Consider the following 56225-nt stretch of genomic DNA (forward strand, 5'->3'; position numbering starts at 1 on the left):
TCGGCGGCCAGCGCGTTCAGCGCGCTGATCAGGCCCAGATCCTCCAGCACGCCCGGCCGCAGCCGCCGGGCGACCTGCCGGACCTCGTCCAGGCTGGAGCGGACCGTCTCCTGGATGGCGCGCAGCTCCTCGCACAGCTCGCCCGGCGCCCGGTCGGCGGCCCGCTTCAGCCCGAGCAGCACCACCGTGAGGCTCTGGCCGATCTCGTCGTGCAGCTCGCGGGCGATGCGCTGCCGCTCACCCTCCTGCGCGGCCAGGGCGTGCGCGCTGGCCGTGGTCCGCTCGGCCTCCAGGCGGTCGAGCATCGCGTTGAACGCGCCGATCACGTCGGTGAGGTCGCCGTTGCCCTTGTCGGTCAGCCGGTCGCTGGGCCGCAGCACGTCCACCCGCCGCATGAGCGCGGTGAGCGCCTCCAGCGGGGCCAGGCTCCTGCGCAGCAGCAGCGTGTTGGCGCCCAGCATCAGCGCCAGCCCGATCGACAGCACCGGGACCTCGGTGAGCAGCACCGGCGAGGACACCGTCGCGGGTGAGAGCGCCAGCACGAGCGTCCCGATGGTGAACACCAGGCCGTTGATCACGATGACGCGCCTGAACAGGGCCTGCACCGGTGTTCGCTGCCGCTCGTCGGTCATGCCTCCACCCTGCCCCCGTACAGGGGCCGGCGTCCATCCGGGCCGGCCACCATCCGCGCGGCGTCCGTGCGCGCTCATCGGGCGCGACCTACATGGTGCGCGCGGGGAGAGATGGGTGTCAGACCCGATGGTGGTCAAGTGTCCTGATTGTCGAGGATTGAGGGGCCTGACGTTTCACAAATAAAGGACTTTGACATGAGCACACTCTTGATACCACCGCGGCATGTCACATGCGCCACTCGTGCCCAGATCCGGACGGGGCCACCAGGGCGCGACCGATGAGCGGTGTCCTCGCCCTGACCGTCTTCGTGGTGGCTTTCTTCTTCATCGCCACCGAGAAGATGAACAAGGTCAAGGTGGTGCTCGTCGCCGCCGGAGTGATGGCGGTGTTCGGGCTGATCCCCGGCGCGGAGGTGTTCTTCTCCGAGCACGAGGGGATCGACTGGAACGTCATCTTCCTGCTGTTCGGCATGATGGTCATCGTCGGGATCATCAAACAGACGGGTGTCTTCGACTATCTGGCCATCTGGGCCGCCAAGAAATCGCAGGGCCGGCCGTACCGGCTGATGGTGATGCTGATGGCCATCACCGGCGTCGCCTCGCCCTTCCTGGACAACGTCACCACCATCATGCTGGTCGCGCCCGTCACCATCATGGTCTGCGCCAGGCTGGCGATCCCCGCCGCGCCGTATCTTATCGCCGAGGTCCTCGCCTCCAACATCGGCGGCGCGGCCACCCTCATCGGCGACCCGCCCAACATCATCATCGGCAGCCGCGCGGGGCTGACGTTCAACGACTTCCTGGTGCACATGGCGCCGATCGTCGTGGTGGTGTTCGTGGTCTTCGTGCTGATGACGCGGGTGATGTTCCGCCGCTCGTTCCACTACAACCCGGACCGGGTGGCCGAGGTGATGGCCCTGCAGGAGCGGCGCGCCATCACCGACCCGAAGCTGCTGATCCGCTGCCTGGTCGTGCTCGCCCTGGTCGTCGTCGGGTTCGGGCTGCACGCCGTCGTGCACGTGGAGCCGTCGATCGTGGCGCTGCTCGGTGCGGGCGTGATGCTGCTGGTGGCCCGCGCGGACGTCAGCGAGACGCTGCGCGAGGTCGAGTGGCCGACGCTGGTGTTCTTCATGGGCCTGTTCGTGATGGTGGCGGGGCTGGTGCACACCGGCGTCATCGCCACCATCGGCACCTGGGCGGTCGGCGCCGTGGGCGACAACTTCTTCGGCGCGGCCACCGCACTGCTGTTCGGCTCCGCCGTGCTCGGTGCCTTCTTCGACAACATCCCGTACGTCGCCACCATGGCCCCCATCGTCGAAGGGCTGGTCGCGCAGGCGCCGGACGCCGGCACCGGGCAGGCGCTGTGGTGGGCCTTCGCCCTCGGCGCGGACTTCGGCGGCAACGGCACCGCCGTCGCGGCCAGCGCCAACGTGGTGGCCATCGGGATCGCCGCCAGGTCGGGACACCCCATCTCGTTCTGGCAGTTCACCAAGTACGGGATCCTCGTCACGGTCGTCAGCTCCGTCATGGCCTGGGTCTACGTATGGCTGCGCTACTTTGCGTGAGCACGGGGAGGGGTGGTGACGGTGACGTTGCCGCAGCTGTACGTGATCCTGCTCGCGGGAGGGCTGGTGCTGCTGGCCAGCATCGCCGCCGCACGTACCGCCAGCAGGCTGGGTCTGCCCAGCCTGCTGCTGTTCCTCGCCGTCGGCATGCTGGTCGGCGAGGACGTGCTGGGCCTCGACTTCGACGACGCCCAGCTCGCCCAGACGCTCGGCACCTGCGCGCTGGCCCTCATCCTGATCGAGGGCGGGCTCAGCACCCGCTGGAGTGACCTGCGCAGACTGCTGGCCCCCTCGGCGCTGCTGGCCACCGCCGGGGTGGCGGTCAGCGTCCTGGTCACCGCCGCCGGCGCGCACCTGCTGCTCGGCATGGACTGGCAGCTCGCCCTGCTCCTCGGGGCGATCGTGTCCTCCACCGACGCGGCCGCGGTCTTCGCGGTCCTGCGATCGTTGCCGCTGCCCCGGAAACTGGCCGGGATGGTGGAGGCCGAGTCCGGGTTCAACGACGCGCCCACCGTCATCCTGGTGCTGGTCTTCAGCAGTGTCGGCGGCGTGCCCGACCTGCCCACGATCGGTGGGCAGGTGATCTACCAGGTCGTCGTCGGCGCGGCCGTCGGACTGCTGGTGGGATGGGCGGGGGTGGCCGCGCTGCGCTACGTCGCGCTGCCCGCCAGCGGCCTGTATCCGCTGGCCACGCTCGGCCTGGGCGTCATCGCGTTCGCCGCGGCCGGGGCGGCGAACGCCTCCGGATTCATGGCCGCCTACCTGTCCGGGATCATCCTCGGCAACGCGGTGCTGCCGCACCGCGCGGCCACCAGGTCCTTCGCCGAGGGCGCCGGCTGGCTGGCGCAGATCGGCCTGTTCGTCATGCTCGGCCTGCTCGTCGACCCCAGCGAGCTGCCCGGCGCGCTGCTGCCCGCGCTGCTCATCGGCGCGGTCCTGCTGCTCCTGGCCCGGCCCGCCTCGGTGCTCGCCTGCCTGGTCCCGTTCCGCGTCCCCTGGCGGCACCAGGCGTTCATCTCCTGGGCCGGGCTGCGCGGCGCGGTGCCGATCGTATTGGCGACCTTCCCGATCGTGGCGGGCGTGCCGGGCAGCGACCACCTGCTGAACATCGTGTTCGTCCTGGTCGTCGTCTTCACCCTGATCCAGGGACCGCTCCTGCCGCCGATCTCCCGCGCGCTCGGCGTCATCCAGCCCGACCAGGCCCGGGAGGTGGACATCGAGTCCGCGCCGCTGGACGTGCTGGACGCCGAGCTGCTCACCCTGACCATCCCGGCCGGCTCCCGCCTGCACGGGGTGGAGGTGGCCGAGCTGCGGCTGCCCACGCCCGCCGTGATCAGCCTGGTCATCCGCGACCGGGCCACGTTCGTGCCCACCCTGGAGACCGGGCTGCGGGAGGGGGACACCCTGCTGATCGTGGCCACCGGCGCCACCCGCGAGGCGGCCGAGCGCCGCCTGCGGGCGGTGGGCCGCCGGGGCCGCCTGGCCCGCTGGTACGGCGAGCAGGGCGGCCCCGACCCCGCCCCCGGACGCCTATCCGGCCGTGCCGAGCTCGCCGACCTGCCGGCCACGGCCCAGCAGCAGGGTGCCCAGCCAGAGCAGCGCCATCCCGAGGGCCACCAGCACCGAGCTCCGCCCGTCGGTGAGCGTCGCCCCCGCCAGCAGCACTACGCCGGACACCGCGACGGCGGCGCTCACTGGGGTGACCCGGCGCAGCACGGCTAGGGTGACGGCCAGCACCGGCAGCGCGAGGAAGAACAACTGCGCGCCGGCCCCATAGACCAGCGGGTCCACCCCCGGGTAGGCCCGCACCTGGTCGAACAGCGCCCGCATGGCCGCGGCGTCGGCCGAGGTGAACCCGGCGACCAGGTCGATCACCAGCTGGGCGACGTTGGCCGCCACGCTGACCAGCGCCACCCCGGACGCGATCTCCACCAGCGTCCGCCGCCCGCCGGTCACCGGGGCGGCCATCCGCCGCAGCGCCAGCGTCATGACCGCGAAGAACAGGAAGCCGGTCAGCCAGACCGCGTGCGCGGCCGTCCACCACGGGCCGGGCACCGCGGCACCGCCGAGGGGAAGCATGAGGAGCCACCCGCCCAGGAACGCGGCCGGCCCAGCAGTGAAAGAGACGCGCGCCAGGCGGCTTTCAGGATTCATACCGCCACCCTGCCCGTCCGCCCGGCCAGGTCGTATCGGTGATCGCCCTGAGCTTTCCCCGATCCACCCGCAGGAGACGTCAGAGCTCGGCGCCGGTGGGCCTGGGCAACCGCCCCAGGCCGGCGGAGAGCTCGCGCGCCGTCTCGGCGATCACCCGGCCCATCGCGTGCGCGTGGGTCACGTCCGCCAGGCGGGTGATCGAGACACTGATCGCCCCCGTGATCAGCCCCCGGTGGTCCCAGACCGGCGCCGACACCGCCGCCGGGCTGTCGTCCAGCTCGACGTCGCTGACCACGTACCCGAAGGAGCGCGCGTGGCCGAGATCGGTCATCCACCGCTCCTCGTCGCTGACGGCGGAGTCCAGCCCGGCGGGCAGGGGCGCCCGCAGGAGTTCGCGCACCTGCGCCGGCGCCCAGTCCGCGAGCAGCGACCGGCCCGCCGCCGCCATGGTCACCGGCACCGAGACGCCCTCCCAGATGCGGTGGTACGCGCGCGAGGAGGGGATCGACACCAGGGTGAGCACCTGGTCGCCGCGGAGCACGCACAGGTGGGCGTCCTCGTTGAAGGTGGCCGCCAGCCGGCGCAGGAACGGCGCGGACACCTGGACGAGCCTGGCCTGCTGGGTCCGGGATGCCAGCGCGAACAGCCGCCAGCCCAGGTGGTAGCGCCGGGTCAGCGGATCGCGCTCCACCATGCCCTCGGCCTCCAGCGCGCGCAGCGCCCTGGACACCTGGCTCTTCTCCCTGCCCAGTCGCTGGGCGATCCAGCTCACGCCGAACCCGTCGGTGTCGAGACCATCGCCGTGACCTGCGAGGACTTCAAGGATCTCCAGATCCCGGCGGAGGCCGGCGGAGGACACCGCAAGCTTCTCGTCCATTCACATCCGTTCATAACAAGTGCGTTGCGCTAGTTGCAACAGATTTTGCGATGACCGCAACAAGTCATACGTTTACAAGCCCAAGCAAGCGTAAGCGAAGGCGGTAACTTTATGACTTTCAGCGAGTACGTGGTCTCCCGCTGGGACACCCTCTCGCTGGCCGCCGTCGAACACGCCCTCGTGGTCGCCCTCGCGATCGCCATCGCCACGGCCGTCGGCGTGGGGGTCGGACTCCTCACCTATGAGCGGCCCAAGGCGCGGGGCGCCTCCCTGACAGTGTCCGCCGGAATCCTCACCATCCCCTCCCTGGCCCTGCTCACCCTGCTCATCCCGATCACCGGGCTCGGCTGGGGATCCACCCTGATAGCGCTCACCGCGTACGCGTTCCTGCCGATCATCAGGAACACCGTCACCGGGCTGAGCGGCGTGGACGCCGCCACCGTGGAGGCGGGGCGCGGGATGGGCATGGGCGCCGTCCGCCTGCTGCTGCGGCTGAGACTGCCGCTGGCCTGGCCGCTGATCCTGACAGGCGTGCGCATCTCCGCGCAGATGCTGATCGGCATCGCGGCCATCGCCGCCTACGTCGACGGGCCTGGCCTCGGCAGCCAGATCTTCGAGGGGCTCTCCCGGCTCGGCTCCGTCAACTCGCTCAACGCCACGCTCGCGGGCACGCTCGGCATCGTGATCATCGCGGTGCTGTTCGACGCGTTCTTCTCCGCCGTCCGCCATCTGACCACGCCCAGGGGGCTTCGTGTTCGACCGTGATCCCGAAGGCGTCCGCATCGAGTTGCGGGCGCTGACCAAGCACTACCCGGGTCAGCCCGCCCCAGCGGTCGACAACGTCAACCTCGTCATCCCCGCCGGCGAGCTCGTCGTCTTCGTCGGCCCGTCGGGCTGCGGCAAGACCACCACGATGAAGATGATCAACCGCCTCGTGGAGCCCACGTCGGGCGAGATCCGCATCGGCGGCCAGGACGTCCTCAGCCTGCACCCCGACGAGCTGCGCAGGCACATCGGCTACGCCATCCAGCAGGTCGGCCTGTTCCCGCACCAGACCGTGGGGCAGAACATCGCGCTCGTCCCCAAGCTGCTCGGCTGGCCGGCCGACCGGATCGCCGCGCGGGTGGAAGAGCTGCTCGCGCTGGTGCACCTGGACCCGGCGATGTTCCGGGACCGCTACCCCCGCCAGCTCTCCGGCGGCCAGCAGCAGCGGGTGGGCGTCGCCAGAGCGCTCGCCGCCGACCCGCCGGTGATGCTGATGGACGAGCCGTTCGGCGCCACCGACCCCATCACCCGCGAGCACCTGCAGAACGAGTTCGTCAAACTGCAGAAACAGCTGCGCAAGACGATCATCTTCGTCACGCACGACTTCGAGGAGGCCATCAAGCTCGGCGACCGCATCGCCGTGCTGAAGGACCGCTCGCACATCGCGCAGTACGACACGCCCGCCAACATCCTGGCCAACCCGGCCGACGACTACGTGGCCGGCTTCATCGGCCAGGACGCCACCCTCAAGCGGCTCGCGCTGCTCCGGGTGGCGGACGTACCCCAGGAGGAGGCGCGGCCCGGCCGCGAGCTGCCGCGGATCGCGGCGGACGCCACCCTGCGTGAGGCGCTGGACCTGATGGTCGCGCACGGCACCGACCGGTGCGGCACGCCGTCCGGCGTGCTCACCTACGCCACGCTCTGTGCCGCCGTGGGATCCTCAGCCGTCGCACGGGAGGAAGTGGTCGCCGGTGACCGCTGAAACCCTCACTGTCGGCAAGCCGCGCAACCCCGTCCGTGCCTCGGGCCTGCGTCACCTGATCACCCCGGCCGCCATCCTGATCGCGCTGACCGCCCTGTACGCCTGGGTCGGCACACTGGAGCTCGACTCCATCGAACAGCGCAGCCTCAACGCGGCGGTGATCCTCGCCAAGACCGTCGAGCACCTCCGGATGACGGTCATCGCGACCGCCCTCGTGGTGATCATCGCGATCCCGCTCGGCATCGTCGCCTCGCGCGCCAAGAACCGGCTCGTCACCCCGCTCATCCTCACCGCGGGCAACCTGGGCCAGGCCGTGCCCTGCATCGGGCTGCTCGTGCTGGCCACCTTCGTGCTGGGCGTGGGATTCCAGACCGCCCTGGTGGGGCTGGTCGCCTACGCGGTGCTGCCGGTGCTGCGCAACACCATGGTCGGGCTGCAGCAGATCGACCCCGCGCTCATCGAGGCCGCCCGCGGCATGGGCATGACCAAGGGACAGATCCTGCGCCGGGTCGAGCTCAAGCTCGCCGTGCCCACCATCCTCGCCGGGCTGCGCACCGCCCTGGTGCTGACCGTCGGCGTCGCCACGCTCGGCGCCTTCGTGGCCGCCGGCGGACTGGGCGAGCTGATCATCAATGGGCTCAAGCTGAACCGCCTGCCCGTGACCATCGTCGGCGGCGTGCTGACCGCGTGCATCGCCTTCTTCATCGACTGGCTGGGCGGGCTCGCCGAGAACCTGCTCAAGCCCCGCGGCATGTGACCTGTCCTTCCCGCAATCCCGAACCAAGAGGTGTTTTCGCATGCAAGCCCGCCCCCTTCGCCGTACGCTCGCGCTGCTCGCCGCGGCCGCGTTGACCATGTCCGTGAGCGCCTGCGGCGGTGGTGACACCACCGCCACCGCCAGCGCCGGCGGCGAGCTCGAAGGCGCGTCGTTCGTCGTCGGCTCCAAGGACTTCACCGAGAACATCATGCTCGGCCAGATCGCGGTGCACCTGCTGAAGGCGCACGGCGCCGAGGTGGAGGACAAGACCAACCTGGGCGGCACGGTGACCAACCGCAAGGCGCTGCTCAGCGGCGAGATCGACCTCTACTGGGAGTACTCCGGCACCGGGTGGATCGAGCACCTGAAGAACACCGAGCCGATCGCCGACTCGGCCGAGCAGTTCAAGGCCACCTCGGAGGCCGACAAGAAGCAGAACAAGATCCACTGGATCGGCCCGACCCCGCTGAACAACACCTACGCCCTGGCGATCCGCGCGGAGAAGGCCACGGAGCTCGGCGTCAAGACGGTCTCGGACGTGGCGAAGCTCGCCGAGACCAAGCCGGAGGAGGTCTCCATCTGCATCGAGACCGAGTTCTCCACCCGCGACGACGGGCTGCCCGGCCTCACCAAGGCGTACGACTTCAAGATCCCCAAGGACCGGATCGCGCTGCTCGACACCGGCGTCGTCTACACCGAGACGGACAAGGGCGAGACCTGCAACTTCGGCGAGGTGTTCACCACCGACGGGCGCATCGCCGCGCTCGGGCTGACGGTGCTGGAGGACGACAAGAAGTTCTTCCCCGTCTACAACGCCGCCGTGACCGTACGGGACGAGGTCTTCCAGCAGCACCCCGAGCTGGCGGACGTCTTCAACCCGGTGATCGCCAAGCTCGATGACGCCACCATGCAGACGCTCAACGCCAAGGTCGACGTCGAGGGGATGGAGCCGGCCAAGGTCTCGGCCGACTGGCTGCGGGAGTCCGGCTTCCTGGGCGCCTGACCCAGGCAGCGGCCGCTCGCCGGCCGCTCGCCTGGCGCTCGCCTGGCGCTTGCCTGGCGCTTGCCTGGCACTCGCCTGGCACTCGCCTGGGGCCGAAACTTTCGGCGTCTCGAACAGGGCTACTATGCGGTACGCCCCGACGACGTCGTGGAGAGGACCCTGGATGCCCCGTGCGGCGAGACGGACGGTCACGCTGCACGACGTGGCGGCGGCGGCCGGCGTCTCGGTGGCGACCGCCTCTCGCGTCCTGGGCGGCAGCTCGCGGACCGTGGCGCCGGAGTACGAACAGCGCGTCCTCGCCGCGGCCGCCGCCCTGCGCTACACCGCGGACGCCTCGGCCAGGGCGATGCGGCGCGCCGGCGATGCCATCACCCTCGTCGCCGACGACCTGACCACCCCCGCCATGGGGATCATGGTGGCCGAGATGGAGCGGCAGGCGCGGATGTCCGGCGTCTTCGTCACCGTCTGCTCGACGCAGGCCGCCCCCGACCGGCAGCTCGACGCCGTCCGCCTGCTGCGCTCCCTGCGCCCGCGCGCGCTCGTACTCGCCTCCAGCAGGTTCGGGGCCGGTGAGCTCGACAGCCGCCTGCTGGCCGAGCTGCACGCCTACGAGCGCGACGGCGGACGGGTGGTGGTCGTGGGCGTGACCCACGGCTCGTTCGACTCGATCGCCTTCGACAACCACGGCGCGGGCCGCCTGGTGGGCGAGCACATCGCCGCGACCGGGCACCGGCGGGTGACGATCCTGGCCGGGCCCGCCGAGCGGGTCAACTTCTCCGGCCGCGTCGCCGGCATGGTCGAAGGGTTGCGGGCGGGTGGCGTCCAGCCGAGGCACATCAGGATCGCGTACGGCGAGGCCAGTCGCCAGGGCGGCTTCGACGCCGCGCGCGAGCTGCCCGCCGGGCACCGCGACGCGGTGCTCGCCGTCAACGACGTCATCGCGATCGGCGCGCTGTCGGCCCTCCGCGCGGCCGGGGTCGCCGTTCCCGGCGACGTGTCGGTGACCGGCATCGACGACATCCAGCTCGCCGTGGACGTGACGCCACGGCTGACCACCGTGGGGCTTCCCCTGGCCCACGTGGGCGCCGAGTCCATCCGTCTGGCGCTGCGCGAGAGGACCGAGCCCGAACACCTCACCGTACGAGGCCGCCTGATCATCAGGGCGAGCACCCGCCCCTGAGCGCTTGGTCCGGTGGCGTTGTCCATCCGGCCCTTGGCGCCTGTCGGTGGCGTCGTCAGGGAGAGCACCCGACCCTGAGTGCCTTGACGGTGGCGCGAGGTGGCGGGCAAACTGCGGAATACGTTTTCCCGGCGTTTGAAGGATCTTATGTCTCAACCCCGCTACCGGACCGCGATCGTCGGCACCGGTGGGATCGCCACCGCACACGCACAGGCCCTGGCCCGCTCCGACGGGCGGGCCGACCTCGTCGCCGCGGTCGACGTGGACCCCGGCCGAGCCCGGACCTTCGCCGCCACGTGGAACGTGCCGCGCACCTACGCCGGCTTGACCGAGCTGCTCCGGGAGGAGGAGGTGGACCTGGTCCACCTGTGCACCCCGCCCTCGCTGCACGCACCACAGGCCCTGGAGTGCCTGGAGGCCGGGGTCACCGTGCTGATGGAGAAGCCGCCCACGCTCTCCCTCGCCGAGCTCGACACCCTGATCGAGGCCGAGCGCCGCTCCACCGGCCACGTCGCCACCGTCTTCCAGCACCGGTTCGGCGCCGGCGCCGCCCGGCTGCGCGGGCTGCTGGACTCCGGCGAGCTCGGCCGCCCCCTGCTGGCCACCTGCCTCACCCAGTGGTACCGCGACGAGGCCTACTTCGCCGTCCCCTGGCGCGGCACTTGGGAGTCCGAAGGCGGCGGGCCCACCATGGGCCACGGCATCCACCAGTTCGACCTGCTCTTCTCCGTGCTCGGCCCCTGGCAGGAGGTGAGCGCGATGGCCGCCCGCCAGGCCCGCGACACCGAGACCGAGGACGTGTCGATGGCCCTGGTGACCTTCGACAACGGCGCCATGGCCACGGTGGTCAACTCGGTGGTGTCACCGAGGGAGACCTCCGTGCTCCGCTTCGACCTCGAGCGCGCCACCGTCGAGGTCGAGCACCTGTACGGCTACAGCGACGACGACTGGACCATCACCCCCGCCCCGGGGCACGAGAAGGTGGCCGAGCTCTGGCAGCCCGACCCCGACGCCGCGCGGAGCAACCACGACGGCCAGTTCGCCGCGGTCCTGGACGCGCTCGACCGGGGCGAGGCGCCGCCCGTCACGCTGGAGGAGGCCCGGCGGACGATGGAGTTCGTCGCCGCCGTCTACGCCTCCTCCTTTACCGGCCGGCGCGTCCGCAGCGGGGAGCTCGGCCCCGGCAGCCCCTTCACCGAGCGGATGGACGGGACGGGCGCCCCATGGAAGACCCCTTCGAGCGAAGCGAGCCAGTGATGACCCCCACCCTGCAGGCCACCCACGCGCTCGGCCGGTCCGTCGCCGTCACCGCCGGCGACGTCGAGCTCTTCACCTACACCTACCGGCCCGACACCCCCGTGCTGGAGTCGCCGAAGCCCTACCTGCACCCGATCCGCACGCTGACCGGCGACACGGTCTCGCTGTTCCGGCCGCACGACCACGTCTGGCACAAGGGCATCGCCTGGTCGCTGCCGCACGTGGGCGAGCACAACTTCTGGGGCGGGCCCACGTACGTCCAGGGTGAGTACGTACAGCTCGACAACAACGGCAGCGCGGTCCACCGCGAGATGGCCGAGCTGTCGGCCACCGGCGACCGGGTCCGGATCGCGCACCACCTCGACTGGATCTCGCAGGCCGGCCGGCCCGTCATCGAGGAGCGGCGGGCACTGACGGCCACCGTGGTGGACGCGACCACCTGGGCGCTGGTGTTCGAGACGGCCATGACGAACGTGTCCGGCGGCACGCTCGACTTCGGCTCCCCGACGACCAAGGGGCGTGAGAACGCCGGCTACGGCGGCCTGTTCTGGCGCGGCCCGCGGTCGTTCACCGACGGCATCATCCAGTCGCCGTCCGGCGCGGGCGGCGACGAGCTGCGGGGTCTGCGGGCGGAGTGGTTCGGCTTCCGTGGCCGCCACGACGGGACCGGGGACTGGTCGACGATCGTCATGGTCGACGACACCGCCAACCCGCAGCATCCGCCGCAGTGGTTCGCCCGCAGCGAGCAGTTCGCCTGCCTCAGCCCGGCGCCGTTCTTCAGCGAGGAGGTCCCGCTGGCCGACGGCGAGACGATGAGCTTCCGGTACGCGGTCGTCGTGGCCGACGGGGACCGGGGCGAGGACGGCTCGGCCCTCCTCGCCAAGCAGGGCCGCGCCGCCCTCGCCGCCGGCCGGGACGCGACATGACCCCCACGTCGCCCGGAGGGACGCCCACGTCTGGCGCGCCTGCGTCGCCCGGAGGGACGCCGGCGTTTCCCGGGGGTACGTCCGTCAGCAGGCTGGCGGTTTACACGGGTGCCTGTGCCGACGGTCTGGAGGGCGGCACGCCGCACCTGCACACGGCCTCCACCGAGGCGTACGTCGTCATCGCCGGTCGTGGCGCCCTGCAGACGCTCGACATGAGCGGCTTCCGGGAGACCGAGCTGAGCAGCGGCTCGACCGTGTGGTTCACGCCCGGCACCATCCACCGGGCGGTCAACCGGGGCGGCCTGGAAGTGGTCGTCGTCATGCAGAACGCCGGACTGCCCGAGGCCGGCGACGCGGTCATGACCTTCCCCCCGGAGATCGTCGGCGACCCGGCCCGCTACCGGGAGGCCGCCACCCTCCCGTCCGGCGGCCCCGACGCGGTGGAGACGGCGGTCCGGCGGCGCCGCGAGCTCGCGGTGGAGGGGTTCCTGCGCCTCGCCGACGCCGCCCGCGAGGGCGACCTCCAACCCCTGCACAGCCTGTACGCGAGCGCGGTCGCGCTGGTCCGGCCCTCGGTCGCACGCTGGCGCGAGATCTGGGCGGCCACGGTCGTCCGGGAGACCCGCGAGACGGCGGCGGTCCTCGACGCGCTCGACCGTGGCGACGGCGACCACCTCCTGCGCTCCTCGCTCCTCGAAGCCCCGCCCGAGCCCCGGTGGGGAATGTGCGGCCACCTCCACGCCCACGACGTCGCCCACCCCGTCGTACACGCCCCGGACCCCGCGCGATGACCTCACGGCCGGGACACCATGGATGAGGCTCCGCCGGCGCCGGTGCCGGCCGCTGACGCTCGCGGATCGGTGACGTTGCACGATGTGGCCCGTGAGGCGGGAGTCTCCATCGCCACCGCCTCGCGGGCGCTCAACGGCAGCGCCCGCAACGTGCGCACGGAGAACGCCTCCCGGGTGCGCGCGGCGGCGGCCAAGCTCGACTACCGGCCGCATCCGTCGGCGCAGGCCGTCGCGAGAGGTTCGACGCCGACCGTGGCGCTGGTGGTGGGCGACGTGGCCGACCCCTACTTCTCGGCCATCGCGGCCGGGGTCACCCAGGCGGCGGAGGCGGCCGGGCTCGTCGTCACCATGGCGGTCGCGGGCCGCTCCCCACAGCGCGAGCTCGAACTCGTCAGGACGCTGCGGGGCCAGCGCCCGCGCGTCATCGTGCTCGCCGGCACTCGCATCGACGGCACCACCGCCTCCACTGCGCCAAAGGACGGGAGGGCGGTCGACGGCGCTGCCGCCTCTGCTGCGCCGGGGGACGGGAGGGCGGTCGGCGGTACGGATACGCGTGGCGCGCTCGTCGGTGAGTTGGAGGAGTATCAGGCGGCCGGTGGCCGGGTTGTCATGGTCAGCCAGCGGGATCTGCCGTTCGACACCGTCACCATCGACAACACCGGCGGTGCTCACCGGCTCGCCCGTGCCTTGGCCGGCGCGGGATACCGGCGCTTCGCCGTCTTCCGGGCGTCGGAATCCGTCCGTACGTCCCGTGATCGGGTCGCGGGCTTCACGGCGGGACTGCGTGCTGCGGGGATCAGCCTCGATGATCGGTTCGTGATCGAGACCGAGTTCACCCGTGGCGGCGGCTACGAGGCGGCCAGGAAGCTCGCCGAGCGGGGAGCCGACGAGGTGGAGATCGTCTTCGCGGTCAGCGACGTGATGGCCATCGGCGCGATGACGGCCTTCCGCGACGCGGGCCTCGTCCCCGGCGAGGACATCGCGGTCGCCGGCTTCGACGACATCGACTCGGCGATCGACGTCACCCCGGCGCTCACCTCCGTCGCCGTGCCCCTGCGGGAGGCGGGCCAGGAGGCCATGCGGCTCGCGCTCGGCGGCGGTCCCGCCCCGGACGCCGTACAGATCTCCACGCGTGTGGTCCTGCGGGAGAGCACGCCCGCACGGCGATGACCGGCTCACCAGCCGTGGCGTATCTTGTCTCCCCCTCGCCGGCGGTGGCGGGGACGCCGGTTCGGCCGTTGTGGATCTTGGCCGGGGTGGTTTGTGGCATGGTGGCGGGACGACGAGGAAGAGGAAGATATGCGGAAATATGTGATCATGGGAGTGCAGGGCAGCGGTAAAGGCACCCAGAGCACGTTGCTGGCCGACGACCTCGACCTGGCCCACATCAGCGTCGGCAACATCTTCCGCTGGCACGTCAAGAACCACACCAAGCTCGGCGCCCAGGTCCGCCGCCTGGTGGCCGCCGGTGAGCTGGTGGGGGACGACCTCGTGGAGGACGTGGTCAAGGAGCGGCTGCAGCAGCACGACTGGAACTACGGTTTCATCGTCGACGGCTTCCCGCGCAACCGGCGCCAGGCGGAGTTCTTCCTGGAGAGCTACGACATCGACGGCGTGATCCTGCTCGACCTGCCCGACGACGAGGTGCGGCGGCGCGTCCTGGCCCGGCGGCTGTGCTCGCGGTGCGGCATGGACTACAACCTCATCGCGCACCGCCCCGAGGCCGAGGGCAGGTGCGACGTCTGCGGCGGCGAGCTCGTCACCCGCGCGGACGACACCCCGGACGCCCTGGCCAGGCGGCTGCGCGACTACCACGACAAGACCGACCCGGTGGTGGAGCTCTTCCGCCGCAAGGAGTACGTGATGGCGATCGACGCCAGAGCCGACAAGATCGCGGTCCAGCAGGAGATCCGCGCCCGGTTCGCCCTCCCGCCCTACCGCCCGGCGGACGCCCGCGCCTGACCGCCCGGCGGCCTCAGGGGGCGGTCTCGTGGCCGGGCAGGCCGGGGGAGCGCCGCTTCTGCTTGAGCTCCGCCTCGTACAGGTGCGGCCGCCCGCCGGCCAGCCGCTCGCGCGCGTCCGCCTCCAGAGCCTGGAACGTCGCGTAGTACAGCGCGTCGTACTCCTCGCACACCTGGAACGTCCACCGCCCCTGGATGACGTTCAGCCCGATCAGGTCCCGCTCGATCCGATCGGCGATCTCCTGGTGCCCGGCGCTGCGCAGCAGCTCGACGGCCTTGTCAAGGTCGGCGTCCGCGTGGCCGGTGAGCTGGTGCCAGGAGTAGAGGTGGCCGCGCGCCCGGTGGGTCCGCTCCAGCGCCTCGCTGAGCGCGCCCAGCGCCTCCACGGTCTCGTCGCTCACCCCCACGGGGCGGCGGTGGTCGGAATCGGGCTCGTGCGCGCGTTCGGCTGACATGGTCAGACGGCTACCCACGAACCCGCCCATCGTCACCACCCGCGATCAGGGGACGGCCTGACCACGTTCACAGCTCGCTGAACACGTCCGGTCGGTTGGTGATGATGCCGTCCACCCCGTAGGAGATCAGCCGGCGCATGGTCGCCGCGTCGTCCACGGTCCAGGCGAGGACCTCCATGTCCAGGTCGTGCACGCGTCGTACGTAGTCGCGGGTGACGTCGCCGTGGGGCGGGTTGATCTGGTCGGCGAACTGCGCCAGCGCGGGAAGTTCGCCGGTCGAGGGCGTCCCGAGCAGGCCGATGGGCGCCTCGGGCATCGTCCTGGCGAAGCGGCGCATCGCGCCCCAGTCGAACGACTGCACGGCGAACTCGCCGTCCCACCAGCGGCGCAGTTCGGCGGCGACCCGGGCCCCGATCCCCGGGTAGAGCGCGGGGGACTTGATCTCCAGCAGCAGGCCGAGCCCGCTTCCGCGCATCGCGTCCAGCGCTTCGCGCAGGGTGGGCACCGGCTCGGACTCGCCGTCGAACCACGAGCCCGCGTCCAGTTCGCGGAGCTCCGCCAGGGTGAAGTCGGCCACCCGCCACGGCGCCCGGTCAGGGAAGACCTGCTCCACGTCGGTGGTGCGGGCCAGGGTGGTGTCGTGCATGAGCACGAGCCGGTGGTCGCCGGTCTCCTGGACGTCGAGCTCGAACACGTCCGCGCCCTGCCGCGCGGCCAGCATGAAGGCCGTGACGGTGTTCTCGGGCGCGTACACCGACGCGCCGCGATGCGCCACGTTGACGATGGGGGGACCGGCGGTGGCGGGGGAGGCGAGCGCCGCCACCGCCGCCAGCACGGCGATGAAGATCAAGCCTGTACGTCGGATCATGGGTCTCCTCGTTACTCGGGAGGGGCCGAGGATCCGAACATGACCGGCGGGCATGACCAACTGTTGAGAGGAGCGTGGACAGCCGATGAGCTTCGGACGTCCCTTACGGGGCGGCCGGCAGCACCGGGGCGACCACGTACCTGGTGGTGGACCACACCACGAACAGCAGAGGCGCGGTGGCCAGCAGCACGCCGAGCACCGGCTGGACCAGGATGACGGCCACGGCCAGGCCGAGCACGGCCACGACGGGGGCGCTCAGATACCAGCGCCGCGCCACCAGATACAGGCACGGCAGCACCAGCCCGCGCAGCCGTACGGCACGCGGCGTCTCGGCGATCACCACGAGCAGCGCCACGGCCAGGGCCACGGCCAGCGCGGTCGCGGTGGCGAAGAACGGCACCAGCATCGGCCCCCACGAGGTGGGCGCGACCACGACGGCGTCCAGCACCAGCACGCACACCAGCACCGTCGCGGCCGCCCAGACCGCCAGCGCCCGGCCGGCGGCCTGACGGTAGCCGCCCCAGAACGCGCGGAGCACGCCCGTCGATCCCTCGTTCAAGAGGGCGAAGCACCGGAACGCCCCGGCCAGCGCCGGTGCGCACAGCGCGGACAGCACGGCGAAGAACGGCCACGACGCCACCGGATCCCGCACGATCGCCAGCGCGAACAGCAGCGGCGCGCACGCGAGAGCGAGGAACAGGTTCGTCATCAGGCCGACGTACACGGTGTTGAACGCCCGCTCGTACGTCGTCTGCCGGGCCGGCCGCAGCAGGCCGCGCACCGCGCTCACCCCTTGAGCCCGCTCGTCGCGATGCCCTGGATGAAGTAACGCTGCCCGAACAGGAAGATGACCAGGATCGGCAGCACCGACAGCACCGCCCCGGTCATGATCATGGCGTAGTCCGCGCTGTACTGGCCGACGAACGAGCGCAAACCGAGCTGGATCGTCCACAGCTCGTTGCTCGTCAGATAGATGAACGGCCCCATGTAGTCGTTCCAGGTGTTCACGAACGTCAGCAGGGCCAGGCTCGCCAGCGCAGGCTTCGACAGCGGCAGCATGATCCGCCACCAGATGCCGTACTCACTGAGCCCGTCGATGCGCGCGGCCTCGCACAGCTCGTCGGGGATCGACATGTAGTACTGCCGCATGAGGAAGACGCCGAACGCGCTGAACGCCTGCAGCAGGATGATCGACAGGTGCGTGTTCGTCAGGCCGGCCTGGTGCATGATGATGTACTGCGGCACCATGTACGCCTGCCACGGCACCGCGATGGTGGCGATGTAGAGCAGGAAGAGCAGGTCCCGGCCGGGAAAGCGCACCTTGGAGAAGCCGTAGGCGGCGAAGCTGCCGGTGAGCAGCTGAAGGAACGTGATCACGACCGACAGGTAGACCGAGTTGCCGAGATAGGTCGCCAGCGGGATCTGCGTCCAGATGTCGACGAAGTTCGTCCAGCGGAACTCCTCCGGGATCCACTGGATGGGGATGGAGAAGACCTGGTTGTTGCGCTTCAGCGACGACGACACCATCCACGCGAACGGCAGCAGCACCACCACCGCCGCCGCGACCAGGGCGGCGTACGCCAGCACCATGCGGACCAGGCGCCGTCCCTGCTCCGGAGGGCCGGCGGGTGCCTGCCCGCGCTTGACGGCCGGGGGAGCCTCGTGCAGCGCGGTCATGTGGCACTCCTCCGCTCGTTGATACGGAACTGGGCGACGGTCACGGCGAGCACGATCACGAACAGCACCAGGGCGATGGCCGAGGAGTAGCCGAACTGCCCCTCCCTGATGCCCTCCCGGTAGATGAGCAGCGACAGGACCAGCGTGCTCCGGCCGGGTCCGCCGTCGGTCATGACCTGGATCAGGTCAAGGATCTTGAAGCTCTGGATCGTCAGCAGGACCAGCACGAAGAACGTCGTGGGCCGCAGGCACGGCAGCGTGATGCTCCAGAAGCGCTGCCAGGCGTTGGCCCCGTCGACCTTGGCCGCCTCGTAGTACTCCCGGGGGATCGTCTGCAGCCCGGCCAGGAAGAGCACCATGTAGTAGCCCATGTCCCGCCACACGCTGGTCACGATCACCGTCGGCATCACCCAGTCGGTGCTCGCCACCCACCGGGGCGGATCCGCGACGCCCAGCGCCGTGAGCAACTGGTTGACCGGCCCCGCCGTCGGGTTGAACAGCATGTTGAACACCACGGCCACCGCGACGAGCGAGGTGATGTACGGGAAGAAGGCGGCGGTGCGGAAGAACCCCACGCCGCGCAGCTTCCTGTTGAGCACCAGCGCCAGGCAGAGCGCGGCGACCAGCGTCAGCGGGATGTGGCCGGCCGCGTAGTACAGGGTGTTGAAGAGCGCGACCCGGAAGTTCTCGTCGCCGACCATCTTCTGGAAGTTCTCCAGGCCCACCCACTCCGGCGTGCTGTAGGAGTCCCACTCCATGAACGCCAGGGCGAACGCCGCGCTCATCGGGATGAGCGTGAACAGGGCGAAGCCGATGAAGTTCGGCAGGATGAAGCTCCACCCGATCAGGGTGTCGCGCCAGACGCGAGGCCGGCGGGGGGCGCTGGGCGACGGGTCGGCCGTCGGCGCCTGTTGCGTCATTACATGGGCCATGGTGGTCCTTCGTGACTCCCTATGCTGCGCTCAGCAGAGGGGGCGGGCGCCGACGGGGCGCCCGCCGCCCTTCACTCAGCTGAGAACGTCGCTCTTGACGCGGTCGTTCATCGACTTGATGCCTTCGGCGGGAGACTTGTCGCCGACCATGATGAGCTGGTGCTCCTCATTGAGGATCGTGTCGATGTCGGAGGCCTTCTCGCTGACGGGCATCTCCAGCACGACCTTGTCCGGCGTGAACGCCTTCTTGGACAACTCGTCGGCCGGCATGCCCTTGAGCTTGAAGTAGGCCTCGGTGATCTCCGGGGTCTGCAGCGCCGGCACCACGCCCACCTTGGTGATGGCCTCGGCGCCGGCCTTGCTCGCGGCGAACTCCACGAACTTCTTCGCCATGTCGGCGTCGTCGGCGTTCTTGTTGACGGCGAAGGCGGTCGGCGAGCCGAACGTCGTCACCCCGGTGCTGCCCGGACGCTGCGGCATCGGCGCCAGGGCCCAGTCGACCTGCGACTCGCCCTTCTCCTTGGCCTCGAGAATGCCGGAGATGTACCAGGTGCCCATGGGCATCATGGCCGTCGCGCCGGTCTCGAACATGGTGCGGTAGTCGGCCTGCTGCGCGGTCGCGGTGCCGAAGTCCAGCGTGTTGCCGGCCTTCTGCAGTCCGAGCGCCACGTTGTACTGGTCGGTGAAGAAGGTGTAGTCACCGCTGAGCTGGTCGCCGCCGGTCTGGGCGGCCGAGATGGCCTGGGTCACGGACCGCCACGTGTGGTGGTAGGTGCCGTACACCTTCTTGGTGCCGTCGCCCTGGGTGAGCTGCTGCGCGTACTTGGCGTACTCGTCCCAGGTGACGCCGTCGCTGAACTTCACGCCGGCCTTGTCGGTGAGGCCCTTGTTGTAGTACAGCAGCCAGAAGTCCTGGCGGTACGGCATCGCGAAGTAGGTGTTGTTGACGTTGAAGGAGTCCAGGCCGGCCAGCTTGGAGGTGTCGTTCTTCTTCACGATGTCGGTGATGTCGGTCAACTGCCCCCGGCTGGAGTAGCGGGAGTAGTCGATGACGTTCTTCATGGTGATGACGTCGGTCTTGTCGCCGCCGGCCAGCATCGTGGTGATCTTGTCTGAGTAGTCGTCGGCGAGGATGTCGACCGGTTGCACCTTGACGCCCGGGTTCGCCGCCTCGAAGGCGTCGAACAGAGCCTTGAACTCAGGGGTCTTGGCGAGGTTCCACACCGTGACGGAGAGCGTGACGTTGCCGCCGTCACCTCCTGCGGCGGGTTCGCTCGAGCCGCAGGCCGTGACGGCGAGGGCTAATGCGGCCGCGGCCGCCGCGCACTTCACAAACTGGCGTCGCATTCCGCGACCTCCTGGCGTGTTCGAAGCGTTCATTGATCCGGTCTCCTTTCCATGAGCCGGTCTCAGAGCTCAGGCGCTCACGACGAACTCGTCCCGGGTGATGGCCGCACGGGGCGGCCTGCCGGACAGGTAGCGTTCGAGCTCGTCTAGCGCACTCTCACTCATCCGCCGGGTCTCAGCCCCGAGAGACCCGGCGATATGGGGGGTGATCATGACGTTGGGCAGGTCGTAGAGTAGCGAACTTGCGGGCAAAGGCTCAGGTTCTGTGACATCCAGGATGGCGTCGATCCGGCCCGAGGCGCACTCGCTCTCCAGCGCGGCGGTGTCCAGGACGGCGCCGCGCGCGGTGTTGATGACGGTCGCACCGTCCCTGAGCAGGGCGAGTTCTGTTGCCCCGATGAGATTGCGGGTGGCGGGCAGCGCGGGGACGTGCAGGGTGAGCACGTCGCAGCGGCGCAGCAGCTCGGGCAGCGGGACCAGGCTGCCGCCCGCCGCGCTCACCTCCGCCGGATCGGCGTAGGGGTCGGCCACCAGGACATCCAGCTCCAGGCTGCGCAGGCGTTCGGTGACCCGGCGTCCCGTCCGGGAGAACCCGACGATGCCGATCGTGCGACCCCGGTTGGACAGCTCACCGCGTGAGGTGGCGTAGGAGGACCAGTCGTCGCGATGTCGGCGCGCGTCCTGGGCGAGAAAAGGGGCCTTCTTACCGGCGAAGATGATCGCCGCGAGGGTGAACTCGGCGACCGGGATCGCGTTCTCGTCCGCGGCGGTGGTCACGAGGATCCCCCGGCGCCACACCTCGTCGGTGACGAACGAGCGGACCGTGCCCGCGCAGTGAAAGATCGCCTTGAGCTTCGGCGCGTCGGCGAGCACCTCGGCGGTCAGCCGCGGGCAGCCCCACGAGGTCACCAGCACCTCCACCTCACCCAGCCGGCGACGCACGTCCGGATCGTCCAGATCGGTGCTGGGGAACGGCTCCGCGAGCTGAGTCAGCGCACGCAACCGGCTGAGCTGCGGCTCAGGGAACTGCACGCTGAAGTGCGCGGGGTCCATGAGCAGCAGAGCTTGAGGTCGGCGTACGGCACTCACAAGGGTCCTTCCAGCGGGCAAGCGCTTTCCAATGCCGCTGATCATGTCCGATCGTTTCAATCACGTCAATACTTTGTTAATCAATAACGATCAGTTCATCCGATCGTTATTGATCGATTGACGTGTTGTGCCCCTTTCCTGCGGGACATCGGTGGTGCCGATGCAACACGGCGAGCAAGTGATGCTGCCACCGGCCCCTTCTGGGCGTCAAGGGCGGTGCACGGAGGCGATCGGAGTGAGCGTTTCTGATCGTAAACGAGCACAGTTGTCTTGACGCCTCGCGGTCGCGATGCCAGCATCACGTCCCGTCGCCCTCCTGCTGCCGGCAGGGGCGCCCGCCACGACAACCAGCGCGTCCCGACCGGCCCACCGCACAGGCGTCTCGGCGCCGGAGGGCCCCGCCACTATCTTCGACACCAGTTCGACACCAGGAGGACCCATGCGCACGCTGCGAGAGTTCGATGACCGGCTGCTCTCGCCGTACACCGGATGGACCAGGAATCACTGGGCGGCACTCGCCGACCACCTGCTGCTGTCCGCGCGGCGCTACGCCTCCGACACCCACGCGCGCATCTCCTTCCCCGGCCCGGCCGGGGGCTACGGCGCCGACGTGGACGGGCTCGAAGGCTTCGCGCGCACCTTCCTGGCCGCCGGGTTCCGGGTGGCGGGGGAGAGCGGGCGCGACCCGCACGGGCTGATGGACTGGTACGCCCAGGGCCTGGCCGCGGGCACCGACCCGCACTCGCCGGAGCGCTGGGTGCGCCTCGACGAGCACGGCCAGCCCAAGGTCGAGGCCGCCTCCCTCGCCCTGGTGCTCCACCTGACCAGGCCCTGGCTGTGGGACCGGCTCGACCCGCGCGTGCAGGAACAGGTGGTCGACTACCTGACGCCCGCGATCGGGTCCGACTACCCGCCGATCAACTGGATCTGGTTCCAGATAGTGGTGGAGCAGTTCCTCCTGTCCGTCGGCGGCCCTGCCCGGCACGGGGACTCGCGCTGGGACGCACAGCTTGGTGCGCGCGGAGACGTACCGGAAGGTGCGCGCGGGGACGTACAGAGAGATGCGCGGGAAGGTGCGCGGGGGGAAGGGCGCGCGGGCCTGCGGGCGGACATGCGCCGGGACATCGACGCCGGACTGGCGTTCACGGACGGGTTCGCGCGGGAGAACGGCTGGTACGCCGACGGCGCCGAACGGGCCTACGACCACTACTCCGGCTGGGCGCTGCAGTTCTACCCGGTCATCTGGACGGAGATGGCGGCCGGCGACCCGGCGGCCGACTCGCGGCGGGCCGTCTATCTGGAGCGCCTGGAGCGCTACCTGCGGGACGCGGTCCACCTGGTCGGCGCCGACGGATCCCCCCTCATTCAGGGGCGCAGCCTCACCTACCGGTTCGCCGCCGCCACCCCGTTCTGGACGGGTGCCTATGCCGGCCTCGCCACCCCCGCCCCCGGCCTCCTGCGCCGCGCCGCCTCCGGCATCGTCCGCCACTTCGCCGAGCACGGCGCCCCCGACGACGACGGCGTCCTCACCCTCGGCTGGCACCACCCCTGGCGGCCCATCGCCCAGACGTACTCCGGCCCCGGCTCCCCCTACTGGGCGGCCAAGGGGATGTTCGGCCTGGCGCTGCCCGCCGACCACCCGGTATGGACCGCCGTCGAGGAGCCCCTCCCCGCCGAGACCGGCGACTTCCAGTTTGCCGTCCCCGCCCCCGGCTGGCTGGTCAGCGGCACCCGCGCCGACGGCGTCGTCCGCGTGCTCAACCACGGCACCGACCACTCACATCCGGGCACGAACCTGACCGACTCACCCCTGTACGCGCGCCTCGGCTACTCCACCGCCACCTCTCCCGCCCTCGCGGGCGAGCACGCCGCCGAGCCCCTGGACCAGTCGGCCGCCATCCTCGACGAGCACGGCCTGCCCAGCCACCGCACCGGCTTCGACACCCTCCTCGTCGACCGCCTCCCCACCGGAACCCTCCTCGGCGCCTCCCGCTGGCAGGCCCACTGGGTCACCCCCGACCCCACCACCCTCGACCACGGCTCCGGCCGCTCGGGCAAGGTCCGCCTCGGCCCCCACCTCACCGTCCTGTCCGCCGTACGCGGCCCTTGGGAGGTACGCCTGATCCGCCTCACCGCGGCCGGCGACGTAACCGGCCCCCTGCGCATCGGCGGCTGGCCCCTCCCCGCCCAGACCCCCTCCACCGACGACCTCTCCTCCGGTGGGGCCTCGAACGGCGCCCTTCACTCACGCGTCATCCCTGGCCCGAGCCTGGACCTGTCCGGAGTGACCGCCGCCGAGGACTCCTCACCGCTCGCCCCCTGGACCCTGATCCCGTGGTGCGCCACGAGCACGCCCGCCCAGCCGGAGCAGTGGTACGAGGCCGCCGTCTTCCTCGGCGCTCAGGCCCCGGAGGAATCGCCGACGGTCTCCTGGGACGGCTCATCAGCCCACCTCACCTGGCCGGACGGCACCACCGACACCGTGGACACGTACACCCTCGGCTGACTGCTAGCCCGTACACGTGTCCCCTCGTGACCCGCGTACGGGACTTCAGGAGTTCTGGCATGCGGGCGGCGGCACCACCCACGTCTACAGCATCGATGACCTCCCCGGTAACGTGCGGTCATGACCGAGATGCTGACGGTAACGCCCGATGATGCCTTGGCGATGCTGCTGGAGGGCAACCAGCGGTTCGTCGCCGGCGCGCCGGAGCATCCCAACCAGGACGCCGCCCGCCGCGCCGAGACCGCGCCGGAATCTCCTGGCCATTGACCACCGGGACTCACAGCCTGGCTGCTGCCGGCGCGCTCCAGGTTCGGCATGGCCGGGAAGGTGTCCGCCGAGCCGCATGCGGTGCGCGAGCTCATCCGGCCTCGTGCTCGTGAGGCCGGATGAGCCGGTGCTATTGAGCGGTCATCGTGATCTCGGCGGGCACATCTCGGCTTCCGTTTCCTCGGTGAGGATGCTGATCGGGTTGCCCCAGTCGCCGTTGATGTTGGTGACGACCATGTGCTTGCCGTCTCGGGTGCCCATCGCGTACGTCCAGGAGCCGTGGATCCTGCCGCCGTTGCCCCAGACCGTCACGCCGCAGGACAGCTTCTGGGAGAAGATTCCGAGCCCGTAGGCGGTGTTGTCGATCCACTGCGCGCCCTTGGTGGAGACGGTGGTGAACATCTCCTTTTGCAGCGCGGGCGGCAGCAAACGGCCGTTCAGCACTGCCCGATAGAAGGTGTGCAGGTCGTTCATGGTCGAGACGATGCTGCCGGCTGACCCGGCCCAGGAGGGGTTCATGTCGGTGAGGTCGTAGGGGGTTGTGGTGTCCTCGCCGACCGGGAACTTGACGTAGTGCCGTGCGTGCGGCTTGCGCAGCTTCGTGTCTTCGCCCGGCAGGTACGTCTTCCGCAGGCCGAGCGGGCGGATGATGCGCCGGTTGATCTCTTCGGCGTAGGACCTGCCGGTGACCTTCTCGATGATCATTCCGGCGAGCGTGAAGTTGGTGTTGGAGTAACCCCACCCCTTGCCAGGCGCGAAGGAGGGCGGGTTACGCATGGCTGTCTTCACCAGTTGCTCGGGACGGTAGCTATTGAAACGGGCCTTGAGGAAGGCGGTGCTCCACTGTTCGGTCGCCAGGTCCGCATCCGAGGTGTAGGAGAAGATGCCGCTGGTCTGGTTGAGCAGTTGCCTGACGGTGATCTTGCTGCCGTCGTGGCCGTTGCCCTTCACCACGCCAGGCAGCCACTTGTCCACGGTGTCGTCCAGGCTCAGCCGGCCCTCGGCCACCAGCTTCAACACCACGACCGCGACGAACGTCTTGGTGGTGCTGCCGGCCCGGAAGTACTCCTGCCGGCGGCGCTTGAGGCCGGTGTCGGTGTCGGCCACGCCTGCCGTACCGAACCATGACCTGCGGCCGTCACGGACTTCAGCCATGGCGCCGGGCATGCCGTCGGCCACGGCTCGGTCAAGCACCCGCTGGAGCCGGGCGTGGTCGTCGGTGTGGCGGTCGGCGTGGACGCCGGCCGCCGCCGCCGACGCGCTTACGGTCACGGCGACTGCGGCGGCGAGCAGGCAGGCGGTGGTGGTGCGGAGGATCTCGGTCATGGGTCGATCGCCATTCATACAGGTGGAGTGTTGGTGTAGGGGAATACGTGAGTCAGCTGGTGACACGGTGGAGCAGGATGTCGCCCTAGGTGACGTGGGCGTCGAGCTCGACGGTGTTGCCGTCGGACACCTCGGAGTCGTCGCCCAGGTTGTCGTGGACCCTGCCGAGCGCGGTCTTGGCGTCCGCCAGTACGGCGGTGCCGTTCGAGTACGGCGGTGCCGTTCGGATCCCGACGTTGATCGTCCCGGCGCCGACGTCCAGATCGGCGCGCCCGCGCGCCATCGCGCCGACCTAGACGGCGCCTTGCTCGACGGTCATGCGCAGGCCGTCTTCTGCCCGGTCCACCGTGACGTTCCCGCCGCCGTTGCCGATCACGGTGGCGCCGGTCCTTGACCGTCAGGCGGCCGCCTGCGTAGGTGATCGGGGGTTCGCTTTCAGCGGGGGTCGCTGGCGGGCGGCGTGCTTACGCACCGATGGAAACGCCGAACTCCGCTTCGATGACTTTGAACATGGGGTCCCAGGACTTCCACTCGGTGTTGGTGTGCACGGCGACGGTGTGCCGGCCATCGGGAGTGCCGACCGCGAAGAAATAGGAGCCCCAGAAGCTGCCGCCGACGCCGCGCAGCGTCCGGCCGCCGGTCGCCTGCTCGTCGAACTCGAACATGCCCAGGCCGTAGCGGGCGTACGGCATCCAGTAGCCGCCCTCGGTGGAGACCGTGGTCCACATCTGCCGGTGCTGTGCGGGCGGCAGGAGGCTGCCGGTGGTCATCGCGTTGAAGAAGCGGATCATGTCCGTCGTAGTGGAGACGACGTTGCCGGCCGCGTAGCCCAGGGAGGAGTTGAGCTCGGTGACGTCCAGAGGCGGCAGGCCGGGCTCCTCCATCAGCGATTCCCAGTTCTCCGGGGTGACCGCGGCCGGGTCGGCGCCGTCCTTGAGGAACTGGTGGGAGTAGCCTCGCGGGTGCGGACTGGGGTAACCGGTCTCGGTGGTGGGGCGCACGCGGGTGTGGGTCAGGCCGAGCGGCTGGACGACCCGGCGGTCGACCTCGTCGGCGTAGCTGTTGCCGGTGACCTTCTCGATGATCGCGCCGGCGATGTAGAAGCCGCCGTTGGCGTACTCGAAGCGTTCGCCCGGCGCACCGACCGGCGACTGGGACACCGCCACCCGCAGCAGTTCCTCGGTGCTGAAGGTGTCGAAGCGATGCCGGTCGAACCCGGAGCGGGTGGCGTAGCGCTGGCTGACCTCCGGGGCCAGGCCGGTGGCGAACAGGCCGCTGGTGTTGCTGAGCAGGTGCTTGATGGTGATCTTGTCACCGTCGTAGCCGTTGACGTCCAGCACGCCGGGCAGGTGGGCGTTGACCGTGTCGTCGAGGCTGAGGCCGGCCTCGGCCTCCAGGGCCAGAAGCGTCGCGGACGTGAAGGCCTTGCCGCTGCTGCCGGCGTGAAAGTACTCCCCCGGCACGCGCGGGGAGCCGGTTTCGATGTCGGCCACGCCGGCGGTGCCGAACCAGGTGCGGTCGCCGTCCTTGACCTCGGCGACGATGCCGGGAATGCCGACCTCGGCCACCGACCAGTCGAGCACCTGCTGCACGTTCTCGTGGGCTGCCATTGCACTACCTTTCGGACGTTTCTTCCGTACGTCCTCCACGGTGTCCACCGGCGCTTACATGCGTCTTAGAACGCTCTTTTAGCCGGTATGGCGCCACTTTCAAACGGCACGTGCGCGTCTTCGTGCTCATAGCCTTTGTGCATGCGGATGGAGTTGCTGGGACCGGTCCGGGCCTGTGCCGACGATGGCACGCCGATCGAGGTCGGCGGCGTCATGGTCCGAGCGCTGCTGGCCCGGCTGGCTCTGGCCGAGGGAGAGATGGTGCCGGTCGACGCACTCGTTGACGGCCTGTGGGGGGAGCATCCGCGCGGTGGCACCGTGAACGCACTGCATGGACTGGTGCATCGGCTGCGCAAAGCTCTGGGCGAGGCTGAGGTCGTGGAGAGGGCGGCCGGCGGGTACCGCCTGCACGTACGCGCCGAGGACGTCGACGCCTGTCGGTTCGAGGAGAAGGCGAAGCGGGGCGGTCGCGAACTGGCCGCGGGTGACGTGCGGCGAGCGGCCTCGCTGCTGGACGAGGCGCTGGCGCTGTGGCGGGGAGACGCGCTGGCCGACGTGCGTGACACCCCCTTCGCCGCCACGGCCGGCGCGCGGCTGGACGAGCTACGGGTCGCGGCCATGGAAGACCGTTTCGAGGCGGAGCTGCGACTGGGCCACCACGACGAGATCCTGGCCGATATGGCGGCGATGGCCGCCGGTCACCCGCTGCGCGAACGGCTGGCCGGATTGCGCATGCGAGCGTTGCACGCGGCAGGCCGCCAGTCCGACGCGCTGGCCGTGTTCGGCCAGGTCCGCGGCACCCTCGCCGAGGAACTGGGCGTCGACCCCTCCGAGGACCTCCGCGAGACGTACCTCGCCGTACTGCGGGGTGAGCGGGATTACCCCCAGGCGCGACAGGCCCGGCCGCACGCAGTGCCAGGACGTCTGCCCGCCCAGCTGACCAGCTTCGTCGGCAGGCAGGAGGAGCTGAGGTTGCTGGCCGGGTTGCTGGAGTCCTCCCGGCTGGTCACCGTCGTGGGCCCCGGAGGAGTGGGCAAGACCCGGCTGGCCGTGGAGGCCGTGAGCCGGCATCGGGTCCATCAGCGAGGCCGGGCCTGGCTGGTCTCCCTGGCCGCGGTGAACACGGCCGACGGGCTGGTGGAGGCGGTGCTGAGCACGATCAGCCTCGCCGGAGCCCAGCCGGCCGGCACGCTACTGGAGCGGGTGGTCAACCTGCTCGCCGGTGGTGAAGGCGTGCTGGTTCTGGACAACTGCGAACAGATCTCCGGAGCCGCCGCGGAGTTCGCCGGGCAGGTGCTGGAGCGCCAGCCGGACCTGACCATCCTGGCCACGAGCCGGGAACCGCTGGACGTCATGGGTGAGGCGCTGTGCCGCCTGGGACCCCTCGGCCTCCCCCCGGGGCACGCGGATCGCGATCGTGTCTCCGCATCGGCCGCGGTGCGGCTGTTCCTCGACCGGGCGGGAGCCGTACGACCCGGCTTCGCACTGGACGCGTCGACCGCTGGGCCGGTCGTGGACATCGTGCGCCGGCTGGACGGGCTGCCGCTCGCCCTGGAACTGGCCGCGGCACGCCTGCGGACCATGAGCGCCGAGCAGATCGCCCGGCGGCTGGATGACCGCTTCCGGCTGCTCAGCACCGGTAACCGGACCGCCCAGCCCCGCCAGCAGACGCTGCATGCGGTCATTGAGTGGAGCTGGGATCTCCTCACCTCACAAGAGCGCACACTGGCCGCCCGAATATCGATATTTCCGGCGCGGACGGGTATCGCGGTGATCGAAGCGGTCTGCGCGGATGAGACGCTTCCCGCGGACGAGGTCGTCTACCTCCTGGACTCCCTGGTCGACAAATCCATCGTGGAGCGGGCCGGCGACGGCTACCGGATGCTGGAAACCATCCGGGCACACGCGGCGGGGAAGCTCCGACTCGCAGGAGAGACCGACGCCGTCCTGCGTGGGCTCACCCGGTACTTCGCGGACCTGGCCGACGAACACGAGCCGCTGCTGCGCTCGGACAAGCAGGCGGAGTCGCTGCGGCTGTTCCAGGCCGAGTACGACAACCTGATGTACGCCCTGCAAACGGCCATCGACGGAGACGACGCCGAGACCGCGGCCCGGATGCTCGGACCGCTGTACTGGTACTGGGTCATGCTCCGCTACGACGCCCGGGCCGAGACCTACATCGCCAAGGTCACCGAGTTCGGCGACGCGCTGCCCGCGGACGCCCGCGCCGCGTTCACCGCGATCCACCTGGTGGGCGTCGAGGGCGGGCCGATCACTGACCACGAGCGGCTCCGCGCGCTCATCGGCGACTGCGCGCGCACGGGCGCGCTGCGCCGCTATCCGATGCTGCTGACGATAGTGCTGGTGATGGCGGCGATACTCGGGCTGGACGAGCTGCTCGATCAAGAGATCGCCCGGGTGCGCAGCGGCTCGGACCGCTGGGCGATCGCCTGCACCTTCATGATCGAAGCCATGCGCCATCGCGAACAGGGCGACCGGGAAGGCTTCGCGACCGCGATGACCACGGCACTGCGCCTGTTCGAGGAGACGGGCGATCGGTGGTGGACGGCGAAGGCGCTGTACGGCCTGGCTCAGATCCACGCCATCGCCGGAGACCACGACCAGGCGATCACCGCCTACGAGCATAGCCTCGCGATCGCCACCGACCTCGGCTCGCAGGACGAGGTCTCCACCCGGCTCGGGCTCGCCACGGAACGCATGCGCGCCGGCGACCTGGCCGGCGCGAGGCGTGACATCGACACCGCCGAACGAGCGGCCTGGCGGCGTGGACAGCCGGCGCTGGAGATCGAGGTGCTCGGCGTCCAAGCAGAACTGCACCGCCGCTCCGGAGAGGTCGAACGCGCCGATCAAGCGCTCGACCGGATGGAGGCGCTCCTGCGCAAGCTGCCCCAGTCGGCGGAGGCCATCGACCCTCGGCTGCTCCTCGCTCGGGTAGCCAACCTCCTCACCGCTGGCGACGCCGTACGCGCCCGCGAACTGATGCCCCGCGCTGTTGAGGCGGCGCAGGCGATCATGGATGCTTCCTTGGCTGCTCAACTCCTGGCCAGGCTACTGTTGCTGGAGGGCGATCCGGCAGGCGCGGCCACCGCGCTCGGCCTGAGTCAGACCATCCGCGGCGCCTTCGACCACGGCGACACCGAACTGCGCTGCCTCACGGAGATGCTCGCGGAGTCGCTCGGCCGTACCGACTACGACGGCGCCTATGAACGCGGCGCCGACCTGACCCCACACGAGGCCACCGACCGTCTGACAAAGTTACGTGTATAAGTCCAGGGTGGCAGGGGTATTTGAGCCGATTGTCGTACATGAGGCAGGCCAAGGACGAAGAAAAGAGCAATGTGCCGCACAGGTCGGCGAAGTTCGGCAGCACCCAGTGGGTCTCCGTTTGCTTGTCCATCGCCTGTCTCCGTGCGATCACACAGCTCACCGGGAGCGGGAACTCACGTGGGTTCGGCATCTCAACGCCTGTTCGCCCCGTGCGTTCAGCGCGCTGAATGTCGCGAGGGAGGGTCAGCGGAGGGCGGCTTCGAGCGCGTCCGGCGGGGCGGGATCGACGATGACCTGGCCGTACTCGTCCATGTTCCCTGGTGAGGAACTCCAGGCCGACGTCGGCGGCGCACGTCCCGCCCCGCGGCCGGGTGCGATAGGCGGCATGTCGCTCATTGTCGCTTGGCAATCACGCATAGTGACGAAAAATGATGCGGCCTCTCTTTGCCGGAGAGGGTCTGGAACCTACTCCTTGACGAGCCGCTGACTCCCTACGAGGAGGACGAGCGGACGATCAGGCGGGGTTCGATGACGGTTCGGTGGGCGGGGCGTTGGGGGTCGGGGTCCGCCAGGCGGGCCGTGAGCAGGGCGAAGGCCGCGCGGCCGATGGCCGACTTGGGCGGGCGGACGGCCGTCAGGGGCGGGTCGCACAGCTCGGCGACCTCGTCGTCGTAGGTGACCACGGTGAGGTCGCCCGGCATCCGGATGCCGCGTTCCTGGCAGCGTTCGACCAGGCTGATCGCCTCCGGGTCCGAGTGCACCAGCAGCGCGGTCGCGCCTGAGGACAGGCACTTGTCGAGCACCTCGTCGAGCTGCTTGGGCCACTCGGGGTGCCGCTGGTCGACCGTGGTGACGTCGAGCGCGCCGTCCAGCCGGAGGCCGAGCTCCTCGCACGCCTGCCGCCAGCCGCGCCGTACATGCGGAGCCGTCGGACTCTGCAGGGTCGTGACCACCCCGACGTGTCGGTGGCCGAGCGCGGCGAGGTGCCGTACGGCCATCGTGGCGCCGAGCGCGTGGTCGCTGACCACCGACTCCATCGCCTCCTGGTAGGGCCCGACGGTGGCGGTGCGTTCGATGAGGACCACCGGCACGTCGGTGTGCTGCAGCCAGCGCACCAGCGCCTCCCCGTCGGCGCCGGTGGTGGTGGGCGCGACCAGCAGCCCGTCCACCCCCAGCGACTCGACCAGCCAGGAGAGCTGGCGGCGCTCGTCGGCGGCCTGGTAGGTGGCCCCGCGCAGCACGATCCGGGCGCCGGACGCCGCCGCGGCCTCGCGGACGCCGCGGATCACGTCGGGCCAGTAGTAGTCGAGCGACGGTACGACGACCCCGATGGTGAGCTGTCCCGCGCGGGCGGCCACCGGATGCGGCGCCGCCTGCGGGGGCGGCGCCCCCTCCGGGTCCTTGACGGCGAGCGTGTCCGCGAGCGCGCCACCATGGAGTACGGCCCCGCCGCGCACCCGGCGGATGATCCCCTGAGAGGCGAGCAGCGCGATGTCGCGCCGCACGGTGATCGCGGAGACGTCGAGCTCCGTGGCGAGATCATTGACGCGTACGACCCCGCGCCGGCGCAGCAGCTCGACCACCTGGGCACGCCGCTCGTCAGGCAGCGGCGTAGGAGCTTCGGGAACGGTCATGCGCGCACCTCCACAGGCAGCGACGTGGGGAAGCGGGAGACAGGCGGCGACGTGGGCACGGTCATGCGCGCACCTCCACCTGGACCTGGAGTGCGCCGCGTGCCGTGTCGGGCAGGCGCAGCTCCAGCCGGGTCAGCCGCTCGCCCCACACCGAGGAGAGCATCGGATCGTCCAGCTCGCGGACGGTGAGCGAGCCCGTGGCCAGCTCCGGGTCCCAGCTGACGAGCACGTCGCGGGCGCCCTCCAACGGCCGCACCACCACCTGCCCGGAGGCGAGCTCCACCCGCCCGGCCAGCAGGAAGTGCAGGAAGCTGGGCGAGGCGCCGTCGCCGTCGAAGCTCCAGGCGTCCTCGATCGTGACGAGCGACGCGGCCCGGTCGAGCCGGGCCGTCCGCCGCCACTGCCGCAGCCCTTCCACCGGGTACGCCGCCGCCAGATCCATCCGGGCCGCGAAGACCCCGGACTCGTCCGTCACCTCGACGTCGCGCGCCAGGAACCGGCGGCCCTGCCCCTGCGCCGTGCCCCGTACCTCAGGAACGCTGTGCCAGTCGCTCCGCATCGTCCAGATCGCGTACCGGTCCGGACTGAACGTCTGCGCGGTGTACATGGGCCGCCCGGCGTCGACGATGACCGGCACCCCGTCCACGGCGACGACGACGGTGCCGACATCGTTGTGGTTGTGGTTCTCGTCGTTGTGCCCGCCCTTGATCGCGAGCGTGAGGCCGAGCGATGTCCCGGCGGCGGTTCGCGCGAGGCCCACCTGGGTGCCCGGCAGCCAGACGCCGGGGACCAGGGGCGGCGCGCCCGGCACGACCCGCCGCCACTCGGCGTCGGCCAGCTCGATCAGCGCCCGCCCGAGCTCGGCCGAGACGGAGACCGCGCCTCGATGGGCGGCGGCGTGCCGGGCCACGTCCTGCTCGCCCAGCCGGCGACCCCACCGGTAAGGCACCTGCCAGGGCACCTCACCGGACGGCCGGGCCCGCGCGTCGGCGAAGTTGAGGTACCACGGCCCGCCCAGCTGCATGCGGTGCGGGAAACGTACGGTCTCCCGGACGACCGGCACCCGCGCGGCGCTCAGCGTCCCCGAGGTGGCGTGCTCCAGCACGTCGAGGGCCTCCAGCGCGCGGCAGGCGCCGTTCCACCAGTATTCGTAGCCCTCGTCGATCGAGCCGTCGTCCGGCAGCGCCGCGAGGTAGCGGTCGATGCCCTCGACGGCGAGCGCCACCTGCCGCGCCCGCTCGTCGCCCGGCTCGCTCAGGCGCAGGGCGGCCACGAGGATGTTGCCGCAGATCCACGGGCACCAGTTGTGCACGTGGCCGTCGAGCCCGAGCCAGTGCCAGTCGCGCCGCCGGGTGAACGGCTCCAGCACCCGCACGCGCACCTCCGCCCGCACTCGCGCACGCAGCCCTGGGAAGCGCGCGTCGAGCCGCGCCCCGAGCGCGTGGTCGGCCCAGGCCAGCTGGGCGGCCACGTCGGCGGCGCCCAGGTCGAGGCAGGGCTCGCCCAGGTCGGGCAGGACCGTCCCGTTGGGCCGGCACGACTCCTCATGGGCCGGCCAGCACCACGAGCTCTGCTCGCACAGCAGCACCATCCCGTCGGCGGCCTCGTCCAGCCACCGCTCCGCCCCGCTCGCCACCGCCATCAGCACGGCCCGGGTCAGCCGGTCCTGACGCTCGAACACCTGACTCTCGTAGTCGGTACGGTTTCCGTCTCCGGCGCGGAAGTAGCGCGCGTACTGCGAGGCCAGCGGCTGCGGCCACGGTGTCCCCCGCTCGGCCTCGGCCCGCGCCCGCACCGCACTCAGCGGATCTCCGTCACCGTCGGCGGCGGGAGGCGCCGGTAGCGCGGCGTCCGGCGGCAGCAGGCTGTGCGCCAGGCGCTCCCAGGAGGCCGCGGCTCCCCAGGCGGTGAGCAGCGGACCGGGGTCCGTGGTGTCCGGGCGGCGGATCGGGGAGCCGGTTGCGGTGTTCGTCATAGTCCTCCTCGCGGGGACCCATAGTACCGATCGGATTTGATCGAAGATGAATCAACAGAGCACTCCACCGGACCAAGCGATCGGGTGCAGTCGCCAACATGCGCCCCACCCGAGGCCGTCGGCCGGGTTCCCGGTGTGCTAACTGCTTTCGAAGGCGATGACTTCTTCCAAGGCGCGCCGCAGCATGGCGACCTGGTCCCCGCCGAGATGCCGCGACCACCGCTGCTCGACATCCGCGAGGATCCGGGCCGCTGCGACCTGGGCCATCCTGCCCTGGCCGGTCAACCGGATGATCTTCGCGCGTCGATCGCCCGCATCGGCCACCCGTTCGACGTAACCGTGATCCTCCAACTCGCCGACCAGTTCGCCGATCGCCTGCTTGGTCAGTCCGGAGCGTTCGGCGAGGGTGGTCAGTCGCGAGCCTTCGGCGTCGATGAACCGGAAGACGGAGCCGTGCACGTACCGGATTCCCTCGAACCCTTCATCGGCCAGTCGCTGGTGAAGTCGCCCGAGTGCGATGTCCTTGGCCTGTGTGAGCAGGGTGGGGAGCGGCACTCTGGGCTCGTCTTCTCGTCCGGATCGCGTCGTCATCAGCGTGCGCGGTGCCCTTCCTCCAAGCGATTTCGTCAGGCAGCTTGACGGTATCAGCACGCATGGTAAAGTCGCCTGACTGTCAGGTGGCTTGACTAATTCCGAAGGGCTGAAAATGCGAAACCCTGCCGAACAGCGCGAGCAGTTCGCGGCCATGCTCACCAGGCCCATACCCGCGGATGTCCACTCCTCGGCGACGACACTCGGCGGGCGGCCGGCGCTGGAGCTGCGGATCGAGGCGCCCGGCACGACCGGCGAGGACGTGCTGCTGTACTTCCACGGCGGCGGTTTCGTGGTCGGGTCGGCTCGTGTCACCGCCCACCTCACCCTCGCGCTGCTGCGGCACCTCGACGGCCGGGCGGTCTCGCTCGACTACCGGCTGGCGCCGGAGCATCCGTTCCCGGCCGCGCCCGACGACTGCCTGGCGGCCTACCGCGAGCTGCTGGACTCCGGCGCCGACCCCCGGCGGCTGGTGATCGCGGGTGACTCGGCCGGGGCCGCCCTGGCCGTCATCACCATGATGCGCGCCCGAGACGCGGGCCTGCCGATGCCGGCGGGGGCGGTCCTGTTCTCGCCGGCGGTCGATCTCACCCTCAGCGGCCCGAGCATGCGGTCCAAGAACGGGGTCGACCCGATCTTCACTCCGGCCGATCTCGAGTGGTACTTCGATCAGTACATCGCCGGCGGTGACAGATCGGGGCCTGAGGCGAGCCCGGTCTTCGCCGACCTCGCCGGGCTGCCGCCCCTGCTGATCCAGGTCGGCTCGAGCGAGGTGCTGCTGGACGACGCCGTACGGCTGGCCGGGCACGCCGGGGCCGCCGAGGTCGCGGTGACGCTGGAGGTGGTTCCGGGTAAACCGCACGTGTTCCAGCACGACGGATCAGCCGAGGCGGAAGCGGCGCTGGAGCGGGCCGGTCAGTTCCTGGCGCTCCGGCTTCGTGGTGATCTTTAGAATACGGTGATCGCGGAGCTCTCGGATACCCGAGGCGGACCGGTGGGGGGAAGTGCGTAGGCGTGTCCGAGCAGGGCGGAGCCGGGGTGGGCAGGAAGAGATGGTCCCGGTCGCGGAAGTGGTCGTCGATCACGCTGGTGGTCGCCGTACTGCTGGCGTCCAGTGCCGTCGGGCTCTACCGGCTCATGAACGCGCGAACGTTCCAGCTCGCCGGGGAGCTCGTGCACCGGGTCGAGACGGACGAGAAGGTCGTGGCCCTGACCTTTGACGACGGGCCCGACGAGCATGCCGAGGAGATTCTCGACGTGCTGGCGGAGGAGAAGGTGAAGGCCACCTTCTTCGTGGTGGGCGCGCAGATCCAGAGCGATCCCGGGCGCGCGGCGGCGCTCGTCAAGGCGGGGCACCAGCTCGGCAACCACACCTACAGCCACCGCCGGATGGTCTTCGTCTCCTCCGGCACCGTCGCGGCCGAGGTCGAGCCCACCGACGCGCTGATCCGGCAGGCGGGCGAGCGGAGCGAGATTCCGTTCCGGCCGCCGACCGGTAAGAAGCTGCTGTCGCTGCCGCTCTACCTGGCCGAGCACGGGCGGCGGACGGTCATGTGGGACGTGGAGCCCGAATCGGCCGGCGACCCGACGGCCGCCCAGCTCGTCGCCACGGTGCGCGAGCAGGTTCGGCCCGGCTCGATCGTCCTGCTCCACCCCTGGTACGACAGCGGGCAGCGGACGCGGGGCGCTCTGCGGGGCGTCATCACGGGCCTGCGCGCCGACGGCTACCGCTTCGTCACGATCGCCGAGCTGCTCGCGCGCTGACCGGAAGGCGCAGCGCCGGGCCTGGGGCGTGAAGTGCCCGGGGTACGGGCAGGGGAGGGCTTCGCACGGGGAGGCGGGACGCCTTTCGCGCCGGGAGAGGGGACCGATGGCGGAGAAGAGCGAGGACAGGTGCGAGCGGGTGGCTCGCGACGTTCTGGGTCTGGAGGAGCTGCGGCCCGGCCAGCTGGAGGCGATGGCGGCGCTGGCCGACGGGCGCGACACGCTGGCGGTGATGCCGACCGGGGCCGGGAAGTCGGCGATCTACCAGGTGCCCGCGCTGCTCCTGAAGGGACCCACGCTCGTGGTGTCGCCGCTGATCGCGCTGCAACGTGACCAGGTGGAGGCGCTGCGCGAGCGGGACGAGGAGGCGGTCAGCCTGGACGCGACGACGTCGGCGGGGAAACGGGCCTCGTCGTTCGAGTCGTTGCGGGCGGGCGAGACGGAGTTCCTGTTCTGCGCGCCCGAGCAGCTCGCCCGGCAGGACGTGGTACGCGAGCTGGCCGCCGCGAAACCGTCGCTGCTGGTGGTGGACGAGGCCCACTGCGTGTCCGCGTGGGGGCACGACTTCCGCCCGGACTACCTGCGGCTCGGCGCCGTCGCCGAGGCGCTGGGCCACCCGGTGATCGCGGCCCTGACCGCCACGGCGGCGCCGCCGGTGCGGGCGGAGATCGTCGAGGGGCTCGGCATGCGCGATCCGCTGCAGGTCGTGCGGGGGTTCGACCGGGCCAACATCCGGCTGGAGGTACGCAGATCCGACGGCGACGGCGTCGAGCAGGTGGCCGAGGCGGTCGGGGAGCTGGACGTACCCGGTCTGGTCTATGCCGGCACCCGCAGGCGGACCGGTGAGCTGGCGGGGCGGCTCGTGGCCGGCGGCGTCAGGGCGGCGGCCTATCACGCGGGCCTGCGCCGGGCCGAGCGTGACGCGGTGCAGGAGGCGTTCATGGCGGGGGAGGTGGACGTCGTGGTGGCCACCAGCGCCTTCGGGATGGGGATCGACAAGCCGGATGTCCGGTTCGTCGTGCATGCGCAGGTGCCCGGATCGCTGGACTCGTACTACCAGGAGATCGGCCGGGCGGGCCGGGACGGGGAGCCGGCCGCCGGCGTGCTGTTCTACCGCGAGGAGGACCTGGGGCTGCAGCGGTTCTTCACCGGCGCGCTGCCGGACGAGCAGACGCTCGCCCGCGTCGCGGAGGCGGTGCGGGACGGTGGGCGGGCGGACCGCAAACGGCTGCGCGAGCGGCTGGACCTCACGGCGCGGCGGCTGACCTCGCTGCTGAACCTGCTGGAGAAGGCGGGCGCGGTCAAGCTTGGCACCCGTACGGTCACATGGTCGGGACAGGAGCCGGCCGAGGCGGCCCGGGCCGCACGGGCGGTGGCCGAGCGGCACCGCGACATCGAGCGGACCCGCCTGGAGATGATGCGCCGCTACGCCGAGCAGCGGGACTGCCGCCGGGTGTTCCTGCTCGGCTACTTCGGCGAGCAGCTCGCCGAACCGTGCGGCAACTGCGACACCTGCCGGGCCGGGACGGCGGCCGAGCGCAACGGCGTCGAGGAGGGGCCCTTCCCGATGCACGCCCGCGTCGAGCACACCGTGTGGGGGCCGGGAGAGGTCATCCGCCGGGACCAGGACCGGCTCACCGTGCTCTTCCGCGACGGCGGCTACCGCGAGCTCCTGCTGTCCGCCGTGCTGGAAGAGGGGCTCATGCGCGAGCTGCGATCCGATGCCCCCGATCGGGTGTGAAGCACCGTTTTGGCGGGCACCTGGAGATGACGGTCGATATGAGCAAGATAAGGGGCTCTGACATGCAGCTTCGTGAGATGCTCCGCACCGAGCAGAGGCCGGAACGCGCGCTGGTCGCCCACACGGTACGCATGCTGTTCGACTGCGCGCAGGCCTGCACGGCGTGCGCGAGCGCCTGCCTCAGCGAGGAGCGGATCACCGCCCTGCGCAAGTCCATCAAGAACAGCCTGGACTGCGCCGATCTCTGCGAGGCGACGGCCCGCATGCTGTCCCAGGGCGGCGCCTACGACGTCGACCTCATCCGTGCCCAGATCCGCACCTGCACGGAGGTCTGCGTCCGCTCGGCCGAGGAGTGCGAACGGCGGGGCCGTGGCCCCGCCTGCGTCGAGGCCGCCCACCGGTGCGTCGAGAGCTGCCAAGCCCTCCTGGCCGAACTCGGCTGAGTCCGGGGCTGATGGCACCATGAAGGGGTGAGTGAGAGCGCGAGAAGGCTGCTGGCCGAGTTGGTGGCCGGTGGCGGGGTGTCGGTGCTCAGCGGGGCGGGCCTGTCGACCGAGTCGGGCATCCCGGACTACCGGGGACCGACGGGCCGGGCCCGTAAAGCCGAGCCGATGACGTATCAGCGATTCGTCGGAAGTGCGCGGGCACGGCAGCGCTACTGGGCGCGCAGCCACGTCGGGTGGCGGCAGATCGGCTCCGCCCGGCCGAACGACGGGCACCGGGCGGTGGCCGAGCTGGAGCGGCTGGGGCTGATCGCCGGGATCGTCACCCAGAACGTCGACGGCCTGCACCAGGCGGCCGGCGCGCGGCGGGTCATCGAGCTGCACGGCGGCCTCGACCGGGTGGTCTGCCTGTCGTGCCGGGAGCGCACCCCGCGCACCGAGCTGGAGCGCCGGCTGGGAGCGGCCAACGCGGACTGGGACGCCAGCGGGCGGATCAACCCCGACGGCGACGCCGTGCTCGACGACGAGCAGGTCGAGGGCTTCCGGGTGGTCGACTGCGAGAGCTGCGGCGGCCTGCTCAAACCGGACGTGATCTTCTTCGGCGAGAACGTGCCGCGCCCGCGTGTGGACGAGTGTTTCGCGCTGGTGGCGGGTGCGCGGGCGCTGCTCGTCCTCGGCTCCTCGCTGACGGTACGATCCGGCCTGCGGTTCGTGGACAAGGCGGCCGCCCTCGGCATCCCGATCGCCATCGTCAACCAGGGCCCGACCCGCGGCGACGCCGACGCCGCCCTCACCCTGGACGCCCCCCTCGGCCCGACCCTCACCGAACTCACCACCCTCCTACAACACCCCAGCCCGGCAAGCGCCTGACCCTTGGCGCGAGGGACCGTGAGCACAGAGGGGGCCGCGAGTAACCCGGGCACGGAGGGGGGCCGCGAGTAACCCGGGCACGGAGGGGAGCCGGGCACAATGGGAGGCATGCCCGCTGCTCCCGCCTCATGCCCCTGCGGCCTGCCCGCCTCCTACCAGGACTGCTGCGGCCGCTTCCACCGGGGCGAGGCGTCCGCCCCCACGGCCGAGCTGCTCATGCGCTCCCGCTTCACCGCCTTCGCCACCGGCGACACGGCCTACCTGCTGCGCACCTGGCACCCCACCGACCGCCCGGCCCGCCTGGACCCGGACCGCCGCCTCCGCTGGACCCGGCTGGAGATTCTGAGCAGCACGGGCGGCAGCGTGATCCACACCGAGGGCACCGTACGCTTCCGCGCCCACTACACCGAACGCGGCCGCCCAGGCGAAGTGGAGGAACACAGCCGCTTCAGCCGCCTGGACGGCCAGTGGGTCTACGCGGGCGTCGTCCAGTAACCCGTCTAGCTCCTGGCCCGCACCCGGGACGGGAGGCGGCGGGTGAGGGCGGGGAGGAGGCCCTGGGGGAGGAAGAGGACGACGAGGATGAGGACGAGGGCGTAGACGGCGTAGGACAGCACGCTGGGGGCGTAGGTGGGCATGCCGGGCAGGGCGCCGACGATGTTGAGTCCCTGGACGAGCAGGGTGATCGCGGTGGCTCCGACGACGGCGCCCCAGATGGTGCCGAGCCCGCCGACGACGGCCATGACGATGTACTGGATCGAGATCAGCACCGGGAACGAGCCGGGCGCGACGTACCCGGTGTAGAAGCAGTAGATGCTGCCCGCCAGCCCGGCGAAGGCGGCCGACAGGGCGAAGACGGCGAGCTTGTAGCGGCCGACGGGGATGCCGGAGGAGGCGGCGGCGGTCTCGCTGGTGGCCAGCGCGCGCAGTGCCCGGCCGGGTCGCGAGGTGCTGACGTTGTACGTCACCAGCATCACCAGAGCCACCCCCGCCCAGGTCAGATAGGCGTACGCGGCGGCGCTGCTCATCTCCCACGACCCGATGCCGAACTGCGGGATGGCCTGCAGCCCGATGTCGCCACCGGTGAACTCCATCTGCCCGGCCACCGACAGCAGGATGAGCTGCATGGCCAGGGTCGCGAAGGCCAGATGGTGGCCGCGCAACCGGAGCAGCGGCGTACCGATGACCAGCGCGGACGCGGCGGCGACCAGCGGGGCGGCGATCAGCCCGGCGAGCGGGGGCACGCCGCCGAGGGCGAGCAGGGCGGCGGTGTAGGCGCCGATGGCGTAGAAGGCGCCCTGGCCGAGCGAGACCTGCCCGGCGTAGCCCATGAGCAGGGAGACCCCGACGGTGACCATGGCGGCCAGGCCGAGCAGGATGTAGACGGCCAGCGCGCTGTCGTCGAGCACGGCGGGCAGCGCGAGCGTGGCGGCGGCGACGAGGAGCCCGCCCGCGAGTCTTCTCACACCGTCTCCTCGTGGATGGTGGAGCGGCGGCTCGCCTGGACGATCATGACGAGGATCATGAGCCCGAGTGCGACCTCCAGCTGATGGGAGCCGTAGCCGTAGCCCGCCGCCATGGTCTCGGCCACGCCGAGCAGCAGCGCGCCGATGAGCGTGATGACCGGGCGGGTGAGCGCGCCGAAGACGGCGGCGGCGAAGCCGTTGACGATGAGGGTGACGTCGGTGTCGAAGGAGATCGGCCGCAGGGGGGTGATGAGCACTCCGGCGAGCCCGCCGAGCAGGCCGCCGATCGCGAAGGCGAGCAGCCCCATCCGCCGCGTGTCGATGCCGACCACCCGGGCCGCGTACGGGTTGGAGGCGCACGCGGTCAGCGCCTTGCCCAGGTAGGTGCGGCCGAAGAAGAGCGCGATCAGCACGAACGTCGCCGCCGTCACGCAGATGACCAGCAGGTGCTGGGTCTGGATCCGGGCCCCCGCGATGGTCACCGAGCCGGCCAGACCGGGGGCGGAGCGCGGCTGGTCCCCCCACAGGACGATCTCGACGGCGTAGGCCAGCACGCCCACGCCGAGCGTGACGATGAGCGCCGACAGCGGGCTGGTGCCCCGCCTGCCGATGGCGGCCAGGCCGGTGAGCAGGCCCGCCACCGCGCCGGCCAGGACGGCGGCGACCTCGCTGAGGCCGTGCGGCAGTCCCATCCCGAGCAGCGAGGAGGCGCACAGCCCGGCGACCACGGCGAACGTCCCCTGGGCGAAGTTCACCACGCCGGTGACCCGGTGGATGACGACCAGGCCGCTGGCGATGAGCGCGATGGCGCAGCCGACGGCCAGGCCGTTGAGCAGGTAGCTCAGGAACGCGCTCATGTGATCGCCCCGCCCAGGTAGGCGCTGGCCACCCGTGGGTCCTCGGCCAGCTCGGCGCTCTCTCCCTCGGCCACCAGCCGCCCGGACTCCAGCACGTAGGCCCGGTGGCACAGCTCGAAGGCCAGGCGCGCGTTCTGCTCGATGAGCAGCACGGTCAGGCCGTGCTCCCGGTTGAGCTCGGCCAGGTGCGCGGCCAGGTCGGCGGTGACGGTGGGGGCCAGCCCGAGCGACAGCTCGTCGACGACGAGCGCCTCCGGGCGCGCCATCATGGCCCGGCCGAAGGCCACCATCTGCTGCTCCCCGCCGGACAGCACGCCCGCCCGCCGGCCGGCCAGCTCGGCCAGGCGGGGCAGCAGCTCGTAGACGGCGGAGGGGTCGCGCTGCCCGGAGCGCCAGCCGCCCAGGGCCAGGTTGTCGGCGACCGACATGTCAGGGAAGAGCTGGCGGCCCTCGGGGATCAGCGCCAGCCGGCCGCCGATGCGGACGGTCCCCGAGACCGGGGCGAGAATGCCGGCCAGCGTGTTGGCCAGCGTGGACTTCCCCGCCCCGTTCGGCCCGAGCAGCGCCACCATCTCGCCCTGCCGTACCGAGAGGGTGACGTGATCGAGGGCGGTGGCCGTACCGTACGAGACGACCAGGTCGGTGACGTCGATCATGAGGCCTGTCCGAGGTAGGCCGCCAGCACGAGCGGGTCCGCACGGACCTCGGCGGGGGAGCCGTCGGCGATCACTTGCCCGAGGTCCAGGACGACGACGCGGTCGGCGAGCCGCGTCACGAAGGCGACGTCGTGCTCGATGAGCAGGATGGTCAGCCCGTCCGCGCGCAGCTCCTCCACCAGCGCGGCGAGGTGCTCGCGCTCGCCGGCGCGCAGCCCGGAGGCGGGTTCGTCGAGCAGCAGCAGCCGGGGCCGCGCGCACAGGGCGCGGGCGAGCTGCAGGGCGCGCTGCTGCCCGATGGGCAGCAGGTCGGCGGGCCGGTCCGCCCACTCGGTCAGCCCGACCCTGGTCAGGGCCGTGTCCGCGGCCCGCGCGATCTCGCGCTCGTCGTGGTGATGGCGCGGCAGCCGCAGCGCCGCCGACACGAAGCCGGCGCGGGTACGGCCGTGCATGCCGACCATGACGTTCTCCCGGACCGTCATGCCGCGGAAGACCCTGGCCGCCTGGAAGACGATGGACATGCCGAGCCGGGCGCGCCGGTGCGGCGCGAGCCGTTCGACGCGGCGGCCGAGGAAGGAGATCTCGCCCCGGTCGGCCGTCAGATGGCCGGTGATGAGGTTGAACAGCGTGGACTTGCCGGCTCCGTTGGGCCCGATGACGCCGCAGACCTCGCCTTCGGCGACACCGAGCGTGACGTCGTGGACGGCGTAGACGCCGCCGAACGAGCGTGAGACCCCGGTGACCGTCAGCACCCGCTACTCCGCCGTGACGGTCTTGGCGAGCTGCTCCTTGGCCCAGTCGGTGGGCACGAACTGGCCGTCCTTCACCGTGTTGACCGAGATGAACTCGGGGGACAGCCCGGAGTGGTCGGTGGGGGAGTAGCGGAAGCGGCCGTTCGGCGTGATCAGGTCCATGCTCTCCAACGCCTGCTGGATCTTGGTCTTGTCGGTGCTGCCGGCCTTCCTGATCGCCTCGAACAGCAGCAGGCTCGCGCTGTAGCCGTCCTGGGCGAACTGCGGCGGGCCGTAGCCGTGCTTCTGCTTGTACGGGGTGGCCATCTGCTCGATGATCTTCTTCTGCTCGCCGTCGGGCAGGTGCTCGCCGACCACCCCGATGGCGCTCTGCACGGTCATGCCCTCGGCGGCCGCGCCCATCGGCTCCAGCCACAGCTTGCTCGCCTGGGAGGCGGTCAGGAACAGCGGCGTCTTGAGCCCGGAGGCGGCGTACTGCTTGGCGGCGGTGACGCCGGGCGCGCCGGAGCCCCAGAAGACCAGCGCCTCGGCCGCCGACTCGCGGACGTGGGTGAACAGCGGGCTGAAGTCCGAGGTGCTGGTCTCGTACGCCTCGTCCACGGCGAGCGTCACGCCGTACTTGGGCGCCAGCTTGACCATGGCCGCGTGCCCGGACACCGAGTAGGCGCTCTTGGAGTCCCAGGCGACGGCCACCGTCTTGATGCCCTCGGCCTGGATGTACTGCAGGTAGCGCTCGGCGTACATGCTGGACAGCGCCGGGGTGACGAAGACGTAGGACTTGATCGGCTCGACCTGCTCCTGGGCGGGGGCGAGCGACAGGTAGGGCATCTTGTCGCGCTGGGCGAGGGGCTCGATGGCCAGCGCGGAGTTGGAGAAGACCGGGCCGATGACCGCGTCGATCTCGCCCTTGATCTGGTTGTAGGCCACGATGCCCTGGTCGGGGGCGGTCTTGTCGTCGCGGGTGACCAGCTCCACCTTGCGGCCGAGTAACCCGCCCTGGCCGTTGACCTGCTCGACGGCGAGCTCCACGGCCTTCTTGTCCTCGCTGCCCAGCGGGGTGTAGTTGCCGGTGAGCGAGACGATGAGGCCGACCTTGATCGTGTCGTCGGTGCCGGAGCCCGCACCGCCGTTGCCGCCGCAGGCCGCCAGGGCCAGTACGAGGCACGCCATGGATGGAAGAAGCCTGCGCATCTGGACCTCCCGGACCCGCGATGTGGCCCTGAACATAGGCAGGTAGATTACGGCTGTCAAGACAATGCCCAACATGTGTCGGAAGCGGGCTGTGATGGCACAGGGACGGGAGGGCGGTTGCGTCCCCAGTCGGTGATCCTGACGTTCCTCGGCGACCACGTGTTCGGCCGGGGGATCTGCGTGTCCTCCGGCAGTTTCATCGAGGCGTTCGCCCGGGTCGGGATCTCCGAGGAGGCGACCCGCTCCACGCTGACCCGGATGGTCAACCGCGGGCTGCTGCGCCGTCAGCGGGCCGGGCGGCGGATGTACTTCGGGCTCACCCCGCTGAGCACCGAGGTGCTCAAGGACGGCGAGCGGCGCATCTGGCACAGCGGGGTCGTCAACGACGCCGGCGAGGACCGGTGGACGCTCGTCGGGTTCTCGCTGCCGGAGTCGTGGCAGCGGCAGCGGCACGAGTTACGCTCCCGGCTGATCTGGGCCGGGTTCGGGCCGTTGCAGAACGGGCTGTGGATCGCGCCGGGCGACGTCGACCCGGCCCGGGTGATCGACGGGATCGGCGCCGGGGTCAAGGTGTTCTCGGCCGAGCCCAGGCACCCCACCGACATGCACGCGCTGATCGGCGACGCCTACGACCTGGCCGGGCTGGGGCGGCGTTACGAGGCGTTCCTGCGGCGGTGGGACCGGGCCGATCCCGAGGTCGCCGCGCCGGACGACCTGGCCCGCTCGCTGACGCTGCTCACCGAGTGGCTGCAGATCATCAGGGCCGATCCCCGGCTGCCGCTGCGCTACCTGCCGCACGACTGGCCGGCCGAGAAGGCGCAGCGGGTCTGCCACGTGCTGCACGAGCGGTTCCAGCCGGAGGCGGTGGCGATCACCGCCCGCATCCTGGACACCGTTCCGGACGTATGCCAGCAAAGTTAGGCAGAACGGTGACAGCCGTAGCGAAGTGGCCTAGCTTGTTGGCGGAGACCGTGGAGGAGTGCGGATGCGGAATCAGGGGCTGGGCTCGTGGCCGGCCCGCAGGACGCGGATGTCGCCGGACAAGGTGGCGCTGACGCACTGCGGCCTGCACCGGACCTACCGCGACCTGCACATCAGGACCAACCGGCTGGCCCACGCCCTCGCGGAGCTCGGCGTGCGGCGCGGCGACCGGGTCGCCTACCTGGGAGCCAACCATCCGGCGCTGGTGGAGACGTTCTTCGCCGCCGGAGCGCTGGGAGCGATCTTCGTCCCGCTGAACACCCGCCTGACCGCACCCGAGCTGCGCCACATCGTCGAGGACGCCGGCGCGGAGGTCATCCTGCTGGGGGACGGGCACGACGGCGCCGGACTGCCGGGCCGCCACGTGCTCGCGACCGCGTACGAGGACCTGCTCGCCTCGGGCGACCCAGCACCGATCGACGAGCCGGTGACCCACGACGACCCCTGCCTGATCATGTACACCTCGGGCACCACGGGCCGGCCCAAGGGCGCCGTGCTCACCCACGGCAACCTGCTCTGGAACACCTTCAACCTGCTGGTCGACGTCCCCCTCGCGCACGACGAGGTGACGCTGGTCAGCGCGCCGCTGTTCCACATCGCGGCGCTGGCCCAGACGCTGATCCCGACCGTGCTCAAGGGCGGCAGGGCCATCCTGGAGGAGTCCTTCGACGTGGCCGCCACCTTCGACCTGATCGAGGCCGAACGGGTCACCGTGATGTTCGGGGTGCCCGCCATGTTCACCTTCCTCGCCCAGTCGCCGCGCTGGCCGGACGCCGATCTGTCCAGCCTGCGCCACCTGCTGTGCGGCGGCGCACCGGTCCCCGAGCCGCTGATCCGGACCTACCAGGAGCGCGGGCTGACGTTCCTGCAGGGGTACGGCCTGACCGAGACGGCGCCGGGCGCCCTGTTCCTGGGCGCGGAGCACTCGGTGGCCAAGGCCGGTTCAGCCGGTGTGCCGTGCTTCTTCTCCGATGTCAGGCTGGTCGCCACGGACGGCTCGGCCGCGGCTCCCGGCGAGCCGGGCGAGGTCCACGTACAGGGGCCGAACGTGACGCCGGGCTACTGGCGGCGGCCCGAGGAGACGAGCAAGGTGCTGTCGGACGACGGGTGGCTGCGTTCCGGTGACGTCGGCGTCGCCGACGAGGAGGGCTACGTGCGCATCTCCGACCGGATCAACGACATGATCATCTCCGGCGGGGAGAACATCTACCCGGCCGAGGTGGAGAACGCCCTGTACGGCCATCCCGCGGTGGCCGAGTGCGCCGTGATCGGCGTCCCCGACGACCGGTGGGGCGAGGTCGGCAAGGCCCTCATCGTGCTGCGGCCGGGCCGGACCGAACAGCCCGGCGACCTGGTCGCCCATCTGGACGGCCGGCTCGCCCGTTACAAGATCCCCAAGCACGTGGAACTCGTCCCCGAGTTACCCAGGAACGCGGCGGGCAAGCTGCTCAAGGCCCAGATCAGGGCACGATACGGCACGTCCTAGGACCCTGTGGCCAGGCCGGTCCCGCCGCTCTACTTTTGACAGTGACGTCCCCCTCAAGGAGATTCGCATGCGCACCACACCCCCGTTCCGCGCGGACCACGTCGGCAGCCTGCTGCGCCCGGCGACCTTGCTGGAGGCCAGGCAGACCCTCACCGGCCAGGAGCTGCGCGAGGTCGAGAACGACGCCGTCCGCGAGGTCGTGCGCAGGCAGGAGGAGATCGGCCTGCAGTCGGCCACCGACGGCGAGTTCCGCCGGAACTCCTGGCACATGGACTTCATCCACCGGCTGAGCGGCATCGGCACCGCGTCGGACGAGAACATCACCGTCCGCTTCCACAACGAGCAGGGCGACATCGAGTTCACCCCCGCCGCGCTGCGCGTGCACGACAAGATCCGGGTCACCGAGCCGATCTTCGGCGACGACTTCACGTTCCTGCGGGACACCGTCACCACGGCCGTGCCCAAGCTGACCATCCCCTCGCCCAGCATGGTCCACTACCGGGGCGGCCCCGCCGCCATCGACCCGGCCGTCTACCCGGACGTCGAGGAGTTCTGGGCCGACCTCAGCGCCGCCTACGCCGAGCAGGTGCGCAGGATCGGCGCGCTGGGCTGCACCTACCTGCAGTTCGACGACACCAGCCTGGCCTATCTCAACGACCCCTCCCAGCGGGCCGAGCTCACCGAGCGCGGTGACGACGCCGAGCACATGCACCTGCGCTACATCAAGCAGATCAACGCCGCGCTCGCCACCAAGCCCGAGGGCATGACGATCACCACCCACATGTGCCGGGGCAACTTCCGCTCCTCCTGGGCGGCCTCGGGCGGCTACGACTTCGTCGCCGAGGCGCTGTTCGGCGAGCTCGCGGTGGACGGCTTCTTCCTGGAGTTCGACGACGAGCGCTCCGGCGGCTTCGAGCCGCTGCGCTATGTGCCCGAGGGCAAGATGGTGGTGCTCGGCCTGGTCACCACCAAGCACGGCGAGCTGGAGTCGAAGGACGCGCTCAAGCGCCGCATCGACGAGGCCGCCAAGTACGTCGACCTGGACCAGCTCTGCCTGTCGCCGCAGTGCGGCTTCTCCTCCACCGTCGAGGGCAACGAGCTCACCGCCGACCAGCAGTTCGCCAAGCTGGCCCTGATCGTGGAGACCGCCCGCGAGGTGTGGGGCTAACTCATCCGGCCGGGCGTCGTCCCGGCCGGAGCCGGCGGCCGAGCGCAGCGAACAGCCGCCTCGGCACCGCCAGGGCCAGCACGGCCAGGACCACGTGCACCGCGATGAAGGCGTACGCCTCGTTCCGCGTCGCCACGTGCCCCAGCCGGACCGTGATGTGGTGCGCCCAGTCCCAGACCTCCGGAATCCCGTCCAGCCTGCTGTTCAGCATCACCGCCACCAGGTCCTCCAGGCCGGACAGCTGCAGGATCGTCATGGCCGCGCCGACCCGCAGCACGCCTTCGCGCGAGCCGCCGCCGACCCGGTAGGCCAGCGCGAGCCCGATCATGATGAACGGCACGAACACCACGACGTGCAGATACAGGTCCTCGAACTCGGCCGTGCCGTCGACCATGTCGAGCGCGGTCATGAACGTCGCGGGCACGAAGTAGCAGAGGAAGCCCAGGAAGATCGCGGGCAGCGCCACCAGATGCAGCCGCAGCCGCCGGGCCCACGCCACGTCCAGCCAGGCGACGCAGGCGAGCGCGGCTAGCTGCGGGGTCACCTTGACCAGCAGCATCCAGACCGAGGAGATCTCCCGCTCGTACGGGATGACGAACCTGACCAGGGCGGCCAGCGCCACCGCCAGGGCGCCCAGCGGCAGTGCGACGCGGTTGTCCCGCCAGAACGAGGACGAAGTGGACAGCATGCGGATCCCAGTCAGTGTGTGGAGAGAATCGGGGTGCCGTGCTCGGGGCAGCCGGCCGTGATCAGTGTGTCCAGTGCTTCGGCGCCGTCCGGGACGACGCCGACCAGCACAGGTCTTCGCCGGCGCAGCGCCGTGACGGCCACCGCCCGCCCTGCCGGCCGAGCGTGAAAACGCCGCCACAGCAGGTGAATCCGGCCGCAGGCGGGATGGACCCCGGCGAAATAACCAAGATGCGGATCATGAACAACTACGGCCCGAACACCCGGCGCGTCCCCGCGCCGAGCATCCTGTACGTCTCCGCGCCGGGCATCTTGTACGTCTCCAGGCCGGGCACCCGGCGCGTCCCCGAGACGAGCATCCCGTACGGCGAGTGCCACGGTCATGCGCTCGACGGTGTGCACCTGGACTCCGTCGAGCTCCGGCAGGATCGCGTCGAGGGCGGACCGTTCGCCCACCACGATCGCCCGCCCGGCCCGCGACGCGAGCTCGTGCGCGGCGGCGTTCAGCGCGTGGCGCCGGTCCTCGTCGACGACCCGGGCGTCCGGGGCCAGCAGCACCCCGTACCGGGGACCGGCCGGGGTGAGAGTCCGCCGGTCGAGCACGGCGGGACGCACCTCCAGCACCGGGGTCCGGCGGGGCGCGCCCGTCAGGGCGAGCACGTCCCGCAGCTCCCGCCCGTCGCCGATCCACAGCGACGGCTCCTGGGAGGCGTCGAAGGGCAGCGCGAACGGGCACAGCCGGTGCAGCTGACCGGCCAGCGCGCCGGAGGGGGTGGCCTCGGGCTCGTCGAGTGCCCGCCCCGCCGCCGCCCACTGGTCGCGGTAGAACGGCACCCTGCCGAAAGCCGTCCGGACGACCCTGCGGTAAGCCCGCTCCCACCGGGCCGCGGAGAACCTGCCCGGCATGGACGCCGAGCGGGCCGCGGCGACCCTCACCGGCATCGACCCCGAGCGGGCCGCGGCGAACCTACCCGGCATCGACGCCGACCGTGACCAGCTCCTCGACCTGGGCCAGCACGCTCGCGACCGCGTCGGCCGAGGCGCCCGAGGCGAGCACGTACCCGAGCTTGGCCCGGCACTCGGTGTAGGGCATGACCCGATCGCCCGGCGAGGCGGTGACCAGCACGTCGGCCACGCCGGGCAGGGCCAGCGCTGCCGGCAGGCCGTCCAAGGACACCAGCGTGCCGGCGTGCCCGGCGCGCAGCATGCGGACGGAGGCGTGCCTGTTCCAGCGGGGGGTGAGGTCCGGGCGCCGGCCGGTGGCGAGCTGGACGGCGGCGGCCACGGTGTCGACGCCGTACATCAGGCCGAGAGCCTCTCCCATGCCGTTGCCGCCGATCCGCGCGCCCATCTCGATCAGCACGACGCCGTCGCCGGTGACGAACAGGTCCAGGTTCAGCGGGCCGTCGGTGTAGCCGACCTCGGCGCAGACGAGTTCGAGCTGCCGGGTGACCTCCTTGACCAGCGCCGGGTCGCGGGGGGCCATGTCGTGGCCGACGGCGACGACCTGGGGGGCCTCGACCACCCGGTCACTGAGCCCGAGCAGGGCGACCTCGCCGTCCTGGAGGAACGCCTCGCCGCACAGGTCCTGGCCGGTCACCAGCTCCTCGGCGATCACCGTGGCCGAGGGTGAGGCGGCCGCGGCGGCCGCCACGGCGGGGCCGAGCGCACCGGCGGCGGCGCACACGGTGATGCCCCTGGAGCTGCCGGAGTCCACCGGTTTGACGATGACCGGGAAGCTCAGCCGTACGGCCTCGCGCAGGACCTGGGCGGCGGAGCCGCTGACGTGGCGCGGCCCGCCGAGGCCGAGCCGGTCGCAGACCTCGCGGAAGTACGCCTTGTCCACCGAGGCCCGCAGCGCGTCCGGGGACAGCCCGCAGGGCAGCCCGAGCCGCCCCGCCAGCTCCACCAGGGACGGCAGGTTGATGTCGCTGCCCGGGGCGAGCAGTCCCACCAGGTCGGCACGGTCCGCCAGGGCCGCGCTCACCGCGTCCACGTCGCGGGTGCTCAGGTGCAGGAACTCGTCCGCCTCGGCGACACCGGGGGCGTCGGCGCGCAGGTCGACGCAGACGGTGCCGAGCCCGAGCCGCCGGGCGGCCCGGAAGGAGCTGATCGTGCCGTCCGACCCGCCCAGGATGACCAGTCGCCTCACGCGGTCGTCACCGGGGTGTTCCAGTGAACGCCGCGGGTCTCGATGAACCAGTCCACCGTCTTGGCCATGCCGTCCTCGAGCGAGACCAGCGAGCTCGGCTCGATGCCCACCGACAGCAGGGTCTCGGTGTTCGCGGTGACGGCGGTGTCGGGTGTCTCGCCGGGGCGCATCGGCAGGTCGGCGATGGGCACCCGGGGATAGCCGCGGGCCACGCAGATGTCGATGACGAGCTCGGCGACCTCCCGGATGGTGGCGGAGGTCGTGGGGCCGACCTCGACGACGTGGTCGAGGACCGTTCCCGCCGCCGCCGTCTCCAGCGAGGCCACGAGGGTGCGGGCCACGTCGGCGACCCAGACCATGTCCGAGACCTGCGTGCCGCCGCCGTACAGCTCGACCGGCATGCCGCTCAGCGCGCGGCAGACGACCGCTGGGGTGATCTTGCGCACCTTGCCGGAGGCGAACGGCGGCGCGGCCTGCTGGCGCGGACCGTAAGCGTTTACAACGCGAACGTTGTTCACTTTGGTGCCGCGGTGGGCGTTGAACATGCGGACGAAACGTTCCACGGCCGTCTTGGAGATGGAGTAGCTGTTGTCCATCCAGTGGTTGCCGACGCAGATGTAGACGCCGGGCAGGTCGTACTGGGCGACGGCCTCCAGGAAGTTGAGGCCGCCGATGAGGTTGGTCTCGGCGGCCGGCCGTGGGTTGGTGATGGTCTCCTGGGTGCCGAGCACGGCCGCCAGGTGAATGATCGCGTCGCAGTGGGCCGCGAGCTCCGTCATGGCGGTGGCGTCGCGGATGTCCCCGCGCATGAGTTCCCAGGGCAGGTCGCTGCCCGCGCGTCCCCGGTGATCGAACACGAGCGGAATGTGGCCCCTGGTGACGAGTTCTTCGCACACGTATCGGCCAATGAATCCGTTTCCGCCGGTCACTCCGACCTTCATTGCCACCTCTTGACGGTTGTTGTGTTCAAGGTGCTGAACGCCATGGTCAGGCGCCACGGTTGATCACAGCATGAGTCATCTGGGAAGATCCTCACTCAATGAGAGTCTGTGTCCATGTTGTGATGATTTCGCCATCGAGGGTTACCGCGTGAAAGTGAGCCTTCTGGACCCCTGCCGAGACCCCGAGCCACCTGGCTGGGAAGAGTTCCGGCAGGCCGAGGGCCTGTCCGCCATCTGGGCGTACGACGTGATCGCGGCGTCGTCCGAGGACTCGTGGGCCCGCCCGCTGCTGGCCCTGTGCCACGACGACGGGCGAGTGGTGGGGATGGTCGGCGCGGTCTACATCGGGCTGAGACGGCCGCACTCCAGCCGCGCGCCGCGCCCGCGCCGGGAGCCGATCGTCCTCGACGTCCGCCTGCCCGGTCATTCGAACGGTCCGACCTGGCACTTCGGCGCGGACGTGCCGGCCGAGACGCGCCGGAGCCTGCTGGCGCGATTCGAGCGGGCGGCGGCCCGCCTGCTCGGCTGGGGTCTGGCCGGAGTGCTCTATCGCATGGTGGACGTCCCACAGCTGTCCCTGGTCGCCCGCCGTGGCGCGATCACGCGAGACTCTCCCGGCAGCACCTTCCTGCGGCTGACCTGGCCCACGACAGAGGGCTGGATCAGCTCGCTCAGCAAGAACCGCAGAAAGACGCTGCGCCGCCAGATCACCGCCATCGCCCAGGCGGGCGACCTGGAGGTGCGCGAGGGAAGCAAGCGCGACGACCTCGACCCGGCGGAGATGGCCGAGCTGAACCGGGTGCACACCGCCCGGCTGGCCGCCCGCTTCGACCCCCGGCCCCCGCTGCCTCCCGCGTACTTCGGCAGCCTGCTCCCGCGCGACGACGTCTCCGTCATCTCCTACCACTCGGCGCAGCGGTTACTGGCCTTCGGGATCGTGTACGAGCACCCGACCGCACCGGTCAGCGGGCCGTGGGCGGCGCTGCGACCGGAGGAGGGCGGCCGCAAGGACCTCTACTTCGACGTGCACGCCCGCATCGTCCGCCGGGCGATCGACGCGGGCGGCCAGCGGGTGCTCTTCGGCAGAGGCAGGGTGGAGATCAAGACCTCACTGGGCTTCGAGTACGTCCCGCTGAAGCTCGTCGCCGTGCCCCGGTGGGCGATGGGATGAGCCTCACCCTGCAGATCCTCGACCCCCGCCACGACCCCGAGCCCGCCGACTGGGAAGAGCTGCGCGGCGCCGCCCGTCAGTGCGTGACCTGGCGGTACGACCTGCTGCGCGCCTACGCCTGGGCCGCCCAAGCGCCGCTGCTGCTCACCGTGCTGAGACAGGCGGGCACCGCGATCGGCGCGGTGTCGGTGTCCCTGCGCGGCTTCAGGCCGCACCGGGGCGCCTACGCAGGTCGCCGCGACTTCGCGGGCATCTTGGACGTTCACGCGCCGGCGAACCGCTCCCAGAAAGGCTGGTGGTTCGCCGGCGACCCGGCCCCCGAACAGCGGCGGGAGCTGCTGCGCGGGTGCCTGCGCGGCCTGCGCCGCGAGCTGGGCGCGGGCTGGCGCGGCACCGTGTGGCGGGAGGTGTCGCCCGGCGAGCCGGAGCTGCTGCCCGGCCGGGTCCGGGTCACCCTCCCCACCGCGCCGCTGGCCAGGCTCGCGACCCCGTGGCGCGGCGTAGGGGACTGGTACGCCCTGCTCGACCGCGCCCGCCGGGACTCCCTGCGGCGGCGGGCCAAGAAGTTCGCCGCCGATCCGAGCCTGTCCATCCAGGTCGGACCGGCCCGCGACCTGGTGAGCGGAGCCGAGGCCGCCGAGCTGCGCGCCGAGAACGACCTCAAGCACCGCAGCCGGCTCTTCCCGCTCGCCCCGCTGCCGCTGCCCTACCTCGACGCCCTCGTCGGCGGCGACGAGGTCGTGGCCATCAGCTACCGCGACGACGGGCGGCTGATCGGGCTCTCCCTGATCCTCGACCACCCCGACTGGCCCATCTGCCTGAGCTGGGGGGCCCGGCTGCCCGAGGACGGTGGCCGTAAGCACCTCTATTTCGACGGCTACGTCCGCATGGTGGAATGGGCGACGGCGTCCGGCAAGACCGGACTCGTCCTCGGCAAGGGGCAGGCCGAGGCCAAGAGCGCCCTCGGCGCCGACCTCGTCCCCTCCGCCGCGCTGGCCGTGCCCCTGTGACCGCTGTGACTCCCGTGGACGAGCCCATGACCTGCGTGCAATGCGGGCACCCGCACCCCGCCCTGATCGCCCGGCGGCTGCGCCCGATCCGCTACTCCTGCCGCTCCTGCGGCGCCGTCTTCCGCCCCGCCCCACCTCCCGCCCCCGGCTCGCTTCTCGCGCCCGGCCTGTCTTCCGCGCCCGGCTCGTCTCGCGCGCCCGGCCTGTCTTCCGCGCCCGGCCTGTCTTCCCTGCCCGGCCTGTCTTCCGGGCCCGGGTCGTCTCTCGCGCCCGGCTCGTCTTCCGCGCCCGGTCCGCGTCGGCTTGCGTCCGTGGACGGCGACCCGCTCGCGGCCTACATGTCGGCTCCCATGGTCCGGTGGGTGCGCGAGAGCGCCGGGGAGAGTCCGGACGCACCGGACCGGGCCACGCTCGCCCGCTGGTACAAGGGGTTCGACGCGCTCGTCGCGGGCGCCGCCACCTCGGCCGAGTCGCGGGCCGTCGTCGAACGGGTCAGCGACGCCGTCCCCCTCGCCGTGCCGCCCGCGTTCTCCCAGGTGTGCGCCGCCCTGCACGCCACCTGTTACGACCCCGGCCTCGCCCTGGCCAGGCTGGGGCGTACCGAGCCCTTCGTGGTCGAACGCGTCGGCCACCTGCGACGCTGGCTCGCCACCGCGGGCCGGCCCACCACCTGGCTCGCGGCGCCCGAGGCGCCGCCGCCCGCCAGACAGGCGGTCGAAGGTTTGCTCACGCTGCCGGAGTCGTTCACCACCGACCAGGTCAGAGCCCTGTTCTGCGCGCTGTTCGGGGTGGACAAGGGGCCGTCCCTGCCGGGGGTACGCGCCCGGTTCGGCGACGAGCGCATCCACCAGGCCCTGCTCACCTACCTGGAGACCGGCGACCGCCCCCTGCGCCACGTCGTGGCAGCCGACATGGAGACGAAGTGACCGCCATCGCGGGACGGTCGGGGCGCGGTGTGACCGCCGTCGCGGGCGATCGGGACGTGGCGTGACCGCCGTCGCCGCGCACCGGATCGGGGTGCGCCGGCTGCTCACGTTGCTGGGTGGCCGGGCCACCTTCCGGCTGCTGCTGTACGGGTCCTCGGGCGTTCTGGTCGCGGCCTGGAGCCGGGAGGACTTCAACGCCTACGCGGCCGCCGTCGGCGCGGTGGGCTGGCTGTGCATGGTGGTGCAGTCGGGTCCGGAGAAGGCGGCGCTCACCCTCATCCCGCGCGCCTCCCGTACCCGTGAGCAGCTCGCGGGCCTGCTCCGCGCGGTCGTCGCGTACGTGCCGCTGCCCTTCACCGTGGCCGCCGCCGTCGGGCTCGTCCTCGCGCCCGGCTCCACCGTCACGATCTACCTGCTGGCCATCGCCTACTACATCGGCCTCGGCTGCGGCTCGCTGGGCGTGGCGGTGCACCGCGCCCTCGGCCGCTACACCTACGACACCGTCCACTTCTCGCTCCTCGGCCTGGGCATGATCGCCCTGGCCGGGCTGGCGTTCACCGCGCACCTGCGGCCCACCGGCTACCTGGCCGGGCTGCTGGCCCTGGTCACCGTGCTCAACCTTGTCCTGCTGCGCGGGCTGCCGCGAGCCACCGGCTCCCGCCGGGCGCTGCGCGGCCTGCTGGCCGGCACGGTGCTGCTGATGGGCGCCGCCGACGTGATGAGCAACGCCATCGTCGGGACGCTCTTCGTGGAGCTGTCGGTCTCCGCCCACGCCGGGCAGAGCGGCGACCTCTACCTGATGATCCTCGGCTGGGGCTTCGCCGCGTCCGTCGTCTACACCGTGCAGCGGATCTACCAGCCCCGCCTGGCGCTGTGGATGACCTCGGGCGGTTCCGCGCGGGCGCGGACGTTCGGCAGGCGCGTCGCGGACCTGGCCATCGTGACCAGTGCCCTCTGGCTGGTCCTCGCGGGGGCGGCGCTGGCCGCGGGCGTGGCCGGGACCCGCTCGCTGCTCGCCCTGGCCGTGCTGCTGGCGTCGCTCCTGCCCGCCAACACGCTGGCGAGCTTCGGCGTATTCGTGCTGGAGAACTCCGGCAAGAGCGGCCTGCGCCACAGCGCCAGGGCTGCCGTCCTCGCCTGGGCGGCGGTGGCCGCGCTGGGCGCGCTCACCGTCCCGCTCGCCGGGGCCGCCGGCGCGGTGTACGCGCTGGGCGCGCAGGGATTCGTGCTGGGACTCGCGCTGAGGAGACGCATGTGACGACCGAGCCGTCGGGGCTGACCGTGCTGGTGCCCTGCTTCAACGAGGGAGCGCAGGTCGAGGCCGCCCACCGTGAGCTCGTCGAGGCGCTGAAGGAGGTCGGCGAGCTGGAGATCCTCTTCGTCGACGACGGCAGCACCGACGACTCCCTCGACCGGCTCCGCCGGCTGGCCGAGACCGACCCGAGGGTGCGCTACCTGTCCTTCACCCGCAACTTCGGCATCGACGCCGTGATGGCCGCCGGATTCAGCTACGCGGGCCGGCCCTGGACGGTCCAGTGCGACGCGGAC

The 56225-nt window shown here is 71.1% G+C and carries 54 protein-coding genes (2 of these 54 cut by a window edge); 29 read left to right on the forward strand and 25 right to left on the reverse strand.

The features are described from left to right. Nucleotides 1-632, reverse strand: the 5' portion of a protein-coding gene (locus IEY87_RS16195; protein WP_189139497.1) for a HAMP domain-containing sensor histidine kinase. 349 nt of this gene lie to the left of the window's left edge; the window shows 632 of its 981 coding nt (coding positions 1-632); its start codon is at nucleotides 630-632; its stop codon lies beyond the left edge, outside the window. A gap of 278 nt (nucleotides 633-910) precedes the next feature. Between IEY87_RS16195 and IEY87_RS16200 the strand changes: the two genes are divergently transcribed. Both IEY87_RS16200 and IEY87_RS16205 read left to right on the forward strand, forming a co-directional pair. After that, a complete protein-coding gene (locus tag IEY87_RS16200) occupies nucleotides 911-2197 on the forward strand; it encodes an ArsB/NhaD family transporter (protein WP_189139498.1) in 1287 nt (428 codons plus the stop codon). Nucleotides 2198-2212: 15 nt separating this feature from the next. Further along, nucleotides 2213-3919, forward strand: coding sequence for a potassium/proton antiporter (locus tag IEY87_RS16205; RefSeq protein WP_308112929.1), 1707 nt, complete (start codon nucleotides 2213-2215; stop codon nucleotides 3917-3919). A gap of 511 nt (nucleotides 3920-4430) precedes the next feature. On the opposite strand, the gene IEY87_RS16210 is transcribed toward IEY87_RS16205, so the two are convergent. Beyond that, a complete protein-coding gene (locus IEY87_RS16210; protein ID WP_189139499.1) occupies nucleotides 4431-5228 on the reverse strand; it encodes an IclR family transcriptional regulator in 798 nt (265 codons plus the stop codon). Between the two features lie 111 nt (nucleotides 5229-5339). Between IEY87_RS16210 and IEY87_RS16215 the strand changes: the two genes are divergently transcribed. The 10 genes from IEY87_RS16215 (at nucleotide 5340) to IEY87_RS16260 (ending at nucleotide 14851) form a co-directional block, all read left to right on the forward strand. Further along, entirely contained in the window at nucleotides 5340-5993 is a 654-nt protein-coding gene (locus tag IEY87_RS16215) for an ABC transporter permease (protein WP_189139500.1), read from the forward strand. Next, nucleotides 5980-6975 (forward strand): ABC transporter ATP-binding protein, encoded by a 996-nt coding sequence (locus IEY87_RS16220; RefSeq protein ID WP_189139501.1) that lies wholly within the window; start codon nucleotides 5980-5982, stop codon nucleotides 6973-6975. The genes IEY87_RS16215 and IEY87_RS16220 overlap by 14 nt, the downstream gene beginning before the upstream one ends. Beyond that, entirely contained in the window at nucleotides 6965-7732 is a 768-nt protein-coding gene (locus IEY87_RS16225; RefSeq protein WP_189139502.1) for an ABC transporter permease, read from the forward strand. Before IEY87_RS16220 ends, IEY87_RS16225 begins: the two co-directional genes overlap by 11 nt. A 40-nt stretch (nucleotides 7733-7772) precedes the next feature. Beyond that, complete coding sequence (locus IEY87_RS16230; RefSeq protein WP_189139503.1) at nucleotides 7773-8735, forward strand: glycine betaine ABC transporter substrate-binding protein; 963 nt, start codon at nucleotides 7773-7775, stop codon at nucleotides 8733-8735. A 163-nt stretch (nucleotides 8736-8898) separates the two neighbouring features. After that, nucleotides 8899-9915 carry a LacI family DNA-binding transcriptional regulator gene (locus tag IEY87_RS16235; protein WP_189139504.1) on the forward strand — a complete coding sequence of 339 codons (1017 nt, stop codon included), beginning with the start codon at nucleotides 8899-8901 and terminating at the stop codon, nucleotides 9913-9915. A 147-nt stretch (nucleotides 9916-10062) separates the two neighbouring features. Next, entirely contained in the window at nucleotides 10063-11172 is a 1110-nt protein-coding gene (locus IEY87_RS16240; protein WP_189139505.1) for a Gfo/Idh/MocA family protein, read from the forward strand. Beyond that, nucleotides 11172-12098: a DUF6807 domain-containing protein gene (locus tag IEY87_RS16245; RefSeq protein ID WP_189139506.1), complete on the forward strand. Its 927-nt coding sequence runs from the start codon at nucleotides 11172-11174 to the stop codon at nucleotides 12096-12098. Before IEY87_RS16240 ends, IEY87_RS16245 begins: the two co-directional genes overlap by 1 nt. Beyond that, entirely contained in the window at nucleotides 12095-12889 is a 795-nt protein-coding gene (locus IEY87_RS16250; RefSeq protein WP_189139507.1) for a cupin domain-containing protein, read from the forward strand. Before IEY87_RS16245 ends, IEY87_RS16250 begins: the two co-directional genes overlap by 4 nt. A 69-nt stretch (nucleotides 12890-12958) precedes the next feature. After that, nucleotides 12959-14059: a LacI family DNA-binding transcriptional regulator gene (locus IEY87_RS16255; RefSeq protein WP_225277075.1), complete on the forward strand. Its 1101-nt coding sequence runs from the start codon at nucleotides 12959-12961 to the stop codon at nucleotides 14057-14059. A gap of 129 nt (nucleotides 14060-14188) precedes the next feature. Beyond that, nucleotides 14189-14851: an adenylate kinase family protein gene (locus IEY87_RS16260; protein WP_189139509.1), complete on the forward strand. Its 663-nt coding sequence runs from the start codon at nucleotides 14189-14191 to the stop codon at nucleotides 14849-14851. Between the two features lie 13 nt (nucleotides 14852-14864). Here the strand turns inward: IEY87_RS16260 and IEY87_RS16265 are convergent, their stop codons facing one another. From IEY87_RS16265 to IEY87_RS16295, 7 genes are all read right to left on the reverse strand, one after another. Further along, on the reverse strand, nucleotides 14865-15305 hold the full coding sequence (locus IEY87_RS16265) for a hypothetical protein (RefSeq protein ID WP_189139510.1): 441 nt from the start codon (nucleotides 15303-15305) through the stop codon (nucleotides 14865-14867). Nucleotides 15306-15372: 67 nt separating this feature from the next. Next, on the reverse strand, nucleotides 15373-16173 hold the full coding sequence (locus IEY87_RS16270) for a glycerophosphodiester phosphodiesterase (RefSeq protein ID WP_189139511.1): 801 nt from the start codon (nucleotides 16171-16173) through the stop codon (nucleotides 15373-15375). Between the two features lie 103 nt (nucleotides 16174-16276). Continuing rightward, nucleotides 16277-16963 (reverse strand): ferredoxin-NADPH reductase, encoded by a 687-nt coding sequence (locus tag IEY87_RS16275; protein ID WP_189139512.1) that lies wholly within the window; start codon nucleotides 16961-16963, stop codon nucleotides 16277-16279. Next, a complete protein-coding gene (locus IEY87_RS16280) occupies nucleotides 16960-17850 on the reverse strand; it encodes a carbohydrate ABC transporter permease (protein ID WP_189139513.1) in 891 nt (296 codons plus the stop codon). Before IEY87_RS16280 ends, IEY87_RS16275 begins: the two co-directional genes overlap by 4 nt. Beyond that, the gene (locus IEY87_RS16285; RefSeq protein WP_189139514.1) at nucleotides 17847-18770 is read right to left on the reverse strand and encodes a carbohydrate ABC transporter permease; all 924 of its coding nucleotides are present in this window, start codon (nucleotides 18768-18770) and stop codon (nucleotides 17847-17849) included. Before IEY87_RS16285 ends, IEY87_RS16280 begins: the two co-directional genes overlap by 4 nt. Before the next feature lie 87 nt (nucleotides 18771-18857). Continuing rightward, nucleotides 18858-20129 (reverse strand): ABC transporter substrate-binding protein, encoded by a 1272-nt coding sequence (locus IEY87_RS16290; protein WP_189139515.1) that lies wholly within the window; start codon nucleotides 20127-20129, stop codon nucleotides 18858-18860. Nucleotides 20130-20198: 69 nt separating this feature from the next. Continuing rightward, nucleotides 20199-21218, reverse strand: coding sequence for a hydroxyacid dehydrogenase (locus tag IEY87_RS16295; RefSeq protein WP_225277074.1), 1020 nt, complete (start codon nucleotides 21216-21218; stop codon nucleotides 20199-20201). 439 nt (nucleotides 21219-21657) lie between these two features. On the opposite strand from IEY87_RS16295, the gene IEY87_RS16300 reads away from it, so the two are divergent. Then, complete coding sequence (locus tag IEY87_RS16300) at nucleotides 21658-23724, forward strand: DUF2264 domain-containing protein (protein ID WP_189139516.1); 2067 nt, start codon at nucleotides 21658-21660, stop codon at nucleotides 23722-23724. A 120-nt stretch (nucleotides 23725-23844) separates the two neighbouring features. Continuing rightward, nucleotides 23845-23991: a carbonic anhydrase gene (locus IEY87_RS16305; protein WP_225277073.1), complete on the forward strand. Its 147-nt coding sequence runs from the start codon at nucleotides 23845-23847 to the stop codon at nucleotides 23989-23991. 141 nt (nucleotides 23992-24132) lie between these two features. Here IEY87_RS16305 and IEY87_RS16310 read toward each other — a convergent pair whose 3' ends face one another. From IEY87_RS16310 to IEY87_RS16320, 3 genes are all read right to left on the reverse strand, one after another. After that, nucleotides 24133-25317 carry a serine hydrolase domain-containing protein gene (locus tag IEY87_RS16310; protein ID WP_189139517.1) on the reverse strand — a complete coding sequence of 395 codons (1185 nt, stop codon included), beginning with the start codon at nucleotides 25315-25317 and terminating at the stop codon, nucleotides 24133-24135. Nucleotides 25318-25402: 85 nt separating this feature from the next. Continuing rightward, a complete protein-coding gene (locus IEY87_RS16315) occupies nucleotides 25403-25600 on the reverse strand; it encodes a hypothetical protein (RefSeq protein WP_189139518.1) in 198 nt (65 codons plus the stop codon). A 181-nt stretch (nucleotides 25601-25781) separates the two neighbouring features. Further along, nucleotides 25782-26927, reverse strand: a complete 1146-nt coding sequence (locus IEY87_RS16320; protein ID WP_225277072.1) for a serine hydrolase domain-containing protein — start codon at nucleotides 26925-26927, stop codon at nucleotides 25782-25784. Nucleotides 26928-27068: 141 nt separating this feature from the next. Here IEY87_RS16320 and IEY87_RS16325 point away from each other — a divergent pair, with 141 nt between their 5' ends. After that, nucleotides 27069-30215: an ATP-binding protein gene (locus tag IEY87_RS16325; RefSeq protein ID WP_189139520.1), complete on the forward strand. Its 3147-nt coding sequence runs from the start codon at nucleotides 27069-27071 to the stop codon at nucleotides 30213-30215. A 243-nt stretch (nucleotides 30216-30458) separates the two neighbouring features. On the opposite strand, the gene IEY87_RS16330 is transcribed toward IEY87_RS16325, so the two are convergent. The 4 genes from IEY87_RS16330 to IEY87_RS16345 all read right to left on the reverse strand — a co-directional run bounded on the left by IEY87_RS16330 (nucleotide 30459) and on the right by IEY87_RS16345 (nucleotide 34379). Continuing rightward, on the reverse strand, nucleotides 30459-30602 hold the full coding sequence (locus IEY87_RS16330) for a hypothetical protein (RefSeq protein WP_189139521.1): 144 nt from the start codon (nucleotides 30600-30602) through the stop codon (nucleotides 30459-30461). Nucleotides 30603-30706: 104 nt separating this feature from the next. Continuing rightward, nucleotides 30707-31849, reverse strand: a complete 1143-nt coding sequence (locus IEY87_RS16335; RefSeq protein ID WP_189139522.1) for a substrate-binding domain-containing protein — start codon at nucleotides 31847-31849, stop codon at nucleotides 30707-30709. 61 nt (nucleotides 31850-31910) lie between these two features. Next, complete coding sequence (locus IEY87_RS16340; protein WP_189139523.1) at nucleotides 31911-33824, reverse strand: heparinase II/III family protein; 1914 nt, start codon at nucleotides 33822-33824, stop codon at nucleotides 31911-31913. A 138-nt stretch (nucleotides 33825-33962) separates the two neighbouring features. Continuing rightward, entirely contained in the window at nucleotides 33963-34379 is a 417-nt protein-coding gene (locus tag IEY87_RS16345) for a MarR family winged helix-turn-helix transcriptional regulator (RefSeq protein ID WP_189139524.1), read from the reverse strand. 151 nt (nucleotides 34380-34530) lie between these two features. Here IEY87_RS16345 and IEY87_RS16350 point away from each other — a divergent pair, with 151 nt between their 5' ends. From IEY87_RS16350 to IEY87_RS16375, 6 genes are all read left to right on the forward strand, one after another. Then, on the forward strand, nucleotides 34531-35367 hold the full coding sequence (locus IEY87_RS16350; protein WP_189139525.1) for an alpha/beta hydrolase: 837 nt from the start codon (nucleotides 34531-34533) through the stop codon (nucleotides 35365-35367). Between the two features lie 62 nt (nucleotides 35368-35429). Continuing rightward, complete coding sequence (locus IEY87_RS16355) at nucleotides 35430-36179, forward strand: polysaccharide deacetylase family protein (protein WP_225277071.1); 750 nt, start codon at nucleotides 35430-35432, stop codon at nucleotides 36177-36179. Nucleotides 36180-36285: 106 nt separating this feature from the next. Continuing rightward, a complete protein-coding gene (locus IEY87_RS16360) occupies nucleotides 36286-37920 on the forward strand; it encodes a RecQ family ATP-dependent DNA helicase (RefSeq protein ID WP_189139526.1) in 1635 nt (544 codons plus the stop codon). Nucleotides 37921-37982: 62 nt separating this feature from the next. Then, on the forward strand, nucleotides 37983-38363 hold the full coding sequence (locus IEY87_RS16365; RefSeq protein ID WP_189139527.1) for a four-helix bundle copper-binding protein: 381 nt from the start codon (nucleotides 37983-37985) through the stop codon (nucleotides 38361-38363). Nucleotides 38364-38390: 27 nt separating this feature from the next. After that, nucleotides 38391-39233 (forward strand): NAD-dependent protein deacetylase, encoded by an 843-nt coding sequence (locus IEY87_RS16370; protein ID WP_189139528.1) that lies wholly within the window; start codon nucleotides 38391-38393, stop codon nucleotides 39231-39233. 108 nt (nucleotides 39234-39341) lie between these two features. Further along, nucleotides 39342-39728, forward strand: a complete 387-nt coding sequence (locus IEY87_RS16375; protein ID WP_189139529.1) for a YchJ family protein — start codon at nucleotides 39342-39344, stop codon at nucleotides 39726-39728. Nucleotides 39729-39733: 5 nt separating this feature from the next. On the opposite strand, the gene IEY87_RS16380 is transcribed toward IEY87_RS16375, so the two are convergent. Genes IEY87_RS16380 through IEY87_RS16400 form a run of 5 tightly spaced genes read right to left on the reverse strand, consistent with a single transcriptional unit; the run spans nucleotide 39734 to nucleotide 44134 of the window. Continuing rightward, nucleotides 39734-40699 carry a branched-chain amino acid ABC transporter permease gene (locus IEY87_RS16380; RefSeq protein ID WP_189139530.1) on the reverse strand — a complete coding sequence of 322 codons (966 nt, stop codon included), beginning with the start codon at nucleotides 40697-40699 and terminating at the stop codon, nucleotides 39734-39736. Continuing rightward, on the reverse strand, nucleotides 40696-41556 hold the full coding sequence (locus tag IEY87_RS16385) for a branched-chain amino acid ABC transporter permease (RefSeq protein ID WP_189139531.1): 861 nt from the start codon (nucleotides 41554-41556) through the stop codon (nucleotides 40696-40698). Before IEY87_RS16385 ends, IEY87_RS16380 begins: the two co-directional genes overlap by 4 nt. Next, nucleotides 41553-42212 (reverse strand): ABC transporter ATP-binding protein, encoded by a 660-nt coding sequence (locus IEY87_RS16390; RefSeq protein ID WP_189139532.1) that lies wholly within the window; start codon nucleotides 42210-42212, stop codon nucleotides 41553-41555. The genes IEY87_RS16385 and IEY87_RS16390 overlap by 4 nt, the downstream gene beginning before the upstream one ends. Beyond that, nucleotides 42209-42964, reverse strand: coding sequence for an ABC transporter ATP-binding protein (locus IEY87_RS16395; RefSeq protein ID WP_189139533.1), 756 nt, complete (start codon nucleotides 42962-42964; stop codon nucleotides 42209-42211). Before IEY87_RS16395 ends, IEY87_RS16390 begins: the two co-directional genes overlap by 4 nt. 3 nt (nucleotides 42965-42967) lie before the next feature. Then, entirely contained in the window at nucleotides 42968-44134 is a 1167-nt protein-coding gene (locus IEY87_RS16400) for an ABC transporter substrate-binding protein (protein WP_225277070.1), read from the reverse strand. A 138-nt stretch (nucleotides 44135-44272) separates the two neighbouring features. Between IEY87_RS16400 and IEY87_RS16405 the strand changes: the two genes are divergently transcribed. From IEY87_RS16405 to IEY87_RS16415, 3 genes are all read left to right on the forward strand, one after another. Beyond that, nucleotides 44273-45076, forward strand: coding sequence for a PaaX family transcriptional regulator (locus IEY87_RS16405; protein ID WP_189139535.1), 804 nt, complete (start codon nucleotides 44273-44275; stop codon nucleotides 45074-45076). Nucleotides 45077-45140: 64 nt separating this feature from the next. Continuing rightward, on the forward strand, nucleotides 45141-46622 hold the full coding sequence (locus IEY87_RS16410; protein ID WP_189139536.1) for an acyl-CoA synthetase: 1482 nt from the start codon (nucleotides 45141-45143) through the stop codon (nucleotides 46620-46622). 67 nt (nucleotides 46623-46689) lie between these two features. Then, nucleotides 46690-47790 (forward strand): 5-methyltetrahydropteroyltriglutamate--homocysteine S-methyltransferase, encoded by a 1101-nt coding sequence (locus IEY87_RS16415; RefSeq protein ID WP_189139537.1) that lies wholly within the window; start codon nucleotides 46690-46692, stop codon nucleotides 47788-47790. A gap of 1 nt (nucleotide 47791) precedes the next feature. On the opposite strand, the gene IEY87_RS16420 is transcribed toward IEY87_RS16415, so the two are convergent. The 4 genes from IEY87_RS16420 to IEY87_RS16435 are packed head-to-tail and all read right to left on the reverse strand — an operon-like array spanning nucleotide 47792 to nucleotide 51570. Beyond that, complete coding sequence (locus IEY87_RS16420; protein ID WP_189139538.1) at nucleotides 47792-48478, reverse strand: hypothetical protein; 687 nt, start codon at nucleotides 48476-48478, stop codon at nucleotides 47792-47794. An 11-nt stretch (nucleotides 48479-48489) separates the two neighbouring features. Beyond that, on the reverse strand, nucleotides 48490-49455 hold the full coding sequence (locus tag IEY87_RS16425; RefSeq protein WP_189139539.1) for a hypothetical protein: 966 nt from the start codon (nucleotides 49453-49455) through the stop codon (nucleotides 48490-48492). Continuing rightward, nucleotides 49445-50629, reverse strand: a complete 1185-nt coding sequence (locus IEY87_RS16430; protein ID WP_189139540.1) for an ATP-grasp domain-containing protein — start codon at nucleotides 50627-50629, stop codon at nucleotides 49445-49447. The genes IEY87_RS16425 and IEY87_RS16430 overlap by 11 nt, the downstream gene beginning before the upstream one ends. Beyond that, on the reverse strand, nucleotides 50626-51570 hold the full coding sequence (locus IEY87_RS16435) for an NAD-dependent epimerase/dehydratase family protein (protein WP_189139541.1): 945 nt from the start codon (nucleotides 51568-51570) through the stop codon (nucleotides 50626-50628). The genes IEY87_RS16430 and IEY87_RS16435 overlap by 4 nt, the downstream gene beginning before the upstream one ends. Nucleotides 51571-51718: 148 nt before the next feature. Here IEY87_RS16435 and IEY87_RS16440 point away from each other — a divergent pair, with 148 nt between their 5' ends. The 5 genes from IEY87_RS16440 to IEY87_RS16460 all read left to right on the forward strand — a co-directional run. After that, on the forward strand, nucleotides 51719-52741 hold the full coding sequence (locus IEY87_RS16440; protein ID WP_189139542.1) for a GNAT family N-acetyltransferase: 1023 nt from the start codon (nucleotides 51719-51721) through the stop codon (nucleotides 52739-52741). Beyond that, complete coding sequence (locus IEY87_RS16445; RefSeq protein ID WP_189139543.1) at nucleotides 52738-53751, forward strand: hypothetical protein; 1014 nt, start codon at nucleotides 52738-52740, stop codon at nucleotides 53749-53751. The genes IEY87_RS16440 and IEY87_RS16445 overlap by 4 nt, the downstream gene beginning before the upstream one ends. A gap of 26 nt (nucleotides 53752-53777) precedes the next feature. Continuing rightward, entirely contained in the window at nucleotides 53778-54677 is a 900-nt protein-coding gene (locus IEY87_RS16450) for a hypothetical protein (RefSeq protein WP_189139544.1), read from the forward strand. A 61-nt stretch (nucleotides 54678-54738) separates the two neighbouring features. After that, the gene (locus tag IEY87_RS16455) at nucleotides 54739-55935 is read left to right on the forward strand and encodes a hypothetical protein (protein ID WP_189139545.1); all 1197 of its coding nucleotides are present in this window, start codon (nucleotides 54739-54741) and stop codon (nucleotides 55933-55935) included. Then, nucleotides 55932-56225: the beginning of a glycosyltransferase family 2 protein gene (locus tag IEY87_RS16460; RefSeq protein WP_225277069.1), read on the forward strand. 672 nt of this gene lie beyond the right edge of the window; 294 of the gene's 966 nt are visible here — the first part of the coding sequence; its start codon is at nucleotides 55932-55934; the stop codon falls past the right edge of the window. The genes IEY87_RS16455 and IEY87_RS16460 overlap by 4 nt, the downstream gene beginning before the upstream one ends.

This window comes from Nonomuraea glycinis (assembly GCF_014646515.1).
GTDB lineage: Bacteria > Actinomycetota > Actinomycetes > Streptosporangiales > Streptosporangiaceae > Nonomuraea > Nonomuraea glycinis.

Bases quoted from the DNA above. Each gene is read 5' to 3' on its own strand.
- IEY87_RS16230 (WP_189139503.1), top strand. From the start codon at position 7,773: ATGCAAGCCCGCCCCCTTCGCCGTACGCTCGCGCTGCTCGCCGCGGCC.
- IEY87_RS16250 (WP_189139507.1), top strand. From the start codon at position 12,095: ATGACCCCCACGTCGCCCGGAGGGACGCCCACGTCTGGCGCGCCTGCG.
- IEY87_RS16445 (WP_189139543.1), top strand. From the start codon at position 52,738: ATGAGCCTCACCCTGCAGATCCTCGACCCCCGCCACGACCCCGAGCCC.
- IEY87_RS16265 (WP_189139510.1), bottom strand. From the start codon at position 15,305: ATGTCAGCCGAACGCGCGCACGAGCCCGATTCCGACCACCGCCGCCCC.
- IEY87_RS16320 (WP_225277072.1), bottom strand. From the start codon at position 26,927: ATGGCAGCCCACGAGAACGTGCAGCAGGTGCTCGACTGGTCGGTGGCC.
- IEY87_RS16285 (WP_189139514.1), bottom strand. From the start codon at position 18,770: ATGACGCAACAGGCGCCGACGGCCGACCCGTCGCCCAGCGCCCCCCGC.
- IEY87_RS16400 (WP_225277070.1), bottom strand. From the start codon at position 44,134: ATGGCGTGCCTCGTACTGGCCCTGGCGGCCTGCGGCGGCAACGGCGGT.
- IEY87_RS16315 (WP_189139518.1), bottom strand. From the start codon at position 25,600: ATGGCGCGCGGGCGCGCCGATCTGGACGTCGGCGCCGGGACGATCAAC.
- IEY87_RS16425 (WP_189139539.1), bottom strand. From the start codon at position 49,455: ATGCCGGGTAGGTTCGCCGCGGCCCGCTCGGGGTCGATGCCGGTGAGG.
- IEY87_RS16270 (WP_189139511.1), bottom strand. From the start codon at position 16,173: ATGATCCGACGTACAGGCTTGATCTTCATCGCCGTGCTGGCGGCGGTG.
- IEY87_RS16310 (WP_189139517.1), bottom strand. From the start codon at position 25,317: ATGACCGAGATCCTCCGCACCACCACCGCCTGCCTGCTCGCCGCCGCA.
- IEY87_RS16390 (WP_189139532.1), bottom strand. From the start codon at position 42,212: ATGATCGACGTCACCGACCTGGTCGTCTCGTACGGTACGGCCACCGCC.
- IEY87_RS16365 (WP_189139527.1), top strand. From the start codon at position 37,983: ATGCAGCTTCGTGAGATGCTCCGCACCGAGCAGAGGCCGGAACGCGCG.
- IEY87_RS16305 (WP_225277073.1), top strand. From the start codon at position 23,845: ATGACCGAGATGCTGACGGTAACGCCCGATGATGCCTTGGCGATGCTG.
- IEY87_RS16335 (WP_189139522.1), bottom strand. From the start codon at position 31,849: ATGACCGTTCCCGAAGCTCCTACGCCGCTGCCTGACGAGCGGCGTGCC.
- IEY87_RS16415 (WP_189139537.1), top strand. From the start codon at position 46,690: ATGCGCACCACACCCCCGTTCCGCGCGGACCACGTCGGCAGCCTGCTG.
- IEY87_RS16350 (WP_189139525.1), top strand. From the start codon at position 34,531: ATGCGAAACCCTGCCGAACAGCGCGAGCAGTTCGCGGCCATGCTCACC.
- IEY87_RS16385 (WP_189139531.1), bottom strand. From the start codon at position 41,556: ATGAGCGCGTTCCTGAGCTACCTGCTCAACGGCCTGGCCGTCGGCTGC.
- IEY87_RS16375 (WP_189139529.1), top strand. From the start codon at position 39,342: ATGCCCGCTGCTCCCGCCTCATGCCCCTGCGGCCTGCCCGCCTCCTAC.
- IEY87_RS16330 (WP_189139521.1), bottom strand. From the start codon at position 30,602: ATGCCGCCTATCGCACCCGGCCGCGGGGCGGGACGTGCGCCGCCGACG.
- IEY87_RS16300 (WP_189139516.1), top strand. From the start codon at position 21,658: ATGCGCACGCTGCGAGAGTTCGATGACCGGCTGCTCTCGCCGTACACC.
- IEY87_RS16240 (WP_189139505.1), top strand. From the start codon at position 10,063: ATGTCTCAACCCCGCTACCGGACCGCGATCGTCGGCACCGGTGGGATC.
- IEY87_RS16340 (WP_189139523.1), bottom strand. From the start codon at position 33,824: ATGACGAACACCGCAACCGGCTCCCCGATCCGCCGCCCGGACACCACG.
- IEY87_RS16260 (WP_189139509.1), top strand. From the start codon at position 14,189: ATGCGGAAATATGTGATCATGGGAGTGCAGGGCAGCGGTAAAGGCACC.
- IEY87_RS16410 (WP_189139536.1), top strand. From the start codon at position 45,141: ATGCGGAATCAGGGGCTGGGCTCGTGGCCGGCCCGCAGGACGCGGATG.
- IEY87_RS16450 (WP_189139544.1), top strand. From the start codon at position 53,778: ATGACCTGCGTGCAATGCGGGCACCCGCACCCCGCCCTGATCGCCCGG.
- IEY87_RS16420 (WP_189139538.1), bottom strand. From the start codon at position 48,478: ATGCTGTCCACTTCGTCCTCGTTCTGGCGGGACAACCGCGTCGCACTG.
- IEY87_RS16235 (WP_189139504.1), top strand. From the start codon at position 8,899: ATGCCCCGTGCGGCGAGACGGACGGTCACGCTGCACGACGTGGCGGCG.
- IEY87_RS16215 (WP_189139500.1), top strand. From the start codon at position 5,340: ATGACTTTCAGCGAGTACGTGGTCTCCCGCTGGGACACCCTCTCGCTG.
- IEY87_RS16290 (WP_189139515.1), bottom strand. From the start codon at position 20,129: ATGCGACGCCAGTTTGTGAAGTGCGCGGCGGCCGCGGCCGCATTAGCC.
- IEY87_RS16325 (WP_189139520.1), top strand. From the start codon at position 27,069: ATGCGGATGGAGTTGCTGGGACCGGTCCGGGCCTGTGCCGACGATGGC.
- IEY87_RS16210 (WP_189139499.1), bottom strand. From the start codon at position 5,228: ATGGACGAGAAGCTTGCGGTGTCCTCCGCCGGCCTCCGCCGGGATCTG.
- IEY87_RS16360 (WP_189139526.1), top strand. From the start codon at position 36,286: ATGGCGGAGAAGAGCGAGGACAGGTGCGAGCGGGTGGCTCGCGACGTT.
- IEY87_RS16200 (WP_189139498.1), top strand. From the start codon at position 911: ATGAGCGGTGTCCTCGCCCTGACCGTCTTCGTGGTGGCTTTCTTCTTC.
- IEY87_RS16280 (WP_189139513.1), bottom strand. From the start codon at position 17,850: ATGACCGCGCTGCACGAGGCTCCCCCGGCCGTCAAGCGCGGGCAGGCA.
- IEY87_RS16435 (WP_189139541.1), bottom strand. From the start codon at position 51,570: ATGAAGGTCGGAGTGACCGGCGGAAACGGATTCATTGGCCGATACGTG.
- IEY87_RS16245 (WP_189139506.1), top strand. From the start codon at position 11,172: ATGACCCCCACCCTGCAGGCCACCCACGCGCTCGGCCGGTCCGTCGCC.